Raw genomic sequence first — 44,221 nt, 5'->3', positions numbered from 1 at the left:
AAGGAGATCATCGAAGTTGGCAGAAAAATAAACCCACACCTGCATTACAGAATGAAATCTAAATATCGGGCTCCAGAACTTGGCAATGGAGCATCAGCTATATTTGACGCAAGGAATGATATAAATAGTCTGTTGCGTAATATCATCAATGCAGGCAGAGAAAATGTAAAACAAAACAAAATGACCGTGGATTTAAGTAATAAAAACAAGAAAAATAATGGATGGGAATTTTAGCTTTAGCAAGCGTATTATTAAAGTTATCTATGTTAGTATTCTAACTACAGATATATTAATAATTCAAGTTGTAATACTAACTATAGTTATGTTAATAATTAACGTTATAACACTAATTATTATCATGTTCATAATCAAAGTTATGGTGTTTATGTTGCTATATAATATGTATACAATGGACTGATGTATCATGCTCTGCTATAATAAAGGCAAGGAGGGGATGAGATGGTAGAACAGGTATTAATGACACTTTTATTTGCTGAAGGATTAATGGGATGTTTATTGTCCATTCGCTATTTTGAGCTAAAAATGACATTTTCATCGTATATTTGTATCAATAGATTTGGCTATGGCATTTTGAGGAAAAGAAGAACGCTAGAAAAATCATACGATATTGTTTTATTTCTGATAAGCATAGCTTTATTCATACTTCCGGTAAAAATGCAGATTTATACTGATATTAATTTGTTGTATAAGCTGTTGTTTTTAGATTTTGCTGTGATACTTATACTTGCTCGTATGAATGTTGTATTCAATAAAACTTTAGTCAATAATGTCCTCTTGCATTTGTTGATAAGAATTGAAAAAGAGGATATTGTGAGACGGTTTACCTATTCAGAGGCTGAAGAGATTTTGGCTGATTATAGAAAAACCTTGCCATGGTACAATGAAGGCCTTACGATACTTGCATGCACTCCGTTGTTAAACAAGCTACTATTGGAAGAGCTACACTATGTAAAGTATAGATATTGTGGGCATTGGTAAGTCTGCTAAATATAGTGATGCTGATATATATAAATTCACTGATTTTGACTCACACAAAGTAAAGGGGGCCTATAATTATGTTAGCTATAAACTACTCTACTTTCAGAAACAATTTAAAAGATTATTGTGATGAAGCAAGTGATAATAATCAAACTATTATTGTTACTCGTAAAAAAGCAAAGAGTATCGTTATTATGAGCCTTGATAATTATAATCAGCTTATGAAAAGTGCCCGCAATGCCGAATACCTTGCTAAGCTTGATAGAAGTATGGAGCAAATCAAGAACGGCTTTGGTAAAGTACATGAAGAAAAGAACCTTTAGATTATAGTAATAAGCCAGAACAATAAAAAACCAGATATGATTATAGTAAACATTATAGATATTATTAATGATAAAAATAATCTTTACATTCATTCATATAAGTGATATTGTCGAAATCAAATTAGCAGAGTTGGTATGAAAATGCCGACTCTTTTTTTGCTCAGAGGTGTGTCCTTATTAAATATTTTTCAAATGATTGCTCCACCCTGTTGACTTACATCGTAATTATAAATATAATATTATTGAGTTGGTACAATTGAGGTGAGTGTATGGATTACATGACTGAACTTACCGCTATTGCAAAATCGCATGGCGGAATTATCAAAACGAAAATAGCAACACAACATGGCATCTCCAAAGCGATGCTTTATAAGTTGTGTAAAGAAAATAAAATACATCGCATTGTAAAAGGTCAGTACATTCTTCCCGATGATATGCAGGATGAGTTGTTGGCAATCAGTAATCGTTCTAAAAGAGTAATATTTTCTCATGAAACAGCCCTTTACCTTCATGGGATTTCCGACAGAACCCCATTCGAGCATACGGTTACTGCACCGTCCGGTTGTATTCCGTCTGCGGCAATCAAATCTGAATGCAAGGTATATTACATCAAACCCGAATTATTTGAGCTTGGCAAAACAACGATGAAGACATCTGCAGGAAATGATGTTACCGCATACGATCTTGAACGCACGGTCTGCGATATAATCCGCAGTCGCAACAAGTTGGGAACAGAAACTTTCCTTGCGGCATTAAAACTGTATGCAGCTAACCCAAAGAAAGATTTGAATAAACTAAACTCTTACGCAAAAAAGATGCGAGTGTCTAATATCCTGCGTCAGTATTTGGAGGTGCTTCTGTGAGTAAAGCAATGAGTCTGAAAGCAAAAATTCGCAATATTGCCAAGCAGAAAAATATTCCTGCACAGGTCATTTTGCAGAACTATATGTTTGAGCGTTTGCTTGTCCGTTTGTCTGCTTCTGAATACAAAGAGAAGTTTGTATTAAAGGGTGGAATGTTGGTAGCAGCGATTGTTGGTCTCGACAACCGCGCAACGATGGATATGGATACCACGATCAAAAACCTTCCACTAACACCGGAAGCAATTCGCAGTGCGTTGGAAGACATCTGCAGCATCACATTCGACGACGGCGTTGTGTATGAAATTGGCACAATCTCTCCCATCCGTAAAGATGACATTTACGGCGGATATCGTGTCATGCTAAATGCCAGGTTCGATATTATGCTAACACCGCTTAGCATTGATGTATCCACCGGAGACGTAATTACGCCTCATGCGGTGCAGTACAACTTCTCCGAGATTTTTGATGACGAGAAATCATATGAGCTGTGGGCATACAACATTGAAACAGTTATGGCGGAAAAGGTGGAAACTATTTTGCGGCGCGGCATATTCAACACCCGTCCAAGAGATTTTTACGATGCCTACATACTGACTACAACGCAGAAATTTGATATTACGGTCTTTGAGGATGCATTGAAAGCAACGGCAAATCACCGCGGTACTACAGATCAGATCGCAGATGTTCCAGGTATTCTTCATAACATTGAAGAAAGTCTGGAACTCAAAACGATGTGGGATAAATACCGCAAGCAGTTTTCCTATGCAAAGGATATTACTTACGAGCAAATTATGGATTCAATAAAGGCTTTGCTCAAATATTAAGCATTTAGATAATATTCGGAGGGGAATAGCATGAATAACGACCTTCTTAAAAGATATATTGATGATCAACCTACAAAGATTATAACAAAGCTCGAGTTTGCAGCAGGAAAACTTTTCTATGATAAGATTGTTCGTAAGCGTCAAACAGCTACCCGTTAAAACGTCCCCATATGAAAAAAGACCGCCGTCGGCGGTCTTTTTTCACATTCAAATTATTTCATTCTCGTAAATTGCAAGAACAAGTTGCAGCAACATTAGCATGAGTAGTTTTTACAGGTAAGGCTTGAGAAATCTCAGCAAATACAGGAGCAGCAACAGATGTACTTGCTTGTACTTCTGTAGAAACGGAGCAGAACACCTTTTTCTGCCATGTATAGAATGAAGACAGCTTGATTCCGTGCTCCTTGCACCAAATCTTTTCAGGAAGCCTGCTGCTACGACATTTCTGCACACGCTTAGCTCCGTTTGCGGTTTGGTGTGAGGCTGAAACAAACGCATCCTCACAAACTAAAAAAGAGCAGGACTTGGAGTATTTTCTCAAATCCCTGCTCTTTCTATAATAAGCTTTCTTCGTTTTATAGTGATTAATTCTAATGGCAAACTAACCCGTTGTATGCTGTTGGCTCTAACAAGCTAAAAATATCAATACATCTCAGCAACCGCCTCTTGTACCTGGCTTAAAATCTCCAAGTCCTTTTTATATTGTGTTCTGGTTCTGATATAACCAATGATATTCATGATAAGCGCAATAGGTGCAAAAATCGTATAACCAATAACCCAACCAACAAAATATGCTACAGGACTTTTAGCCATAGCTGTTGCATTGTAAACTTGAGAACCAATGGACTGTGGTTTTTTATTACCGCCAAGATTTATAATAATAGCTGCAATCAGAAAATATGCAAACATATCATAAATACCATCGGCTTTAGTAAAATATTCAATTAAACCCCATACAATAAACAGTGCACAAAAACCAAGCTTAATAGCACGCTTTTTCAGCCATTTAGACTCATAATCAACTATGCTCTGCGCTTCATTCAAGCTGCATCGTGGACACATAGCTTGTCCGGTACCATTGGCCGTTCTAAACAACGCCTTTTCCTCACAGGCTTGGCACATGGCTACACCACATTTTGCACAAGTAGCTACAGCTTCTTCTTCATGATGAACATAACACTTCATAAAAAACACAACCTTTCTTTTATTTACGCAGAAGATTTTCTACGTTAAAATACTCTTCAACCCAAACCATCGGAATTAAAATCTTATTTCCTATAGTAATTGCCGGTATCTCTTTTTTCTTAATCAAATCATATATGGTATAAGGCGTAACAACATTATCACCAAGATACTCACAAAATTGCTTTACTGTTAAAAATCGTGGTTTTGTTTTCCTTCCACCGCTCTGTTTATTTTCGTTCATACAAGACATCATCCCTTTAATTTTATAAATCACTTTGGTTTTTTGGATATTTTTTTCTTATTGTATCTGCTTTTGTATTTTGATATAATTAGAAAAAGTCTTTTTCTATCGGTTCTCTTGGTTTTGTTCATTATATTGTGTTCGTTTCAAAAGAACTTCTTGGTTATTATTATACTCGTATACTTGTTTTTGTCAAGTTTTTTGGAGGCCTTTTTATGCATTTTTACGAAGCAAACGAATTTCACGTCCATCGAGAAAGTTTTGAAGAGCGTGCTTACGATAATTTTCGTTACAATTTTAAGAATATCCGCCAAGCACATCATCTTACCTTAGCTGATATGGCAGATATTCTCTGCCTACGCAGTCGCTCAACCTTATCCGAGTTAGAAAATGGCAATCATAAAAAAATGCTGGCTATGGACAGCATGATGCAATTAAGTAAAGTATTTGCAGTCTCTCTGGATTGGTTATTCGGCTATACATCCAATCCATACTGCGAACCGCAAATAATGGATATAGAGGATGCTTTATTAGATATTTACAGACGGTATGATCCGCTGGATTATATGGAAATACATGATACAGAAAACGTTGAAATCTGGCTGCCTAATGCATATCTTGATTACCAAACACGCAAAAAGACATATTCATTACCTGTACGTGCCAATATATGCTTTCTTTTTCATTGCATGATGCTTAATGAGCTTTATGATTCCTTGCCTTCTATTCTGCGTCCGGAAAGATTAGAGCGTGCTCGTTCCGAAGAGGAAATCACCTATTTCTCTAATCAAAAATCAATGTATGAATCCTGCATTTTCAACTTAGTGCGCGGAACTGAAATCAACGATATCTATAAATATAAGCGAGGAAGTTACTTCACTGATTTGGAGCAATCTTATAGGAATGAACAATTATTAACACAATTGCTCCAGGGTAAAGAGAATGCTGCTGCGGTATTCGATATCACCAAAGAAACTGATTAGTAATATAAAGTACACATCATGCCTTATGGCGATACAAGAATATATGATAAAAAAGCAGAAATCTAACATAGTGTTCAAAGGCTGGGGCTTGCCCAGCCTTTTCTATCTTCACTCAGCATCGGCTATAAATAAGTATTGCAAATCCACCACGCGCTCGGAAGTGGGAAACACGGCACTCTAAATAGGTCAATGCCAAAAGAAAAGCTCGTAAAAGCAGGCTATTATGAGTTAGCGAGCAATTACGAGCTTAATTTAAAGCGCCTTGTACTGAGCAAAATGCAAGGCGATGTGAGAGATTTACAGCCTAAATAATGAGCATGTTAATTTGCTTTTTGCTGTTGCTGCAGCTTAGCGTTTTTCGCTTGCTCTTGTTTGTAGGCTTGTTCGAAAAACGCAGCTCTTTCTTCAGCTTGTTTTAATTTAGCCTTAAATTTTTCAACTTCTTCAGGAGTATAGGAATATAATATCGGCACACTAATCACCTCTTTCGTAATAAATAAAAAAGCACCTGTCAAGCTCGACAGATGCCACTGGCTCACACAGCCAGGCACGACCTCAACGCTAACGCGAAGCTACCCGTGCAACTAAGTAAATTATATCATCAGAAGATATTAAGAGCAAGAGTATTTTGGGTACATTAAAGTATCCTATTTGCCTTTAATTATGTCAGTAAAATCAGAGATATTATCCATTTTAAATGCTTTGAGAGTTACTAAAGAAGGTTTGAGCCAGGTAATCTTAGATAACTCCTGGACAAGCATGTAAAGCAAGGCCAATTGATTTTTTGACGATGTGCATACATAAATATTGTTTGTTAAAGGCTTAAATTGAAATGAGTCCATTACATCACATATCTTACTTAAAGCTTCATCATATGGTAGAGATAAATTTGTTTTGTCGAGATTTAAAACAATCGCATATGCAGATTGCAAAGATGATAAATTCACAGTAATACCTCCGTTAAGACTTTTAAACCTAAAATTCCATATAGGATTATCAGAATGTAGATTTCCATAATACCTTCCCGTCTTTTTTGATGTTTATGAAAAACGGTGAAATATTACCCCAGGCATTAAATTGTTTGTTGTATATCAGGAGCACAGATATAACTCTATTATATCTTAATTCTAAATCTACAACAAAGTCAATCATCTCGTCGTGCATTTTATCAGTATAATCGTCAAGAATTACCGCTATATCTATATCTGAATCTGATGTTGCTGTCCCTCGTGCGACAGAGCCATATAATAATATTTCTTTGACATTTGGAGCAGTAAAGGTTTGAAGTAATTGTGGTATAAGATCAGAAATGAGCATGTCTATGTTATTCATGGCACAGTCTCCTTGCTGTGATTATAGCTTTGCAAGATAATTATAGCATTATAATGAGTAATATAGCAATTAAGTAGCGCAGCTGGCACAGTAAGTCAAGAGCTTTTCAGCTACGCTGCGCTTCGCTGAACTCTGCTCTATGACTTACTGTGTCAGCCACGCTGATGATATAGGCATCTTAAAACAAAAGGAGATGTCTGAAGATGGACTATTATGGATTAAATTTAACAACACCGACAATTCCAGAGGTTGGATTTAGCGAAGCAAGGAAGAGTTATGAGCTACAAAAGAGAGAAGAAGCGTTTATGAATTTTAATAGATGTACTAGAAATAGATTTATTAGGGAACGATTATATTATCGACAATATGGGATATGTCCTTATTGTGGCAAGCAACTGCCTTATTATATTCAAGGTGTATGTGTACATCACATTAATTATTTGAGGTGTTGTTGCATACCAAATGAAAAAATTAAAGTTAATATCCCGCATAACGGCAATCGGTGTAGCGAAACAGTACCAAATTGTGAGTGGTGCTTTTTTAGGTTTCCGAACGAAGCCGCGGAATGTTTAAAGAGACTAGTATTATTGCATAGTGAGTGTCATAAAATGTTGCATGCGCAAGGAAGGGATAATACATAAAAAAGGTATGTGTAAATAGGTAATGCAATGATAGGGTATCAAGAGTTTATATTGGGGTACGTTCGAAAATGTACACATTACGGAACTTATAAAAATCATGGACAAACACGTTCGGAAATGTTAGTATTAGCTTATGAGAACGTTCAACTTTTTTTAAAAACTTTTAGGAACGGAGGAGTTAGTTTGGCTAATATCGCTTATATCAGAGTCAGTGCTCAAGATCAAAATACTGGACGACAACACCAATGTTTTGATAATGCGCATATAAATCTGGACAAGATTTTTGAAGAGAAAGTTAGCGGTAAAAATATTACCGATAGACCGCAGCTAAAGGAAATGATGGCATATTTGCGCGAAGGTGATGTTTTATACATCGAGAGCATAAGTCGTTTGGCTCGTAGCACTAGTGACTTTTTGAATATGATGAAAGCTTTGAGTGCTAAAAAAGTTAGCGTTGTTAGTATAAAAGAAAATTTCAATACGTCAACACCACAAGGAAAATTTGCTTTGACTATGTTTGCAGCCTTATATGAACTTGAAAGAGATAGTATAAAGGAGCGTCAACGTGAAGGCATTAACTTATGCCTTGCTGAAAACAGACCTTACGGAAGACCAAGGGCCAAGCTTAGCAATACATTTCCTACTAACTATAAACGTTGGAAGTCTGGTAAGATAACAGCTGTTGAATTTATGAAGCTTGAAGGTTTGGCTAAAACTACTTTTTATAAAATGGTGAAAAATTTCGAGAAGGCAAATCTAGATAGACAGATTTTGGCATAGTAAAAAGGTATATTTTTTATAAGGTGGAGAAGATTTTAGCCGTATAGGGAGGATATTTGTATGATTACAGGTGTGATTAAAAATAAGATTGATAAAATTTGGGAAGATATTTGGGCTGGTGGTCTCACTATGCCGTTTAAGGTTATAGAGCAGATTACATATCTGATGTTTATTCGTAAGCTGGATGAGAAGGAAATCGACAACGAAAAGCGAGCCAATTCATTGAGAAGACGAAATCCTAATGCCAAGGTTGAAATGATTTTTCCTCAAACTGCTTCTGGACAAGGAATGCGTTGGAGTAATTTTAAAACCGCCGATCCAGAAGTTATCTTTAATACTATAAGAATAAAGGTTTTTCCGGCTATTAGAGAAATGAAGTATGGCCAGTTGCCGGATGTCAATGAAATTGGTAAAATTATACCCATTCCTGATGATCCTAATAAAGGCCAGAGCATTCAAAGTGCATTTTCCAAATTTATGAAAGATGCGTTGTTTGAATTGCCGACACCAGAGGTTTTAGTAAAGGTTATTACTGGATTAGAGGATCTTTACCAACATGATATTGGTGAATTGGATATGCAAGGCGATCTTTATGAGTACATGTTGAGTAAAGCTGCTTCTTCGGGTACGAATGGTCAATTTCGTACGCCAAAGCATATTCGTGATATGATGGTCGCTCTTATTGATCCGAATCCTGATGATACTATTTGTGATCCTGCTTGCGGCACGGCCGGCTTTTTGATTTCGTCTGCTGAACATATTCGTGCTAAGTATGGCGAACGAATGACTGACGACCAATGGGAACGCTTTAATAGTACGACATTTTCAGGCTTTGATACGGATAATAGTATGCTGCGCATAAGTGCTATGAACTTAATGCTGCATGGCATTACCCATCCTGAGCTTGATTATAAGAACAGTGTAGAACGATATTGATAGCGAATATACTATTTGCCTGGCAAATCCTCCGTTTAAGGGTACTGTAGACGCAGAGACTATCAGCACTAGCTTAAAGGCTGTTACAAATACAAAGAAAACGGAATTGCTTTTTTTAGCGCTTTTTCTGCGTATGTTGAAAAAGGGTGGCCGCTGTGCCTGCATTGTTCCTGATGGCGTATTGTTTGGTAGCTCTAAAGCTCATAAAGCAATGCGTAAGGAACTGATAGAAAACCACGTTTTGCAGGCTGTTATTTCCATGCCATCAGGCGTATTTAAGCCATATGCAGGTGTTTCTACAGCTATTCTTGTATTTATGAAGACTGGTACTGGTGGCACTGAAAAAGTATGGTTCTATGATATGGAAGCTGATGGTTATAGCTTAGATGATAAGCGTAATGAGGTGAAGGAGAATGACATTCCTGATATTATTACTCGCTTCCATAATTTAGAAGCAGAAAAAGAGCGAGAGCGTACCGAGAAGAGCTTCTTTGTAGCGAAACAGGAAATCATTGACAATGACTATGACTTATCCATTAACAAGTATAAAAAGGTTGAGTATGTACCAGTTGAATATCCGCCGACAAGTGAGATTATGGCAGAGTTAAAAAGAATTGAAGTTGAGATTGCTAATGGGTTAAAGGAGCTGGAGGGAATGTTGTGATGGCAATTTTGGGAGAAGTGTTTAGTATAATTAGAAATGGCGCTTCTATAAAGCAAATTGATGGTGCTAATGGCTTCCCGATAACTAGGATTGAAACTATCTCTAATAGAGTTATTGATAGGAATAGACTAGGGTATGCAAATGTTTTTGACATAACGGAATATGAAAGTTATGTTTTACAATCAGGGGATATATTAATGTCACATATTAATAGTGAAAAACATTTAGGGAAAACGGCATTATATATAAAAAAAGGTAATGAAAAAATAATTCATGGTATGAATTTACTTATGCTTAGGGCAAATTCGGAAGTTATCCTACCGTTGTATGCAAAGTATTTCTTTGATTCCAACTTGTTTTTAAAACAAATACCCAATATAACTAAAAAGTCTGTTAATCAAGCCAGCTTTACTGTCACAGCTCTGAAAAAATTAGAGATTAAGATACCTCAGATGGTTGAACAAAAAAGAATTATAGATATTATGAGTAGACTTGATAATATCATTCAATATCGCAAAGATCAATTGGAAAAACTTGATCTGTTTGTCAAATCACGGTTTGTAGTGGATTTGGAGGAGGTAGCATGAGTCATAAGTATGTTTTGCTTAAAGAAGTGTGTGAAAAAGCTTCTTCTAATATTGCCCAAAAAGATTTAGCTGAATGTGATGGAATATATCCTATATATGGAGCTAGTGGATATATAAAAAGTGTAGATTTTTTTCAACAAGCCAAAGATTACATTGCTATCGTCAAAGATGGGGCTGGTATAGGAAGAGCGATGAAATTGCCGGCTAAATCTTCCGTTATAGGCACGATGCAGTATGTTTTACCAAATGATAATATAAATATATCATACTTATACTACGCCATTTGTTCAATGCATTTAGAAAAATACTTTAGTGGTGCTACAATACCTCACATTTATTTTCGCGATTATCAAAATGAACAGTTACCTTTGCCAACCTTAGAAGAACAAGCTAAAATTGCAAATGTTTTTGGTAGGATAGATTATTTTATAAAAAAAGAAAAAGAACAATTAATCAATTTGGATAAGCTAGTTAAGTCACGGTTTGTCGAGTTGTTTTTGCAAGCTAATGAGAGTTTTCCTAAGAAAAAATTAGGGGAATGCACTGTTATTAATCCTAAAAAGAGTATGGATACTAGATTAAAGGAAGACTTAATAGTTTCATTTGTCCCAATGGCTTCTGTAGGCGAAGATGGTTCTATCGATACATCTGAAAAAAAGCTATATCGTGAAGTGAAAAGTGGATTTACTTATTTTATAGAAGGAGATGTTCTTTTTGCTAAGATTACACCTTGTATGGAAAATGGGAAAGGAGCAGTAGCTATTAATTTATACAATGGCATTGGGTTTGGCTCAACAGAATTTCATGTAATTAGACCACTTGAAGGGTTCACTAATCCTGTATGGCTATACAATTTGTCTGTTTCAAAAAAATTTAGGCTTGAAGCAGAAGCTAATATGACTGGTAGTGCTGGGCAAAAGAGAACACCAGCTTCTTTTCTACAGAATTATGAAATAAAGTTGCCACCAATCGAACTCCAAAACCAATTTGCTGACTTTGCTGAACAAGTCGACAAATCGAAATTTGTTGTTACTGCTAAATTTCAATAAACTAGAAAATCTTAAGAATTTACTTATAAAGCAATACTTTAACTAATAAGGGGATGACAATATGGCTAATTTCTCATTTTTAGAAGGACAGAAAAACTACAAAATGTTTGCTTCAGCAGCTATTGAAGCAGAAAAAGTTTATACTTCTAGTCCTGCTATGTGTGCTATTGGCTGCCGGAAGGCTTTAGAATTGGCTGTGAAGTGGGTTTATGCAGTAGATAAGACCATAGATATGCCTTATCGCGATAATCTGCAGTCTTTGATTCATGAGCCTTCATTCAAAGACGCTTTAGGCGAGGATACCTGGAAGAAGTTGCCTTATATTATTAAGCTTGGAAATTTAGCTGTGCATACAGGGAAAAATGTAAGTCCGCAAGAGGGAATTTTTAGTTTGAAGGGCTTATTTGAGTTTGTTCAATGGATTGATTACTGTTACGGAGACAAATATGAGGAACGTACTTTTAACGAACAAGAGGTTCCTAGTCAGCATGTTGAGCTGGATATTGAAAAAATTAAAAAGCAAGAAAGCCTGGTTGTAGCTAAAGACGCACAGATTAAGGCTATGGAGCAGAAACTTGCTGATATGGCTGATGCACTTGCTAAAGCTAAAGCAACTAATGTAGAGCAACGTAGCTTCAGCTCTGAGGGGATTTCGGAGTATGAAACACGTAAGCGTTATATTGATTTAGATCTTAAGCTGATGGGCTGGACCTTTAAGGGAGAAGCTGGCTATAACGTTGTCGAGGAATACGAAGTCAATGATATGACTAATGTTCTTGGGCAGAAAGGCTTTGTAGATTACCTGCTTTTTGGTGATAATGGCTTACCTTTAGCTGTAGTTGAAGCTAAAAGAACTTCTTTAGATCCGAAAAAAGGCAAGAAGCAAGCTGAACTTTATGCTGATTGTATTGAAAGAAAGTTTAAACGCAGACCTTTTATTTTCTATACTAATGGTTTTGAAACATATTTTTGGGACGATGTATCAATGCCGGAGAGGTTAGTAAGTTCTGTCTTTAGTAAAGAAGATCTGGAAAAGCTTATGAATCGTCGTTCGTCAGCGGTCGATCCAGGAACAATCCAAATTGATGAAAATGTTAGTGGACGACATTATCAGATAGAGGCAATCCGTGCCGTATGTGATGGATTACGCAATAAAAGTCGAAGACATTTACTTGTAATGGCTACTGGTACAGGTAAAACTAGAACCGCTGCTAGCTTGACGGATGTTATGTCTAAAGCTGGACAGGTTACTAACGTACTGTTTCTGGCTGACCGTAGAGCTTTGGTTAGACAGGCCAGGGATGCCTTCAAAGATTGTTTACCTAAAATGCCGCTGTGTAATTTATGCGAGAATAAGCAGGACTTTAACTCCAGAATAGTATTTTCTACGTACCCGACTATGCTGGGTGCTATTGATGATACAAAATCAAAGAATGGTAGCCTTTTATATACACCGGCACATTTTGATATGATAATTATTGATGAAGCGCACCGCAGTATTTTCAAAAAATACAAGGTTATTTTTGACTATTTTGATGCAATCCTGGTTGGATTGACAGCCACGCCAAAGACCGAAGTAGATAAAAATACCTATGAGTTCTTTCAAATGGAAGATAACGTACCGACATTTGCTTATGAATATGATACAGCAGTAGAAGAAGGCTATCTTGTGCCATATTATAACTATGAGGTAAAATCAAAGTTCGTAAGCGAAGGTATTGATTATGATCAGCTGTCAGATGATGATAAAAAGCGTTATGAAGATGATTTTACCGAAGATGGTACTAATGATATGCCTGAATATATCGCCGAAGGGTTGATAAATAAAATAGTGTTCAACAGAGGCACTGTTGACAGGTGTATTACTGATCTTATGGAGCGAGGTATTAAAATCAACGGTGGAGATAAGCTGGGTAAGAGTATTATTTTTGCTGCCACAAAAGAACATGCAAGATATATAGTTGAGCGTTTTGACAAATTATATCCACAATATGCTGGACATTTTGCTTCTGTTGTAGTATGTGAGGATGATTACGCACAGAGCATTATTGATGATTTTAAAGTGCCAGATAAAAATCCCTTTATTGCGGTATCTGTTGATATGATGGATACAGGTATAGATGTTCCTGAGCTTGTAAATCTTGTATTTTTCAAAAAAGTTCACAGCAAAACTAAATTCTGGCAGATGATTGGTCGTGGTACTCGTCTTTGTGAAAATTTGAACTGTGTAGATTCCAGAAATGGGGAGTATGAAGATAAAAAGTATTTCTTTATCTTTGATTATGGGCAGAATTTTGAGTTCTTCAGAGCTAAAAAGAATGGCGTTGAGGGCAACAAGATTATATCGTTAACTGAAAGCATCTTCATTAAACAGATAACGTTGATAAAAGCCATGCAGGAGCCTGTCTTTGCTGAAGAAAAGTATCAGGCATTCAGAAATGAGCTTATTGATATCGTTGTTGGGCAGATACTAGCGCTTAATAAGCAGTCTGTTGTTGTACGCTTGAAGCGTAGATATGTAGAGGCCTACAATAGCAAAGAGGCGTTCCAGTGCCTTAGCAGTGAAGCTGTTGGAGAGCTTTGCAAAGAGATTGCGCCATTAGTATATAACGAAGAACAAGATGAGTACGCAAAACGCTTTGACAACTTTATGTATGGCTTGATGATAGCATTTATTGAGAAACGTAGCTCTTTTAATACTTGTAAAAATCAGCTAACAAAGACAGCGGAAATGTTAGAGGGAAAGTCTGGCATACCTCAAGTTAAGAATAAGTTGCCTGAAATTAAGTTAATCCAGAGCGATGAATACTGGAAGGCTAATGACATTTTGCTGTTTGAGAATACAAGGAAAGAACTGCGTGACCTTATTCAGCTGCTGTATGATGGTAGGAAAACTAAAATAATCAAAACCGTTCTTACTGATCCTATTGTGGAGACGAAGGAAGGAGACGTACTGCCTATAGTACAAGATTTTGAGAACTATAAGAAAAAAGTTAACCGTTATATTGAAGAAAACAAAGACAGCCTGGCTATTTTCAAGCTTACGCATAATAAACCAATTACTGATGCGGAATTACATGGTCTGCAGAATGTTTTTCTAAAGCAATTAGGAAATGAAGCAGATTATAAGAGAGAGTTTAAGGATACACCTATTGGTATTTTGGTTCGTAATATAGCTGGTATGGATAAGGAGTCAGTTAGGGATGCTTTTACAAGCATCATCAATAGCCAAAAGCTTAACCAGAATCAAATAGTGTTTGTAGAGAAACTGATTGATTACGTTTGTGCTAATGGATATGTAAAAACAGATGAGGTATTAGAAAAAGCGCCTTTTGACAAGCCCAAGACAATATACAATATTTTCGAAGGGCCGCAGCTCGATGAAATCTTCGATATTATTGATAGCTTCAAGAAGACTGCGATGGTAGAAGATATTGCCGGTTGATGTGAAATGAGGAGATAGTATACAATTTACTATACAACAACAGCTTAAAACGTATGGAAAAAGTGGAGAGAATAAACAATTTGAATACTATCTTGATGAAATAATTAAAAAATACATACAAAATATACGTGCATTAACGGCTGTAAGCCAATAAGATAACTCCTAAGCGGTAGGTCGCCAGTTCGATTCTGGCCGGGATCACCAAAAGAAGAACCCCTGGACTTATGTCCGGGGGCTTTTTGTGTGGCTTCCAGAACAGTATCCTTGAACAGCATCGCATAATACATAATGTTTTCTAAAGTTGACAAGATAACCATTTATGTTTATAATAATAAACATAATGAGGGCGGTGATTAGAAATGAAGAAAGCTGCGTATAATATATTACCGGGAACAGAAGAAATCCTGCAGACTATGGGAGAACAAATTAAGCTTGCAAGACTCAGACGGAGTTTATCTGCTGAACTGGTGGCTGAACGTGCCGGAATCAGTCGCGCCTCTCTTTGGAAGGTTGAAAAGGGAGATCCGTCGGTAGCTATGGGTATATATGCAGCCGTCCTGCATGCCTTAAACAATCTTGATAAAGACCTGCTTCTTGTCGCTAGGGATGATGAGATGGGCAGACAACTGCAGGATCTAAATCTGATTACAAAGAAACGTGCACCAAGGAGGTCTGAATAATGGCAATAAATCAGAAAACAATCTTCGTTTATGATGATTTTAGTACAGATCAGCCTGTCCTTATGGGAAGTTTATATGTAAATGTTATCAAAGGCGGAGAATCCTATTCGTTTGAATACGATAAAGGCTGGCTGAAAAAAACGGGTCTTACTCTAACTCTGGATCCAGAGCTTATGCCGTATTCCGGTAGACAGTATCCGACCGGTAAGAATATTTTTTGTTTGTTTGCAGATGCTTCTCCGGACCGCTGGGGACGCGTGCTTATGAATAAGCGTGAAAGAATTCTTGCGGAAAAGGAGGGCCGTAAGCCTTCAAAGCTTTATGATAGCGATTACCTGCTTGGTGTGTACGATGAAACCCGAATGGGCGGCATTCGCTTTAAGGTAAATCCGGAAGGTCCATTTCTTTCTGATGATAAGGAAACAGCCGCTCCACCTTGGGCTACGCTTCGCACATTGGAGGAAGCCTCCAGAAACTTTGAAAATGATGAGACCGGTTTAACAGAAAAATGGCTGAATCAGCTGATCAAGCCAGGTTCTTCTCTGGGTGGTGCCAGACCGAAGGCAACCGTAGTAGATACAAAAGATCAGCTTTGGATTGCAAAGTTCCCGTCAAAGAACGATGAAAATGATACCGGAGCTTGGGAAATTGTGGCACATGATCTTGCAGCGCTCTGCGGTCTGAATGTCCCAGAGGCTAAGCTTGAGAAGTTTTCACCACTTGGAAGCACTTTCCTGATAAAGCGTTTTGATCGTCTAGGAAGTAAGCGAGTACATTTCGCCTCGGCGATGACGTTGCTTGGGAAAAAAGACGGCGCATCTGCTGCTGATGGAAGTAGCTATCTGGATATAGCAGCTTTTATCAAGTCCTATGGTGCGCAGCCTAAGAAGGATTTAATCGAACTTTGGAAACGTATCGTGTTTAATATGGCGGTTACCAATACTGATGATCATCTGAGGAACCATGCATTTATATTGACAGACAAGGGCTGGATCCTTTCACCTTTGTATGATGTAAACCCGGTTCCTTACGGTGAAGAGTTGTCTCTCAATGTGGATGAGGATGATAACAGCATCAGTATTGATCTTGCAGTGCAGACCGCTGTGAAATTTGGCATTTCAAAATCGGATGCTGAGGCGGTGGCGGAAGATATTTTGCAAATCGTCAGAGATAACTGGGAAAGAACCGCCGCCAGATATGCTCTGACCCGCAGACAAATTGAAGAAATGAGACCTGCATTCAACGCATGTTACGAATAAAATACATATTCCCATTTTAGAAAAATCTAAGAATCGGCTAAAAGACAGGGTCTGATGAAGAAAAAGCTGTTTCCATGTTTGAGTGGAAACAGCTTTTTAGCTTTCAGTATGCTATTTTTTGGTCTTGCTGAACTTACTTATTCACCTTCGCCATAAACTTTTCATTATCAATAATAAAACGCTCATGCGTACCCTTGCCGATAACGCCCTTGCTGTCCGCAGCACTCACCTCAAAGGTCAGCTTGCGTCCGTCAACCGCAGTCAGCTTAGCGGTAGCGGTAACACTGTCGCCCATAGCGGTAGCGCGGTCATGCGTAATATTCAGGCTGATGCCTACAGTGCCGCTGCCCTCCTCCAGATGAGCGTTGACTGCGGCGCAGGCAGCCTCCTCCATCAGTGCGCACATAGCGGGAGTGGCAAAAACAGCTAAAGAGCCGCTTTTCATAGTAGCGGCAATATTAGCCTCGGTTACGGTTACGTTAGCGGTGCCGGTAAGTCCGGTCTGTAAATTTGTCATGCTTAAAACCCTCTTTCAATAATCAAATCATACGCTTATATCATAAAGTATTATCGTTCTGCTGACAAGTCCTAAATGCAAGGATAAGAATTTTTTGCCTATATATGGCAGGAATTGTTTCCCAAGCGCCGAATTATAATAATATAAGAAAATTGCAATGATGGCTGGAGGTGTAGAACCATGGCTTTAGAATTTAACAAAACCTCGTATTTAAAGATTTATACAGGCGAGGATGTTCTCTTTGAGGATATTCCGCTTTATAAAGCAATTCTGCGTGAAGCACGCTCCTTAGGCCTTGCCGGCGGTACTGTTATCAAGGGCATTGAAGGCTATGCTACCAAGGTGCGCGGCGTTGGGCGTGCTGTCAGCACATTTATCAGCGGCAATGCTAATTTCCCTGTTATTGTGGAGCTGGTGGATAAAAAGGAAAACCTCGAAAAGATTCTGCCGTTTCTGGAAAAGAATGCAACCCATGCCTTAGTGGTAATGGGTGAGGCTGATTATCTGGTAACCGATTTTATGCGTAAGTCGGCAGAAGGCTACAAGGATATCAACAACGGCTCACCGCAGCCAAGCTATCTGCGCAAGCAACAGGAACAACAGCAATAAGCTGATAAACCGCAGTAAAAAAATGAGGCTGCGGTTTTTTTATGGGATATAATAAGGAGGAGAATTTATGTATGATGTAGCTATTATCGGTGGCGGTCCTGCCGCAATTTTTGCAGCCTATGAGTTTGTGTTGAAGTATCCGCAGATGAAGGTTATTATGCTGGAGGCCGGCAATACGATTGAAAAGCGCTTCTGCCCGTTGGCAGCCAAGAAGGTTGATCACTGCATTAACTGCAGCCCCTGCAGCATTATGCGCGGCTTTGGCGGTGCCGGTGCTTTTTCGGACGGCAAATATAATTTTACGACGGAATTCGGCGGCTGGCTGAACGAATATCTGCCGGAGGACAAGGTTATCGAGCTGATTGATTATGTTGATGAGCTAAACTGCCGTCATGGTGCTCCCGGTGAATATTTTTCTACCAAGAACAGCAAAATAGGCGTGCAGGCGTTGAAATACGACTTGCATCTGCTGAACGCCAAGGTACGCCATCTGGGTACGGAAAACAACCTCGTGATTATGGAAAACATCCATAAGTTTTTGGAGGATAATATTGAAATCCGCTGCAATACCGCGGTTGAAGAAATCTGCCGTCAGGAGGACGGAACCTTTGTGCTGGAGTTGAACAAGGGCGAGAAGATTGCCTGCAAGTATCTGATTGCCGCTCCCGGCCGCGCCGGTGCGGAATGGTACACAGAGCAGTGCGCTAAGATGGGCCTTGATTTTATCAATAATCAGGTGGATATCGGCGTGCGTGTGGAGGTGCCGGCAGAGGTGTTCAAGCATATCACCGACGAGGTGTATGAGGCAAAAATTTTGTACCGTACCTCGCTTTATAATGACGTGGTGCGTACCTTCTGCATGAATCCCTATGGCTATGTAGTGGCGGAAAACACGGACGGCATCATTACGGTTAACGGCCACAGCTACCGCGACCCCAAAATGCACAGCAAGAACACCAACTTTGCGCTTTTGGTGAGCAGCAAGTTTACCGAGCCCTTCCACGAGCCTCTGCAGTACGGCAAGCGTATCGCTTCGTTCTCCAACATGCTGGGAGGCGGCGTGCTGGTGCAGCGCTTCGGTGATCTGGTGAAGGGCAGACGCACGAATGAAAAGCGTATGCTCAAGAGCTTTACCAAACCGACGCTCAGTGCAACGCCGGGTGATTTAAGTTTGGTCTTGCCTAAACGCCATCTAGATGATATCATTGAAATGATTTATGCTTTGGATAAGATTGCTCCCGGTATGGCGAATGCTGATACGCTGCTTTACGGCGTAGAGGTAAAATTCTACAGCGCACGCCTCGAGCTGGATAGCAATCTGGAAACCAAGGTTGCGAATATGTTTGCGGTAGGCGACGGTGCCGGTATTACACGCGGATTATCGCAGGCGAGTGCCAGCGGTGTCTGGGCTGCGCGTGTAATTGGTGCCCGTGCCTGCGGACAGAAGAATTAAGGAAGGTGCTTTTTTAGATGAATTTTGAGTTTTTTGCGTTTCTGGTATTTATGTCTTTCGTTTCCTTTGCGGTAGCCTTTTTGGCTTATGGCATGGTAGTGCGCTTTATGGGTAAGGACGGCTTCCTCGCCCGCATGGGACAAATTATTCTGGTGCCTGCATGTATCGTTATCTATGACTTTATCACAATGGCTGCACCGCAGAGCTACCGTTATATTATCGGCAGCATTCCTCTGGTGCTGATTGCCGGCATTGCGCTTTATTTCCGCTTTGTGAAGGGCGAAAACTTTGCCGAGGCTAAGGAGCAATCTCCCTCCGAACTGGCAAAGCTGGCTGACGAACCGAAAAAGTTCAGCAAGAAATCTGCCCGCATCCACGAAAAAAGAAAAAATCGCGGCCGCGAGTAATTCAGGCAGGATTTTTTGCGCTAAAGCAGAATATATAACGTAAGAAGAAAAAAAGCCTCTTCTTGTAAAAAATATAATAAATAAATTACAACATGTGCATTATTATGGAGGTGCGTTGTTATGTTTAAAAAGATTCTTGTTCCTGTAGATGGCAGTGAAGGCTCCTGGAGAGCACTGGATACTGCTGTAGAGCTTGGCAAAAAGTTTGGCGGCGAACTGCATGTAATCAATGTAATCCAACCATATAATAATGCTGCTTTGCTGGCAGTGCCTCTGGATCATGCGACTGTAAGCCAGGGCAACAGTGAGCTGGAGAAAATTGGTGACAAGGTTCTCGAAATGGCGCAGGAGCGTCTGAGAAACTACGAAGGCGAAACCAAATTCAGCCTGGAGGTTGGCCATCCGTCCGAACGCATCATTGCTATGGCTAAAAAGACCGGCGCAGATGCAATCATAATCGGCAGCCGTGGCCTTTCCGGTATTGCTGAATTTTTCCTTGGCAGCGTAAGCTCTAAGGTTGCTCAATATGCAAATGTACCTGTGCTGATTGTAAAATAAAATGCTGAAACGCATTCTTGTACCTATTGACGGTACGGAGCATTCCTGGAGAGCATTGGAATATGCCTGTGAGCTTGTAAGCTATACGCGCGGCTCGCTGGTGGTTATGACGGTGCTTTCCGGCAGAATGAAACAGCATATTGTGGAATTTGGAAGCGATTGCCTGTATGTTCAGATGGGTGATGAAGTGCTTGATGCCGCACATGCGATTCTCAGCGGCAAGAACATCGATTGCACTTATTTGCTGGAAAACGACAACGATATTGCCGAAAGCATCCTGCGTGCTGTAGATGAGCAGGAATGTGATGGTATCGTGCTGGGCAGCAGAGGCATGGGAGTTTTGGAAGGCTTGTTCCGCAATAGTGTCAGCAGCGTCATAGTGGAAAACGCTAATGTGCCCGTGACAATTGTTAAGTAAATATGCAAAAAAATAACGAGTACGCCGGGATTCGTCCTGTGCGTACTCGTTTTGTTATGCTTATAATTTGCTTTGGCTGATGAAGTTTAGAAACTCCTTGACGTAGCTTGGCAGCAGATAATTTTTGCGGTAGATGAGGTAGAGGCTGCGTTCGGAAAAAGCTTGCGGCAGCTCGAAGGCCAGCAAACGTTTTTCCTGCAGAAAGTTGTGCGCCGCCTTTTCCGAGATAATGGATATGCCCATGCCGCTGGCGACAAGGTTTTTGATGGTTTCCTGATCGTTGACGCGGGCAATAATCTGCAGCTCGTCCTCGGAAATACCGCTGTGCGCCAGAAAGTTATCGGCCATTTTTTTGCTGCCGCTGCCCTTTTCGCGCAGAATCAGTGGTTCGCGCAAAAGCTCCGGCAGTACATGTTCCTTTTGCTGTTTATAGCGCAGAAAATGCTCGTTGACCGGGGTGATGACTACCATGCGGTCGTGGCAGAAGGGTTGGCAGCAGAAGTCGCTGTCCTCACAGCTCATGCCGATGAAGCCAAGGTTAAACAAGCCGTCCTTCAGGCCGTTGATAATGCCCTGGCTGTCGCTCTGGTGAATGATGAAGTAAATATCCTGATGCAGCTTGCCGAAGTCGGCCAAAAGCTGCGGCAGGATATAAGCTGAGGGGATGGTGGAAGCGCCAAGGTGAATGATGCGCTGGCTTTCGATAGAGCAGGCCTGTACCATGCGCTCCTTCAGCTCCAGTATATTCAGGGCGTATTCGTAAAGCTCGCGTCCCTTTGGTGTCGTCTGCAGGCTTTTGGTGGTACGCAGAATGAGCTTGGTGTTAAGCTCGCTTTCCAGCTGGTGGATGTGCGTGCTGACGGTGGATTGCGATACGAAGAGCCTGCTTGCAGCCTGTGTGAAGCTTTCCTCCTGTACTACGGTGACAAAGCTTTGCAGCTGTTTAAAGTCCATGGGCGAGCACCTCTTTCAATGCTTGCAGGGCAACATTGACTTCCTCCGCAGTATTGTGCCAACCGAAAGAAAAGCGCAGCGTTCCCGTGGGATAGGTTCCGAGCGTTTTGTGAGCGTTGGGGGCGCAGTGCAGGCCTACGCGCGTAGCGATGGCGTATTTGTCTGCCAGAATGAAGGCCAGCTCTGCGATGTCCATTATATCTGTGCTTATGGAAACGACGCCTACGCGGTCGCTGCAGTCCCTTTTGCCGACGATTCGCAATAAATTTTGTGCTTCTAATTGCTGCAGTCCGTCTATAAATTGCTGCGTAAGCGTCAGCTCGTGCGTGCGGATTTTGTCAATGCCCTGTTGCTGCAGCCAGCCTAGTGAAGCACGCAGACCGGCGATGCCCGGCAGGTTGAGCGTGCCTGCTTCGAATTTATCCGGCATGAAGCGGGGAGTGTGCTCCGTATGGCTGAGGCTGCCGGTGCCGCCGACAATGAGCGGTGTTATTTCGTCGATAATGCTTTCACGCAGCACAAAACCGCCGATGCCCTGCGGTGCCAAAAGTCCCTTGTGCCCCGTAAAGGCGAGAGCGTCGATGTGCATTTCCTGCATGTCGACAGGAACGACGCCGGCGCTTTGCGCACTGTCGACGATGAATTTCAGGTTATACTCTTGGCAGAAGCTGCCGATTGCTGCCAAGGGCTGCAGCGTGCCGCAGACATTGCTGGCGTGTGTCATGATGATGGCCTTGGTGTTAGGGCGCACAAGCTGCGGCAAAGCGTCTAAGCACAGTGCTCCCTCCGCGTCGCAGGGAATGCGGCTGAAGGTGATAGCGTCAGTGGGAGCGTTGCCTGCAGTCAGCTCTGTGCCGATTTGTTGGAGCGGACGCATGACGGCGTTGTGCTCCATAGCGGTAACAAGCACATGGTCGCCGCTGTGCAGCAGTCCCTTGATGATGATATTCAGGCTTTCGGTAATGTTCTTCGTAAAGACAACATTTTTGCTGTCCTCGCCGCCGAAAAAGCGGCAAAGCTGCTCGCGAGTGGCAAAAACAAGGTCCTCGCTGCTCGCAGCGCAGGTACCGCGGCTGATGTTGGTGCCTGCATTTGTAATATATTGATAAACTGCGTCAGCAACTGCCTGTGGCTTGGGAAAGGTGGTGCTGGCGTTGTCGAGATAAATTTGCTGCATTTTCCGTACCTCCTCATGTTACGCCTATTCTATCATATAATTATCTGAAAAGCTAATAAATCAATCAGCTTTATCTATAAATGATATTGGTATAAGCATGTGGGCTATGATATACTTTTGTCGAAGAAATATTTTGGGGAGGCTTTTCATGAAAAATGAACAAGTAACGATTGTTGCAACAGGCGCGATTATCGGTCTGGTGGCAGCAATGCTGGTGTTTTTCGGCAATCCGGCCAACATGGGCCTGTGTATTGCCTGTTTTTTGCGTGATACTGCCGGTGGCTTGGGACTGCATGCAGCCAAGGCTGTGCAGTACATCCGTCCGGAAATCAGCGGTCTGGTGCTGGGCGCGCTGGGTGCGGCATATCTGCACGGAGAATTTTCGCCGAAGGGCGGCAGCTCTCCGCTGACACGTTTTGTGCTGGGCTTTTTTGCGATGATCGGCTGTCTGATGTTTTTGGGTTGTCCGTTCAGAATGCTGCTGCGTATTGCCGGCGGTGATTTGAACGCTGTTGTCGGCCTGGTTGGCTTTGCGGCAGGCATTTATGCCGGTATTTTCTTTTTAAACCGCGGCTACAGCTTGAAGCGTACCTATAAGATGACGGCGGCGGAAGGTAGCATTATGTCGGTGATTGCCGTTGTGCTGTTGGTGCTGCTCGTTGCTGCACCGGCCTTCATCCACTTTACCAAGGCAGGCGGCGGCCCCGGTGCCAAGCATGCGGCTGTTGCTGTGAGCCTGATTGCTGCAGTGGCAGTTGGTTATCTTACGCAGCGTACACGCTTCTGCATGATTGCCGGTATTCGCGACTTTATTCTCTTTAAGGAAACAAAAATGCTGTGGGGCTTTGTGGCTGTTGTTGCGGCAGCTGCTGCCTGCAATGTTGTGCTGACCTCTGTAACCGGCGGTGCCTTCTTCAAGGTAGGCTTTGCGGCGCAGCCTATTGCGCACACCGATGCACTGTGGAACGTGCTGGGACTTTTCCTGGCGGGCTTTGCCTGCGTACTTTTGGGCGGCTGCCCGATGCGCCAGCTGGTGCTGTCCGGCGAAGGCAACTCCGATAGCGCCGTAACTCTGCTGGGCTTTATCGTGGGTGCGGCCTTTGCGCATAACTTCGGCCTGGCATCCAGCGGCAACGGTCCGACCGCTAACGGCCAGATTGCTGTTGTTATCGGCATTGTTGTTGTTACCTTGATTGCTTATCTGAATACATATAAAAAGTGAGGAAACGCTATGAAAACTATTGATGCAAGAGGACTTTCCTGTCCCGAACCTGTTATCCTGACGCGTCAGGCGATGATGAGCGGCGAGGCTGCTTATGAGGTAATCGTGGATAACAATACCTCCAAGGAAAATGTAACACGCTACGCACAGCATCAGGGTTATAAGGTTGCTGTGACGGAGCAGGACGGCGAATTTACTCTGTCCCTGAGCAAATGATGCAGTATATTGCAACGTTCTTTTCGCACTTCGGCGCGGTGCGCTTTCAGCATCTGTGTGCGGAGCGCGGCTGGCAGGCGCAGGTGCGCCCTGTACCGCGCAGCCTGAGCAGCAGCTGCGGTACCTGCGTATTTTTTAAAACGGAGGCGCTGGAGGATGCAGCGTCCCTGCAGACGCCGGAGCTGGAGCAGATAGTGCGTGAGCGGGAGAATGGCTACGAGGTTTTGTATACTGCTGCCGAATAAGCGGAGGTTTGAGCTATGGAAAACGAAGTAAAGCTGACGAAGCTGGCGAGCTGTGCGGGCTGCGGGGCCAAGGTCGGTGCCGGTACGCTGTGCAATTTGCTGGCAGGCTTTCAGACGCATTATGATGCTAATCTTTTGGTAGGTTACGATAAAAGCGACGATGCCAGCGTTTATAAGGTGAGCGACGAGCTGGCGATTGTGCAGACAACGGATTTCTTTCCGCCGATTGTCGATAATCCCTTTATGTATGGACAGATTGCGGCGACAAACGCTTTGAGCGATGTTTACGCTATGGGCGGTGAACCGAAGCTGGCGCTGAACATTATGTGCATCCCCGAGAAGATGGATAAGGCAACCGTGCAGGAGATTTTGCGCGGCGGCTATGCCAAGGCCTATGAAGCAGGCGCAATTATCACCGGCGGCCACACTATTCACGGTGCGGAGCCGATTTACGGCTTGGCGGTGACAGGCTTTGTGAAGCCTGAGCGCGTGTGGACGAACAGCGGCGCACAGCCCGGTGACGTACTGCTGCTGACAAAGCCCTTGGGCGTGGGTATTCTCACGACGGCGGCGAAAGCCGGCTTAGTAGAGCAGGAGCTGCTCGACAAGCTGTATGTGCAGATGAGTACGCTCAATAAATATGCGCATGATGTGCTTGTGAACTACAGCGTGCATGCCTGCACCGACGTGACAGGCTTTGCCCTTTTGGGCCACAGTCTGGAGATGGCGCAGGGCAGCGGCGTTACTGTGCACCTGAAGGCGCAGGATGTGCCCTATCACGAGGAAGCATACGAGATGGCGGACATGGGCTTTATTCCTGCAGGCGCATACCGTAACCGTGATTTTGCCGAAGCCGGTGTGCGTGTTGTGGGAGCTGTCGCGCGTGCGCTGCAGGATATTTTGTACGACCCGCAGACGAGCGGAGGCCTGCTGTGTGCTGTTCCTGCGGCGGAGGCAGAGGCTTGCTTGGCAGAGCTTAAGGCTGTTGCTCCGAGTACGCAGATTATCGGCTATGTGACCGAAAAACTTGACAGTGCGATTTATCTGGAAGCGTAGATATTTTAAAGATGCTGCTTAATCGGCGGCATCTTTTTTCACATTTTATTTACGCAAAAATGCTGTATACATTTATGCAGATATTTTACAAACAAGGCTGAGTAGTGTATACTAATTATATGAACTGGAAAGTTTTTCCTGTAAAAATTAAGGTCAAGTAATTTTGTGATTTCAAGAAAGAAGGGAATCCAATGGTAAAAATGAAAACAATGGACGGCAACACAGCTGCTGCGTATATTTCCTACGCATTTACCGATGTTGCTGCAATTTATCCTATTACTCCGTCCTCTCCGATGGCTGAGGTTGTCGATGAGTGGGCTGCCCAAGGCAAAAAGAATATTTTCGGGCAAACCGTAAAGCTGATGGAAATGCAGTCTGAAGCTGGTGCTTCCGGCGCAGTTCACGGCTCTCTGCAGGCAGGTGCGCTGACTACTACCTACACCGCATCTCAAGGCTTGCTTTTGATGATTCCTAATATGTATAAAATGGCCGGCGAGCTGCTGCCCGCAGTTTTCCACGTTTCCGCACGTGCTCTGGCAACAAGCTCTCTGTCTATCTTCGGTGACCACCAGGACGTTATGGCTGCACGTCAGACCGGCTTCGCATTATTGGCTGAAGGCAGTGTACAGGAGGTTATGGATCTGGCAGGCGTAGCACATCTGAGTGCTATCAAAGGCCGTGTACCGTTCCTGAACTTCTTCGACGGCTTCCGTACCTCCCACGAAATCCAGAAGATTGAGGTTATGGATTATGCTAATCTCGAAAAGCTGCTGGATAAGGATGCGGTAGATGCATTCCGTAAACGCGGTCTGAACCCGGATAATCCTGTTATCCGCGGCACCGCACAAAACCCGGATATTTACTTCCAGACTCGCGAGGCTGTTAACACCTATTACAATGCTCTGCCGGAAATCGTAGAGAATTACATGGGCGAAATCAGCAAGCTGACCGGCCGTGAATATCATCTGTTCAACTACTACGGCGCTGAGGATGCAAAAGATATCATCATCATCATGGGCTCTGCTTCCGAAACCGTCCGCACTGTTGTTGATAAGCTCAACGCAGAGGGCAAAAAGGTTGGCGTACTCGTAGTTCACCTGTATCGTCCTTTCAGCATCGAGCACTTCATGGGCGCAATTCCGCAAAGTGTAAAACGTATCGCTGTACTGGACCGCACCAAAGAGCCGGGCGCTTTCGGCGAACCGCTGTATCTTGATGTGCGTGCTGCCTTCTATGCAAGCGACCGCAAGCCTATGATTATCGGCGGCCGTTACGGCTTGGGCTCCAAAGATCTGCTGCCCGGCGATATCGTAGCTGTATTCGATAATCTGGCAAGTGCAGAACCGAAAAACAACTTCACCATCAGCATTACTGATGATGTAACTAATACCTCTCTGCCGTGCGTAGCAGGTGTTGACGTAACTCCTGCAGGCACCAAGGGCTGCAAATTCTGGGGCTTGGGCAGTGACGGTACCGTTGGCGCTAACAAGAGCGCTATCAAAATCATCGGTGACCATACTGACATGTACGCTCAAGGCTACTTCTCCTATGACAGTAAAAAATCCGGCGGCGTAACTGTTTCCCACCTGCGCTTCGGTCATACTCCGATTATGGCACCGTACCTGATTGATGCTGCCGATTTTGTTGCAGTACACAATCAGTCCTATGTTCATAAATACGATGTAACCGCAGGCCTGAAAAAAGGCGGTACCTTCCTGCTGAACTGCAACTGGAGTGCTGAGGATCTCGACGTACAGCTGCCCGGTCAGCTCAAACGTTACATTGCGAAGAACGATATCAAATTCTACATCATTGATGCTGTTAAGATTGCTCAGGAAATCGGTCTGGGCGGCCGCATCAACATGATTATGCAGTCTGCTTTCTTCAAGCTGGCTGATATTATTCCTCTGGCTGACGCTGTTAAATACCTGAAGGATGCTGTTGAGCATTCCTACGGCAAGAAGGGCCAGAACATTGTCGATATGAACAACGCTGCTATCGACAAGGGCATTGATGCTATTGTTGCTGTTGATGTTCCCGCAAGCTGGGCTGAGGCTGGCGATACTGCTGCCGAAGCTGCAACTGGCAACGAATTTGTTGACAAGCTGCTCGTTCCGATGAACAAGCTGGAAGGCGACAAGCTGCCGGTAAGCGCTTTTGCTGATTATGCAGATGGCACCTTCCCGAGCGGTACAGCTGCTTACGAAAAACGCGGCATTGCTATCGACGTACCGGAATGGCAGATGGACACCTGTATTCAATGTAACCAGTGCGCCTTCGTTTGCCCGCATGCTGCTATCCGTCCGGTTCTCATGACCGAGGAAGAAGCTGCCAAGGCTCCGGCAACTCTGCCGAGCAAGCCTGCTATCGGCGCTAAAGGCCTGATGTTCAGCATGAGCATCTCCCCGCTGGATTGCACCGGCTGCGGCAACTGTGCTCAGGTATGCCCGGCTCCGAAAGCTAAGGCTCTCGTTATGAAGCCGCTCGGTACTCAGCTTGATAAAGCTGCTGCATGGGAATACAGCCAGAAGGAAGTTGCTCCGAAGGCAAATCCGCTCAACAAGAAGACCATGAAGGGTATTCAGTTCGAGCAGCCGCTGCTTGAGTTCAGCGGTGCGTGCGCAGGCTGCGGCGAAACTCCGTATGCTAAGCTCGTAACCCAGCTGGTTGGCGACCGTATGATGATTGCCAATGCAACAGGCTGTACCTCTATCTGGGGTGCATCCGCTCCGTCCATGCCGTACACCAAAAACTGCAAAGGTCATGGCCCGAGCTGGGCAAACTCCCTGTTCGAGGATAACGCTGAATATGGCTTAGGTATGTTCCTGGGCGTTAAGCAATCGCGTGAGCGTGTAGAAGACATGGTAAAAGCTATGCTGGAAGGCGAGCTGCCTGAGGATCTCAAGGCTGCGCTGACCGATTGGCTGGAGCATGTCAACGACAGCGAAGGCACCCGTGAGCGTGCTGAAGCACTGACTGCTGCATTGGAAAAATACAAAGACAACTGCGATAAATGCGCTGCTCTTTATGACGAGAAGCAATTCTTCGTTAAACGCAGCCACTGGATCTTCGGCGGCGATGGCTGGGCTTATGATATCGGCTACGGCGGTCTGGACCATGTACTGGCATCCGGCGAGAATGTCAATGTTATGGTATTCGATACCGAGGTATATTCCAACACCGGCGGTCAATCCTCCAAATCTACTCCGACAGCGGCAATCGCTAAATTTGCTGCCAGCGGCAAAAAGACCAAGAAGAAAGACCTTGGCATGATGGCTATGAGCTACGGCTATGTATATGTTGCACAGGTTGCTATGGGTGCCGACAAGAACCAGACTCTGAAGGCTATTGCCGAAGCAGAGGCTTATGACGGACCGTCCCTGATTATTGCTTACGCACCTTGCATCAACCACGGCCTGAAGGTTGGCATGGGCTGCAGCCAGCTCGAAGAAAAACGTGCTGTTGACTGCGGTTACTGGGCAACCTACCGCTTCAATCCGGAACTGAAGGAGCAAGGCAAGAATCCGTTCATTCTGGACAGCAAAGAGCCTACCGCAAACTTCCGTGACTTCCTGATGGGCGAAGTTCGTTTCAGCTCCCTGCAGAAGATGTTCCCTGATACTGCGGAAGCATTGTTCGAGAAGACTGAGAAGGACGCAATGACTCGTCTGGACGGCTACAAAAAGCTGGCAGGCAAGGAATAAGACTTGCACTGAAAAGTAAATAAGAACAGCAAAGTGTTAGTATTGCTGTGATGAAGAAACTCTCTACGATGCACTGCGTAAGCAGGGCGCGTAGAGAGTTCTTTTTTAGCAATTGTTTGGAAAGAAAGTTATGCAATATAAGCTGTTTTATATTTAAAGCTGATTTCTGAAGATAAAATTGTGAGCTATAATACGTAATTTCAGTGCGCACCTTTTTCGTTTATTATAGGTGTAACATTGATTGGTAAGATATACTTAATTTCAATTGAATTATAAAAAACTCCATGCGTATTCAGATTGCGTTAAAAATCTTTATAAGAGAATTTGCTTGCAAATCATATCATTTATTACAATAAGCAATAAGGAATTGCTAGTAATTTTAATCTAAAGATGTTATAATCTATGAATAGTGATTTAAAAATAGTAGGAGGGCTTGTTATGAGTAAGTTTTGTGAAAAGTGTGGCGCGGAGTTGAGTGATGACGCAAAGTTTTGTACCAATTGTGGTCAAAAGACAGAGCAGGTGCCGATGAATACACCCGCACAGGCACCGGTACATACACCGGCACAGATGCAGCAACCGGTACATGAAAATTTTGTAAACAGAAATCCTAGAGTTTCTAGCAGAAGCATTCCCTTAGCGATAATTTTGAGCCTTGTGACATGCGGCATTTATGTATTGTATTGGCAGGCAAAACTGACTGATGAAATGAATGAACTTTTAAATAAGCGAAATGCAACATCAGGTGTTATGGCTGTTATTTTCACTATTATTACGTGTTGTATATATTTTCTCTATTGGAGCTATAAGATGGGAGAAGGTGTCGACTCAATTAAAGGAAAGAGAGGCGATACAGGTATATTGTATTTGATTCTTAGCTTTATTGGCTTAGGTATTATTCCGATGGCTCTTGTTCAAGATGCTATTAACGATAAGGCGGAAGGTTTGTACTAAACTCGACCTAGCAGGGCGTTAAAAGTCCTGCTAGGTATTTTTATATAAAATCATGCTTAAAAAATATTTTATTAGTTGTTTTATAGGAATTTTATACTATCTGCTGATAATGTTTACGGATATATCATTGTCCTGCCCGTTTCGTTACTTAACAGGTTATTTGTGCCCTGGATGTGGTGTTACAACGATGTTCTTAGCTTTGCTAAACGGAGATTTTGCAGCTGCTCGTCAGGCTAATGTGTTCTTGTTTTATACATTACCTTTTTTGCTTGCAAGCATAATTTTGCGGGATGTTTATGGCAAAGCTTTGGCACGTAGCTTGGATAGATATGTTTATCCGCTTTACGTTATTGCTTTATTAGTTTTTGGCATTACAAGAAATGGATTACTTGTGGTTAATGCATTTTCACTATAAAAATATCAAGGCCTATCATGATGATAATCTTTGTGGCAATCTTCTTTTTATGCTTTAAAACAAACAAAATCCCGGCATGGTTCTTTCAAAAACCATAACCGGGATTGTTTTCGTTAAGCAATTAAGCGGCTTATTTTACCAGTGCTGCCAGAGCTTCCTTATCGTGCAGGCCGACTGCGGATTTTACCAGCTTGCCGCTTTTGAAAACCAGCAGACTGGGGATGCTCATGATAGCAAATTTTTCTGCCAGCTCCGGATTATCATCAACGTTGCATTTGGTAACCTTGATATCACTGTGCTCCTCGGCAAAGGCTTCCAGAATCGGAGCTTGCATACGGCAGGGGCCGCACCAGGATGCCCAAAAATCAACGAGAACTGTTTGGGTAGAATTGGTAACCTCCTGCTCAAAGTTTGCTGTAGTAATTTCTAATGCCATAATTATCACTCCTTAGGTGTTTTTGTAAAAAATTTTAGTTATTTTTCGTCTTTCTGACGTTGGCGCAAAAACTTTAACGCTGTCAGGCCTGCGCGTGCGCCTTCGTGTACTGCCTTGGCCACCTGCATCAAGCCTCCCGTGCAGTCGCCGGCAGCGAAAAGTCCGGGGATGTTGGTCGCTCCGTCGCTGTCAATACGGATGAAGCGTCCGTTCAGCTCTGCACCGAGCTTGCGCGCCATATCGGTGCTGTCTGCTGTGCCCAGAGCGATGAACAAGCCGTCGACGGCAAGCGTGCTGCCGTCAGTAAAGCGGATGTTGCTGAGCTTGCCGTTGCCTTCTACTGCCTGCAGCACAGAGGTGTTTACATCAAAGCCTGCTTCTTTAGCTGCGTCTCCGCTTTGTCCGTTGGTCAGGATGGTGACGCTGCCTGCCAGCTGCTTAAGATAAGCTGCCTCGTGCAGAGCATAGGCACCGTTGCCCAAGACTGCAACATTTTTCTTACGGAAGAAGAAGCCGTCGCAGACGGCGCAATAGCTTATGCCCTTGCCCTCCAGCTCAATTAGACCGGGAAGGTTGAGCGTAATATTCTTGCTGCCGGTAGCCAGAATAAGTGCTTCTGTCTGCAGCTGCTCGGCCGTGTTTTTTAAACTGAGCGTGAAGCAGTCGGTGTATTCCACGCCGAGAACCTCATCCTGCAAAATTTCTACGCCCAGAGAGCGTGCCTGCTCCAGTCCTGCCGCATAAAGCTTGGCGCCGGAAGCGGCAATACCGTAGTAGTTATCAATTTTATGTGCCTTGGCCAGTGCGCCGGGGCCATTTTCGATGATGCATACCTTTTGACCGGCGCGCGCCAGATACAGAGCAGCACTTACTCCGGCGGGACCGCCGCCGATAATAATCGCTTGCTTGATGTTGTTAGTCATAGGCCGCCTCCTGTAAATATAAACTGAGATAAAATGGAAAATCATTCTTTATTTTATTATAACTCAGTTTATATAATTTTTCTGCGAAATAATAGTGAATTAGCAGCCGGCAGAGTCGTTGTTATCTTTTGGCTTATCAGCTTCGGCGTGTGCTTTGACAGGCTGTTCGGTAACATTTTCCTGCAGCGGGGTTTCAAAATAAAGACTGGTGCTGGGGAAGGCGCAGCTTACGCCAACTTCTTCCAGAAGCTCCAAGGTGTGCAGGTTGATTTCCTGCATAATGTTGAGGTATTCGAGGTGCTTGCCTGTTTTGGCGTAGCAGACAACACGGATATCAAGGCTGCTGCTGTTATAGGTGAGGAAATGAACGCGTACATCATTTTCGTCAATAAGTGTGAGATCCTCCAGATAATTTTTCAGCTTGAAGATAAATTCCTCGATTTGGGCAGCTGTTGTGCCATATGTCAGACCGAGCGTAAAGTCGATGCGGCGGCGTTCGCGCAGCGTATAGTTGGTAATCGGCGTGTTGCTGAGCAAGGAGTTCGGGATATAAACAAGCTCCTGCGGAAAGGTGCGGATACAGGTGCTGCGGAAGGAAACGCTTTCAACGATGCCTTCGATGCCGTTGGCTTTAATCCAGTCGCCGATTTTAAAGGGCTTGTCGAGCAGGATAATCATACTGCCGAAAACGTTGGCCAAAGCATCCTTAGCTGCAAATGCAACAGCCAAAGAACCGATACTGAGGGAAGCAATGAAGGCACTGATATCATAATTCCATTCGCGGGCTACGGTTACAAAGCCCAGCATTATGATAATCAGGCGGAAAACAGTTGCGAGAATGTTGGCGATAGCTTCATCCGTCTGGATGCCGAATCTTTCGAGCAAATCGAAGAAAACGCCGTGCGTTGTATCAATCAGGTTATACAGGCCCCAGAAAAAGTTGGTGACAATGATTGTACGCAGAATGCGGTCGGTAAAGCTTACATCATGCATTGACGCCAATGGTGACAGGTTGATTGCTGCATAGAAGGCAATAATAAAGAGGGCAATATTGATAGGCGTTTCGAAGGCGTTCAGAAAATCCTCGCCGTAGCTAAAGGATACCTTGTTGTTCAAACGACGCAAAAGGCGGATAAAAAAGTTTTTATAAATATAGCGGACAACAGTAAAGAAAAGGAAGGCACTTATTGATGGGTACCATGGTTTAAGAGTAAGCAATATATCGTTCACGAGGGAACCTCCTTGAGAGAATTTTTTAGCTTAACTAATTTTAGCATTTTCTGTGATACTGCACAACGATTTTACATTTATTTCTAATTCTCGTGACACTTTAGTAAACTTGTATGTTTATGGATGTGGTATAATTAATACAATATAAATAGACGGAGGCATGTTATGGAACTGCTGGTTGAGCGTACATTTGCAATCTTCATAGCTATATCGGGACCGATACTGACAATATTCGACCTTCCTGGAAATACTTTGCTTTTACTGACATCTCTGATGTTTGCTTTTTTTGATGAAGTACTGTATTTTAACGGCAGGTTGCTGTCAGCCATGGTGCTTATCTATGCTTTGGGTGAATTTTGGGAGTTCTGCGTCGGCCTTTTCGGCATCAAACGTAGTAAAGTTTCCTGGTTCGCCGTATTGTTTATTGCTTTGGGAAGCTTTGTCGGTACCTTATTGGGCACCTTAATATTTCCTATACTTGGTTCTTTGCTTGGCGGTATGTTTGGTGCCTTTGTGGCTGCTTTTGCTTATGAGCTGGCTCGGACAGGTATTTCGGCTGATGCTATGCATTTGGCCTGGACGGCAGCAAAGATGCGCTTTTTAGCGATTATGGGAAAGCTGGCAGCAGGTATTGCTTTAGCTGCACTGCTTTTGAAGCAGGTAGTGTTTTTTTAAATATATAATTTAATGAGAGGTGTACATTATGGAATTTACTTTTGCACATAATAATTTTAACGTATTGGATCTGGAAAAAAGCCTGAAGTTTTACGAAGAGGCTTTGGGCTTGAAGGAAGACCACCGCAAGGAGGCTGCAGACGGCAGCTTTATCCTGGTGTATCTGACGGACGGCAAAACACCGCATCTGCTGGAGCTTACCTGGCTGCGTGACCGCAAAGAGGCTTATAATCTTGGCGAGAATGAATTCCATCTGGCATTTTTGGTAGATGATTACGAAGCAGCGCATGCAAAGCATAAAGAAATGGGCTGCATCTGCTACGAAAATCCTGCTATGGGAATTTACTTTATTACCGATCCTGATAATTATTGGCTGGAGATTGTACCTAAGAACAAATAAGCGTCAAGGCCCGGGAGGTAGATGTCATGAAACAAAAGCTGTGTCTGCATGGACTGGAAGTAAAAAACCAGGCGCAGCTGCTTAATCTTGCGAAAAGGCTGCTGCCTGGCAGTACCGTCAAGGTAAAAATCAAAGAAAAATATTTTAATGATAATGATATGTACAAATATCGCCTGACTCGTTTTACACCGGAAGATATTGACGGCGTACGCTTGTATTGTGCCTGGGGTACACTGCTGGTTAGCGACAAGCTGTTGGCGATAGCGGATATTATTATTGAATTTGAATGTCATAATGCAGAAGCGGCAAAAGCTGTTGACAGTCTGCTGCAGAAGCTGTTGGCTTCTAAAACAAAATTTGTTTTGGAAGAGCCGGACTTTTCGCAGCGTTTGGATCAGCTGCGAGGCTGCTTTGATCAAAAGCAGCTGGCTGCTTATGACGCAGACAGCGCTATGAGTCTTGTGCATTGCCACCTTCCCTGGCAGGTTTATTACGTAAGCAAGCTGTGGCAGGAGGTTTTATGCCGTGGCCCGGAACGCAGTCTGATGCGTCAGCTGCGCGTCAAGCTCAGGCGTCTGCGCTCACTGCTGACGCTGTGCAAGCCGCTCTTGCCTGAGCAGGATGCTTTGCACTGGCAGGGAGTGCTGAAGGCACGCACCAACCTTTTGGGTGATGTGCGGGAGTACGATGTGGCGCTGCAGATCTGCTCCCGCCTGCAGCGTAGCCGGGAGCAGGCGGAAGCAGTGTTACCGCAGCTTACGGCGCTGCTGACGCAACTGCGTAGCGCGGCGGCAGCTAAGGCGCTGCGCGGACTGCGGCTGAACCGCCTGACGCTGGAGCTGGCTCAATTGCTTTTGTGGCTGTACAGTGTGCCTGCGCCGGAAAGGGAGCTGACATTGGCAGAGTTTTTGTCGCGTCGTTTCGGTAATTGGTATGATAAGCTGCTGGAGCTGCCGGAAAAATATCCTGACCTGCATAATATGGAGCAGCTGCATCGCATACGCATCAAGCTCAAACGCTTCCGCTATGCGTTGCAGAGCGTGCCGGAGCTGGCTCCGGAAGCACGCCTTTTGCGCAGTCTGAAGTATCTGCAGGATATGCTGGGACTGCTGCATGATGATTATATCAACACGTTGATGGTGGAACGTCTGGTGGCGGCGAATCCCAAGATTAAGGAGCTGCGTTATGAGGCGGCCTTGTTCAGCGGTTGGGAGCAGGCTAAGGCTGATGCAGCGCTGGAAGCATTGCCGCAGCAGTGGGAAGCCTTCAGCAGTCAGCTGACGGAATGGAAGAATAAAAACCTGTAATTGCTTTGGCTTCGTGAAGCAATGTAAATAAGATTGTAAAGTTTTCATGGCAGTGCTTGCACTTGCAGGCGCGAAAGACTATAATTAAACACATATTAAGCATATGGGAGGAGAGATTTCCATGAAAAAAATATTAATGCTGGTTACAATGGTTATGATGCTGGCTGTCAGCGCAGTTTGCAGTGCATCCAACGGCAAGGTGCTGGACGCAGAGGAAGCTATTGTTGACAAATTTATCAACGGCGGCAACTATAAGGCAGTTACCTCTATGATGACCGAGGATATGCAAAAGAACTGGGATGAAAAGGCATACAATAATCTGCATGCACAGCTCGCTAAAGACTTCGGCAAGCTGACTACCAACCAATTGCTGGTTGTTGAAAAGCACAATGGCGCAGACGTACTGTTGTATCAGGTTGTTGCAGAGAAAAAACCTGCTGCCCGTTTCGTATATCTTTTCAAGCTGAACGGCGAGAAACCCTTGCTGAATGATTTCAGTGTAATGCTCCCGCAGCAAAAAGAAGCAGCTAAGGAAGAAGCTAAAAAATAAAATTTCAGATCAAAAACTGACGACAGAGCTATACTAAGGCAGTATACTCTGTCGTTTTTGGTTGATTTTTTGGACCTGCTGCTAGGGGAAATGGCGCACTTCCTTATGCTATTTCTTGACTGTACTTTATAGCTGTTATATAATATTGAAGAATAAAAGAGGTCTTTTTTAGTGCAGAGAAGTTGAATGGCATTAGATTGACAAAAATCTTGCAGGGCTTGCGACCTTTCGATCATAATGGTGTGGCGAAATGGTGCAGGCTCTATCTTGTTTATGGAGGCACGTACTATGCAGCCGGTAAAAATTCGTATTTTGAGTACAACGAAGGATGAGGGTAGTGAGGCTCAGGCTTCTGAACAAAAGTATACGGGTATGATGACGGAAAAGGGCGGCAAATACTATGTAATTTACCATGAGGATGAACAATCTGGTCTTGATAACACGAAGACGACGCTGAAATGGGATGATGAGCACGTCATTGTCATGCGCAGCGGCAGTGTTGATCACAGACAGGAGTTTCGCCGTGGCTACGTAGACAAAAGCCTTTATCAGACACCTTATATGAAAATTCCTCTGACGACGGAAACAAGCTATGTATATACCCATTTCCGCAATGGTTTGTGGGAGCTGGAAATGGAATATACACTGTATCATGATGAGAAACCTTATGGTGAGATGAAGATTTTAATTGAGGTTGAGGAAATTTAATATGAAAATAGGATTTGATAATCAAAAATATTTGACCATGCAATCTGAGCATATCAGAGAGCGCATCAGTAAATTCGGCGATAAGCTTTATCTGGAGTTCGGCGGCAAGCTGTTTGATGATTACCATGCTTCCCGCGTACTGCCTGGCTTTGCTCCTGACAGTAAGCTGCAGATGCTTCTGCAGCTTGCAGATCAGGCAGAGATGATTATTTCCATCAATGCCGATGATATTGAAAATAACAAGGTGCGTCACGATTTAGGTCTGACCTACGATTTGGACGTACTGCGTCTGGTAAAGGTTTACCGCTCTAAGGGACTTTATGTAAGCAGCGTAGTTATTACGCAATATAAGGGACAGAAATCTATCGAAAGCTTCAAGAATAAGCTGGAGGCTTTGGATATCAAGGTTTATTACCATTATCCAATTGATGGCTATCCGCATAATGTGGAGCACATTGTCAGCGATGCGGGCTATGGCCAGAACGATTATGTAGAAACCACACGTCCGCTGGTAGTTGTTACTGCTCCCGGTCCCGGCAGCGGCAAGATGGCTACTTGCCTGTCGCAACTGTATCACGAAAATAAGCGTGGCATTAAGGCCGGTTATGCTAAATTCGAAACCTTCCCTATCTGGAATCTGCCCCTGAAGCATCCTGTCAATATGGCATACGAGGCTGCTACGGCAGACTTGCAGGATGTTAATATGATTGATCCCTTCCATCTGGAGGCTTATGGCGTAACTACGGTAAATTATAACCGTGACGTTGAGATTTATCCTGTGCTGGCAGCAATTTTTGAAGGTATTTATGGCTATTGCCCGTACAAATCGCCTACTGATATGGGCGTTAACATGGCAGGCAACTGCATCTGCGATGACGAGGTGTGCTGCGAGGCTTCCCGTCAGGAAATCATCCGCCGCTATTACCAATCCTTGAACCGCCTGGCCATGGATGAGGCCAGCAAGCAGGAGGTTTATACGCTGGAGCTGCTGATGAAGCAGGCTAAGGTCAGCGTTAATGACCGCCGCGTGGTGACCGTTGCCAAAGAGGTTGCGGAAGAACGCAAGTGCGCTGTTATTGCGCTGGAGCTTGCCGATGGCAGAATCGTTACCGGCAAAACTACAGATTTGCTGGGACCTGCCAGTGCAGTATTGTTGAATGCAATTAAGGAATTGGGCGGTATTGCGGATGAAATGCACCTTATTTCACCGACCTATATCAACCCGATTCAGAATCTGAAGACGCGCTACCTTGGCAGCAGCAATCCGCGCCTGCATATGGATGAGGTGCTGATAGCGCTTTCCATGTGTGCCGCAACGGACAGTCTGGCCAAGCTGGCGCTGGAAAAGCTGCCGGAGCTGAAGGGTTGTCAGGCACATTCTACCGTTATGCTGACAGAGGGCGATTTCAAGGTATTCAAAAAGCTGGGCGTTGAACTGACTAATGACCCTATTTACGAAACAAAATAAGCAATAAAGAAAGAGAAGGAGAGATTTTGCTTTGGATATAAAGGATTTATTAGCCGCTGCTATTAAAGATGCAGCGCAAAAAGCTATCGATAATGGCACTTTGAAACCGGGTACTTTGCCCGAGGTTATGCTGGAGGTTCCGCCGCAAAAGGAATTCGGTGATTTTGCAACTAACTTTGCAATGCAGTCTGCCCGCAGCCTGCATTGTGCACCGCGTCAGATTGCACAGGCTGTTGTAGATAATCTGGACTGTGCTTCCGTAGATAAAATGGAAATTGCCGGCCCCGGCTTCATCAATTTCTATCTGAAACAAAACTGGACCGCTGATTTGCTGGCAGGCATTCTGGCTGCCGGTGAAAACTACGGCAATCTGCCTGCTAACGGCTTGGGCCGCGTTCAGGTTGAATATGTAAGTGCTAATCCCACTGGCCCGCTGCATGTAGGCCATGCCCGCGGTGCCGCAGTCGGCAGTGCTATGGTTAACCTGCTGCGTGCTGCAGGCTATGATGTTGAAAGCGAATATTATATCAATGACGCCGGCAATCAGATGAACAATCTGGCAAACTCCGTCAATGCACGTTACCTGCAGCTGCTGAAGCTGGAGGAAATGGGCGGCGTTCCTGCTGACCTGACCGTTAAGCAGCTGGACGAAATGCCGACCGGTATTCCTTTCCCGGAAAACGGCTATCATGGCTATGATATCATTGAAACCGCTCAGCGCATTATCCGTATCTACGGTAAGGAATTCGTTGCTTTAGAGGAAAAAGAGCGTCTGGCTAAATTCCTGGAAATTGCTTATAAAGAAAAGCTGGCAGGCCTGAAAGAAGATCTGGAAGCTTTTGGCGTAACCTTCGATGTATGGTTCAGCGAGCAATCATTGCATGATGCCAATAAAATCCGTGAGGCTTGCGAATTCCTTGAGGAAAAAGGCTGCGTTTATGAAAAGGACGGCGCAAAATGGTTTAATTCTACCGCTTACGGCGATGACAAGGACCGCGTTGTTATCCGTGACAACGGCGTGTCCACCTACTTTGCTGCCGATATTGCATATCATCGCAACAAATTCGAGCGTGGCTTCGACCGCATCATCAACCTGTGGGGCGCTGACCACCACGGTTATATTGCCCGCGTGAAGGCTGCTGTAAGTGCTTTGGGCTTTGATGCTGATAAGCTGGAGGTGTTGCTGCTGCAAATGGTACGTCTGTACCGCAACGGCGATATCGTGAAGCTGTCCAAGCGTACCGGCGAAACCATCACTCTGCGCGAGCTGATGGATGAGGTTGGCGTTGATGCGGCGCGTTACTTCTTCTGCATGCGCTCCTTAGACAGCCAGCTGGATTTTGATATGACTCTGGCTACCGAAAAATCCAATGAGAACCCGGTTTATTATATCCAATATGCGCATGCGCGTATCTGCAGCATTGCCCGTCAGCTTGCCGAAGCAGGCATTGAGGCTGTAGCTTTAGACGAGCTGAAGCTGGATACTCTGCAGGCTCCCGAAGAGCTGGCGCTGGTTAAAAAGCTGGGCGAATATCCGGAACTGCTTGCCCGTGCAGCCCGCGAACGCGCTGTACATCATGTGGCAACCTATACCTACGAGCTGGCAACTTTGTTCCACTCCTTCTATAACCAATGCCGTATTCTGGGCGTAGATACAGACTTACAACAAGCCCGTATTGCTTTGGTGAAGGCAGTTGGTCACACCATCCGTCATGCTTTAGGTATTCTGGGCGTTTCTGCTCCGGAAAGAATGTAAATTAAGAAATTCTTTTGCAGGTGGCAGAGTCCTTGAGGCTTTGCCGCCTGCAGTGAGTTTAGATACAATTTAATATTTTTATTGCGTTGTAGCATTTTATGAAATCTGAGGGGGTTAAAAATCATGACTACTAATACCAAGTACATTTTTGTGACAGGCGGCGTTGTTTCTTCGTTGGGCAAGGGCATTACTGCTGCGTCCCTGGGACGTTTGCTGAAAAGCCGCGGCTACAGGGTTACTATCCAGAAGTTCGACCCATATATCAATATTGACCCGGGCACAATGAGCCCGTATCAGCATGGCGAGGTTTTTGTTACTGATGACGGTGCGGAAACTGACCTTGACCTGGGACATTACGAACGCTTTATTGATATCAACCTGTCCAAAAACTCCAATACGACCACAGGCAAGATTTACCAGAGTGTAATTAATAAAGAACGCCGTGGCGATTATCTTGGCGGTACTGTACAGGTTATTCCGCATATCACGAATGAAATCAAGGAGCGCGTTTTCCGCGTCGGCAAGCAGGATAATGCTGATTTTGTTATTACGGAAATCGGCGGTACTGTAGGTGATATTGAAAGCCTGCCGTTTTTGGAAGCCATCCGCCAGGTAAAAAAAGATGTCGGCAAGAACGATGTGCTTTATATTCATGTTACGCTGGTGCCGTATATTTCTGCAGCCGGTGAGCTGAAAACCAAACCGACTCAGCACAGCGTCAAAGAGCTGCGCAGCATCGGTATTTCTCCTGATATTATCGTTTGCCGCAGTGAAAAGCCTATTTCCAAGGAAATGCGCGAGAAAATGGCTATGTTCTGCGACGTTGATCCTGACGCAGTTATCCAAAACCTTACCGCAAGAAGCATTTATGAGGTACCGATGCTCATGGAGGAGCAGGGACTTGATACCATTGTTCTGCGCAAGCTGGAAATGGAGGATAAGCCGAAGGATATGCAGGGCTGGCATGATATGGTGGCCCGTATCCTAAAAAAATATGACAAGAAGGTAACTATTGCGGTAGTCGGCAAATACGTTGCTTTGCAGGATGCCTATATTTCTATTACGGAATCCTTGCGTCATGCAGCAGTTGCTAATGAAGCAGAACTTGATATCCATTGGGTGAATGCTGAAGAAATTGAAGCAGATGATACGGATATGGCTAAGGTGATGGCCGGCGTTGACGGCATTCTGGTACCTGGCGGCTTCGGCAACCGTGGTATCGAAGGCAAGATTAAAGCTATTCAATATGCACGTGAGCACAAGATTCCGTTCTTCGGTATCTGCCTGGGCATGCAGTGTGCAGTAATTGAATTTGCGCGTCACGTCTGCGGTATGGCTGATGCCAACAGCTCGGAGTTCAATCCGAACAGTGCGCATCCTGTTATCGACCTGATGCCGGAACAGATTGATGTTGAGGATTTGGGCGGTACAATGCGTCTTGGCCTGTATCCGTGTAAGGTTTATCCTGATACTTTGACCAGCAAGGCTTACAATGCAGAGCTGATTTATGAACGTCATCGTCATCGTTATGAGTTCAACAATGCCTTCCGTGAGGAAATTGTCGGCAAAGGCTTAGTGCTTGGTGGCACACTGCCTAATGGCCGTCTTGTAGAGATTGTTGAATTGCCTGAGAGCGAGCATCCCTGGTTCTTAGGTGCGCAATTCCATCCGGAATTCAAATCCCGTCCGACAAATCCGCATCCGTTGTTCAGAGATTTTGTAGGTGCAGCTGTAAAGCACCATCAATAAAGTTTGGGGTTAAAGTGTCTGGTGCTTCTGCTTTTCTATAGGTGAAGTCGCTATGCTGCTTTAGGCTCAGCTGTGACAAAATAGGAATACTCCCCTTTGGCACCTTAGGCGCAATTGCCGTAAGTCATTCGCCTGAGGGGAGTTCTTGCTTGTGTCAGACTATAAGTTTATTAGGGAGGAGAGTGACTAAATGCTTAAGAAAATTTTTATCAGCGCAGTGCTGCTTTTGGCTGTGCTGAGCTTTGTTGTTTCATTGCTCAAGGGCAATAACAACAATGAGAAATCCGTTACTGTGCCTGATCGCGTAGCTGTAATTAATATTTCCGGTACGATTGCAAGCGGTGCTGACAGCAGGGATAATATTTTCAGCCAGGCTGAAGGTATAACAAGCGGCAGTATTATGAAGCAGATTCGCGAGGCAGCTGCTGACGATAGTGTCAAGGCTTTGGTGCTGCGTATTGATAGCGGTGGCGGCAGTGCTACGGCTGCTGAAGAGGTTGGCAGGGAGCTGAAGCGCTTTAAGGAGAAAACCAAAAAGCCGATTGTGGCAACTATGGGTAATACCGGTGCGAGCGCTGCCTATTGGATTGCAGCCTGCGCCAGTGACAAGGTTTATGCCAACGCTACTACACTTACCGGCAGTATCGGTGTATATATGCCTTATATGAATACGGAAGAGCTGTTCAAAAAAATCGGCATCACGAGCAACAAGATTAAAAGTGGTCCGTATAAGGATATTATGAGCAGCGACAGACCGATGACACCTGAAGAACAGGCTATTTTGCAGAACATTGTCAACGAAATCTACGAGCAGTTTGTGACAACTGTTGCCGTAGGACGCAAGATGGAAGAAAGCAAGGTAAAATCCTTGGCTGACGGTCGCGTTTACACCGGTCTGCAGGCTAAAAACCTGGGCCTGGTAGATGAAATCGGCGATTATTATGATGCACTGGCTGCTGCAGGTGAATTGGGAAAAATTAAGCCTGGTGCTGACGGCTTGCCGCCAGTTAAGGTTAAGGAAAAACAGCAGCCTTGGAAATTTTTGCTCAGCGCTCATATTGCGGAGCTGATTAAAGCGGAGCTTGTGAACCAGCTGACTGGCAGTCTGCAGCAAAGCAGTGCTCCGGCTGGCGGCATGACGAGGTGATGAGCTATGAGGCGCAAAACCTTTGAGGTACTTTTTGAGCCTGGTGCAGGCATGGCTGCAATTGCTAAGCAGCCTTCTCTTTGGCGCAGTGCTTTTTATTTCACTCTCAGCTTCAGCTTTTTTGGCGTAGCGACGAACTGCTGGCTGCTGGAGGAGCCGCTGGAGGTGCGTTTTGCTATTATTATAGCGACAGTGCTGATTGCGGGAACTGCTTTAGCGCTTTATGGCTTTTTGCTGCATGGCATTATGGAAACCTTCGGTGCGCTGGCAGGCGACCCCGTCGGGCTCATCTGTCTTTTGGGATATACGACGCTGCCGTTTCTTTTGCTTACACCGGGAGCCTTACTGGCAGGCAGGATGGGATTAAACGGCTTACCGCTTTTAGGCGTCTTGTTCCTAGTCGGTTGTCTGTGGATGCTGTATCTTTTGGTGCGGTCGCTGGAGGCGGTATATCTTGTTGATGCCTTTCGCGCTGGCGTAACCGTGGTGTTCAGCCTGTTTTTACTGTATATCGTCTTCATTTTACCGTGGCAGGTTTGCCTGATGCTTCTGCTATAAATAAAATTTAGATTGATTAATCAGAATAAACGTGTCATAATAAAGGTTGGGCATAGAGTTAATTCTCTTGTGCTGCGCAAGCAGTGCTATTACCATATTGAAATTATATTAAGGAGTGTTGTGAAGAATGAACAGAGAGCTTTCTTTGGAATTTGTACGTGTAACCGAGGCGGCAGCTATTGCCTGCGGTCATCTTGTAGGCAGAGGCGATAAGAATGGTGCTGACGGCCTGGCTGTTGACGCTATGCGTGCAGCCTTTGATACCGTAAACATTAAAGGTACCGTTGTTATCGGCGAAGGCGAAATGGATGAAGCACCGATGCTGTATATCGGCGAAGAAGTAGGTGCCGGCGGCCCTGAGGTTGATATCGCTGTTGACCCGATTGAAGGTACTAACCTGGTTGCTAAAGGACAAAACGGTGCTATCGCAGTTATTGCTATTGCTCCGCGTGGCTGCCTGCTGCATGCTCCTGACATGTATATGGATAAAATCGCTGTTGGCCCCCGTGCTAAAGGCTGCATCGATATCAATGCACCGATGAGCGAAAACCTGGCACGCGTTGCTAAGGCTATGGACCGTAAAGTAAGCGACCTGAACGTAGTTCTGCTGGACCGCGA

47 protein-coding genes and 1 pseudogene are annotated in these 44,221 nt (G+C 44.1%); 37 read left to right on the top strand and 11 right to left on the bottom strand.

Going from position 1 to position 44,221, the window contains the following annotated elements; all coding sequences use genetic code 11:
- The 6 genes from Q0G26_RS10495 to Q0G26_RS10470 all read left to right on the top strand — a co-directional run.
- Positions 1 to 234: hypothetical protein (locus Q0G26_RS10495; RefSeq protein WP_293830462.1), on the top strand; the 234-nt coding region annotated here is incomplete at its 5' end.
- A gap of 225 nt (positions 235 to 459) precedes the next feature.
- Positions 460 to 999 (top strand): hypothetical protein, encoded by a 540-nt coding sequence (locus Q0G26_RS10490; protein ID WP_293830461.1) that lies wholly within the window; start codon positions 460 to 462, stop codon positions 997 to 999.
- 77 nt (positions 1,000 to 1,076) lie between these two features.
- On the top strand, positions 1,077 to 1,322 hold the full coding sequence (locus Q0G26_RS10485; RefSeq protein WP_293830459.1) for a type II toxin-antitoxin system Phd/YefM family antitoxin: 246 nt from the start codon (positions 1,077 to 1,079) through the stop codon (positions 1,320 to 1,322).
- 269 nt (positions 1,323 to 1,591) lie between these two features.
- Positions 1,592 to 2,185, top strand: coding sequence for a type IV toxin-antitoxin system AbiEi family antitoxin domain-containing protein (locus Q0G26_RS10480; protein ID WP_293830457.1), 594 nt, complete (start codon positions 1,592 to 1,594; stop codon positions 2,183 to 2,185).
- Positions 2,182 to 3,009, top strand: a complete 828-nt coding sequence (locus Q0G26_RS10475; protein ID WP_293830455.1) for a nucleotidyl transferase AbiEii/AbiGii toxin family protein — start codon at positions 2,182 to 2,184, stop codon at positions 3,007 to 3,009. Before Q0G26_RS10480 ends, Q0G26_RS10475 begins: the two co-directional genes overlap by 4 nt.
- A 30-nt stretch (positions 3,010 to 3,039) precedes the next feature.
- Complete coding sequence (locus Q0G26_RS10470; protein WP_293830453.1) at positions 3,040 to 3,168, top strand: hypothetical protein; 129 nt, start codon at positions 3,040 to 3,042, stop codon at positions 3,166 to 3,168.
- 483 nt (positions 3,169 to 3,651) lie between these two features.
- Here Q0G26_RS10470 and Q0G26_RS10465 read toward each other — a convergent pair whose 3' ends face one another.
- Positions 3,652 to 4,194, bottom strand: coding sequence for a B-box zinc finger protein (locus Q0G26_RS10465; RefSeq protein WP_293830451.1), 543 nt, complete (start codon positions 4,192 to 4,194; stop codon positions 3,652 to 3,654).
- A gap of 19 nt (positions 4,195 to 4,213) precedes the next feature.
- Positions 4,214 to 4,435 (bottom strand): helix-turn-helix domain-containing protein, encoded by a 222-nt coding sequence (locus tag Q0G26_RS10460; protein WP_293830449.1) that lies wholly within the window; start codon positions 4,433 to 4,435, stop codon positions 4,214 to 4,216.
- A 215-nt stretch (positions 4,436 to 4,650) separates the two neighbouring features.
- Here Q0G26_RS10460 and Q0G26_RS10455 point away from each other — a divergent pair, with 215 nt between their 5' ends.
- Positions 4,651 to 5,418, top strand: a complete 768-nt coding sequence (locus tag Q0G26_RS10455; RefSeq protein ID WP_293830447.1) for a helix-turn-helix transcriptional regulator — start codon at positions 4,651 to 4,653, stop codon at positions 5,416 to 5,418.
- 320 nt (positions 5,419 to 5,738) lie between these two features.
- On the opposite strand, the gene Q0G26_RS10450 is transcribed toward Q0G26_RS10455, so the two are convergent.
- The 3 genes from Q0G26_RS10450 to Q0G26_RS10440 form a co-directional block, all read right to left on the bottom strand.
- Complete coding sequence (locus tag Q0G26_RS10450; RefSeq protein WP_293830445.1) at positions 5,739 to 5,891, bottom strand: hypothetical protein; 153 nt, start codon at positions 5,889 to 5,891, stop codon at positions 5,739 to 5,741.
- Between the two features lie 174 nt (positions 5,892 to 6,065).
- The gene (locus Q0G26_RS10445) at positions 6,066 to 6,365 is read right to left on the bottom strand and encodes a hypothetical protein (RefSeq protein WP_293830444.1); all 300 of its coding nucleotides are present in this window, start codon (positions 6,363 to 6,365) and stop codon (positions 6,066 to 6,068) included.
- A 49-nt stretch (positions 6,366 to 6,414) separates the two neighbouring features.
- Entirely contained in the window at positions 6,415 to 6,750 is a 336-nt protein-coding gene (locus Q0G26_RS10440; protein ID WP_293830442.1) for a nucleotidyltransferase domain-containing protein, read from the bottom strand.
- A gap of 824 nt (positions 6,751 to 7,574) precedes the next feature.
- Here Q0G26_RS10440 and Q0G26_RS10435 point away from each other — a divergent pair.
- The 7 genes and pseudogenes from Q0G26_RS10435 (at position 7,575) to Q0G26_RS10400 (ending at position 16,791) form a co-directional block, all read left to right on the top strand.
- A complete protein-coding gene (locus tag Q0G26_RS10435; RefSeq protein ID WP_293830440.1) occupies positions 7,575 to 8,171 on the top strand; it encodes a recombinase family protein in 597 nt (198 codons plus the stop codon).
- A gap of 60 nt (positions 8,172 to 8,231) precedes the next feature.
- Positions 8,232 to 9,771, top strand: a pseudogene (locus tag Q0G26_RS11490) (class I SAM-dependent DNA methyltransferase).
- A complete protein-coding gene (locus tag Q0G26_RS10420; RefSeq protein WP_293830465.1) occupies positions 9,771 to 10,358 on the top strand; it encodes a restriction endonuclease subunit S in 588 nt (195 codons plus the stop codon). Before Q0G26_RS11490 ends, Q0G26_RS10420 begins: the two are co-directional and overlap by 1 nt.
- The gene (locus Q0G26_RS10415; RefSeq protein ID WP_293830435.1) at positions 10,355 to 11,407 is read left to right on the top strand and encodes a restriction endonuclease subunit S; all 1,053 of its coding nucleotides are present in this window, start codon (positions 10,355 to 10,357) and stop codon (positions 11,405 to 11,407) included. The genes Q0G26_RS10420 and Q0G26_RS10415 overlap by 4 nt, the downstream gene beginning before the upstream one ends.
- A gap of 61 nt (positions 11,408 to 11,468) precedes the next feature.
- Positions 11,469 to 14,852, top strand: coding sequence for a DEAD/DEAH box helicase family protein (locus tag Q0G26_RS10410; RefSeq protein ID WP_293830433.1), 3,384 nt, complete (start codon positions 11,469 to 11,471; stop codon positions 14,850 to 14,852).
- A gap of 359 nt (positions 14,853 to 15,211) precedes the next feature.
- Positions 15,212 to 15,532 carry a helix-turn-helix domain-containing protein gene (locus Q0G26_RS10405; protein ID WP_021720337.1) on the top strand — a complete coding sequence of 107 codons (321 nt, stop codon included), beginning with the start codon at positions 15,212 to 15,214 and terminating at the stop codon, positions 15,530 to 15,532.
- Entirely contained in the window at positions 15,532 to 16,791 is a 1,260-nt protein-coding gene (locus Q0G26_RS10400; protein WP_293830431.1) for a type II toxin-antitoxin system HipA family toxin, read from the top strand. Before Q0G26_RS10405 ends, Q0G26_RS10400 begins: the two co-directional genes overlap by 1 nt.
- Before the next feature lie 133 nt (positions 16,792 to 16,924).
- Here Q0G26_RS10400 and Q0G26_RS10395 read toward each other — a convergent pair whose 3' ends face one another.
- Entirely contained in the window at positions 16,925 to 17,308 is a 384-nt protein-coding gene (locus Q0G26_RS10395; protein WP_293830429.1) for a thioesterase family protein, read from the bottom strand.
- A gap of 180 nt (positions 17,309 to 17,488) precedes the next feature.
- Between Q0G26_RS10395 and Q0G26_RS10390 the strand changes: the two genes are divergently transcribed.
- From Q0G26_RS10390 to Q0G26_RS10370, 5 genes are all read left to right on the top strand, one after another.
- Positions 17,489 to 17,917, top strand: coding sequence for a DUF190 domain-containing protein (locus Q0G26_RS10390; RefSeq protein WP_293830427.1), 429 nt, complete (start codon positions 17,489 to 17,491; stop codon positions 17,915 to 17,917).
- 67 nt (positions 17,918 to 17,984) lie between these two features.
- On the top strand, positions 17,985 to 19,370 hold the full coding sequence (locus tag Q0G26_RS10385; protein WP_293830425.1) for an NAD(P)/FAD-dependent oxidoreductase: 1,386 nt from the start codon (positions 17,985 to 17,987) through the stop codon (positions 19,368 to 19,370).
- A gap of 17 nt (positions 19,371 to 19,387) precedes the next feature.
- Complete coding sequence (locus Q0G26_RS10380; protein ID WP_293830423.1) at positions 19,388 to 19,777, top strand: hypothetical protein; 390 nt, start codon at positions 19,388 to 19,390, stop codon at positions 19,775 to 19,777.
- 120 nt (positions 19,778 to 19,897) lie between these two features.
- Positions 19,898 to 20,335, top strand: coding sequence for a universal stress protein (locus tag Q0G26_RS10375; RefSeq protein ID WP_210683748.1), 438 nt, complete (start codon positions 19,898 to 19,900; stop codon positions 20,333 to 20,335).
- A 1-nt stretch (position 20,336) separates the two neighbouring features.
- The gene (locus Q0G26_RS10370) at positions 20,337 to 20,753 is read left to right on the top strand and encodes a universal stress protein (RefSeq protein WP_293830420.1); all 417 of its coding nucleotides are present in this window, start codon (positions 20,337 to 20,339) and stop codon (positions 20,751 to 20,753) included.
- Positions 20,754 to 20,813: 60 nt separating this feature from the next.
- Here Q0G26_RS10370 and Q0G26_RS10365 read toward each other — a convergent pair whose 3' ends face one another.
- Positions 20,814 to 21,707, bottom strand: a complete 894-nt coding sequence (locus Q0G26_RS10365) for a selenium metabolism-associated LysR family transcriptional regulator (RefSeq protein ID WP_293830418.1) — start codon at positions 21,705 to 21,707, stop codon at positions 20,814 to 20,816.
- Positions 21,697 to 22,884, bottom strand: a complete 1,188-nt coding sequence (locus Q0G26_RS10360) for an aminotransferase class V-fold PLP-dependent enzyme (protein ID WP_293830416.1) — start codon at positions 22,882 to 22,884, stop codon at positions 21,697 to 21,699. Before Q0G26_RS10360 ends, Q0G26_RS10365 begins: the two co-directional genes overlap by 11 nt.
- A 148-nt stretch (positions 22,885 to 23,032) precedes the next feature.
- Between Q0G26_RS10360 and yedE the strand changes: the two genes are divergently transcribed.
- From yedE to Q0G26_RS10325, 7 genes are all read left to right on the top strand, one after another.
- Positions 23,033 to 24,106 carry a YedE family putative selenium transporter gene (yedE, locus tag Q0G26_RS10355; RefSeq protein WP_293830414.1) on the top strand — a complete coding sequence of 358 codons (1,074 nt, stop codon included), beginning with the start codon at positions 23,033 to 23,035 and terminating at the stop codon, positions 24,104 to 24,106.
- A 9-nt stretch (positions 24,107 to 24,115) separates the two neighbouring features.
- The gene (locus Q0G26_RS10350) at positions 24,116 to 24,322 is read left to right on the top strand and encodes a sulfurtransferase TusA family protein (RefSeq protein ID WP_009146013.1); all 207 of its coding nucleotides are present in this window, start codon (positions 24,116 to 24,118) and stop codon (positions 24,320 to 24,322) included.
- Entirely contained in the window at positions 24,319 to 24,567 is a 249-nt protein-coding gene (locus Q0G26_RS10345) for a DUF3343 domain-containing protein (protein WP_293830412.1), read from the top strand. The genes Q0G26_RS10350 and Q0G26_RS10345 overlap by 4 nt, the downstream gene beginning before the upstream one ends.
- A gap of 15 nt (positions 24,568 to 24,582) precedes the next feature.
- A complete protein-coding gene (gene selD, locus Q0G26_RS10340) occupies positions 24,583 to 25,623 on the top strand; it encodes a selenide, water dikinase SelD (RefSeq protein WP_293830410.1) in 1,041 nt (346 codons plus the stop codon).
- Positions 25,624 to 25,814: 191 nt separating this feature from the next.
- A complete protein-coding gene (nifJ, locus tag Q0G26_RS10335) occupies positions 25,815 to 29,327 on the top strand; it encodes a pyruvate:ferredoxin (flavodoxin) oxidoreductase (protein ID WP_293830408.1) in 3,513 nt (1,170 codons plus the stop codon).
- Positions 29,328 to 29,765: 438 nt separating this feature from the next.
- Positions 29,766 to 30,281 (top strand): DUF4234 domain-containing protein, encoded by a 516-nt coding sequence (locus tag Q0G26_RS10330; RefSeq protein WP_293830405.1) that lies wholly within the window; start codon positions 29,766 to 29,768, stop codon positions 30,279 to 30,281.
- 52 nt (positions 30,282 to 30,333) lie between these two features.
- Positions 30,334 to 30,696, top strand: coding sequence for a DUF2752 domain-containing protein (locus Q0G26_RS10325; RefSeq protein WP_293847637.1), 363 nt, complete (start codon positions 30,334 to 30,336; stop codon positions 30,694 to 30,696).
- Positions 30,697 to 30,826: 130 nt separating this feature from the next.
- Here Q0G26_RS10325 and trxA read toward each other — a convergent pair whose 3' ends face one another.
- The 3 genes from trxA to Q0G26_RS10310 form a co-directional block, all read right to left on the bottom strand.
- A complete protein-coding gene (gene trxA / locus Q0G26_RS10320) occupies positions 30,827 to 31,135 on the bottom strand; it encodes a thioredoxin (RefSeq protein ID WP_366517771.1) in 309 nt (102 codons plus the stop codon).
- Between the two features lie 35 nt (positions 31,136 to 31,170).
- The gene (locus Q0G26_RS10315) at positions 31,171 to 32,055 is read right to left on the bottom strand and encodes an NAD(P)/FAD-dependent oxidoreductase (protein WP_293830401.1); all 885 of its coding nucleotides are present in this window, start codon (positions 32,053 to 32,055) and stop codon (positions 31,171 to 31,173) included.
- A gap of 99 nt (positions 32,056 to 32,154) precedes the next feature.
- Positions 32,155 to 33,285 (bottom strand): mechanosensitive ion channel family protein, encoded by a 1,131-nt coding sequence (locus tag Q0G26_RS10310; RefSeq protein WP_293830399.1) that lies wholly within the window; start codon positions 33,283 to 33,285, stop codon positions 32,155 to 32,157.
- A 165-nt stretch (positions 33,286 to 33,450) separates the two neighbouring features.
- Here Q0G26_RS10310 and Q0G26_RS10305 point away from each other — a divergent pair, with 165 nt between their 5' ends.
- From Q0G26_RS10305 to Q0G26_RS10255, 11 genes are all read left to right on the top strand, one after another.
- Complete coding sequence (locus Q0G26_RS10305) at positions 33,451 to 33,960, top strand: DUF456 domain-containing protein (RefSeq protein WP_293830396.1); 510 nt, start codon at positions 33,451 to 33,453, stop codon at positions 33,958 to 33,960.
- Positions 33,961 to 33,988: 28 nt separating this feature from the next.
- Entirely contained in the window at positions 33,989 to 34,360 is a 372-nt protein-coding gene (locus Q0G26_RS10300; protein WP_293830394.1) for a VOC family protein, read from the top strand.
- A 26-nt stretch (positions 34,361 to 34,386) separates the two neighbouring features.
- A complete protein-coding gene (locus Q0G26_RS10295) occupies positions 34,387 to 35,667 on the top strand; it encodes a CHAD domain-containing protein (RefSeq protein ID WP_293830392.1) in 1,281 nt (426 codons plus the stop codon).
- Between the two features lie 121 nt (positions 35,668 to 35,788).
- On the top strand, positions 35,789 to 36,217 hold the full coding sequence (locus Q0G26_RS10290) for a hypothetical protein (protein WP_293830390.1): 429 nt from the start codon (positions 35,789 to 35,791) through the stop codon (positions 36,215 to 36,217).
- Between the two features lie 288 nt (positions 36,218 to 36,505).
- Positions 36,506 to 36,925, top strand: a complete 420-nt coding sequence (locus Q0G26_RS10285; RefSeq protein WP_293830388.1) for a DUF1934 domain-containing protein — start codon at positions 36,506 to 36,508, stop codon at positions 36,923 to 36,925.
- Position 36,926: 1 nt separating this feature from the next.
- Positions 36,927 to 38,393: a DUF1846 domain-containing protein gene (locus tag Q0G26_RS10280; protein WP_293830386.1), complete on the top strand. Its 1,467-nt coding sequence runs from the start codon at positions 36,927 to 36,929 to the stop codon at positions 38,391 to 38,393.
- A 31-nt stretch (positions 38,394 to 38,424) separates the two neighbouring features.
- Entirely contained in the window at positions 38,425 to 40,149 is a 1,725-nt protein-coding gene (argS, locus tag Q0G26_RS10275; RefSeq protein ID WP_293830384.1) for an arginine--tRNA ligase, read from the top strand.
- Positions 40,150 to 40,272: 123 nt separating this feature from the next.
- Positions 40,273 to 41,898, top strand: coding sequence for a CTP synthase (locus tag Q0G26_RS10270; RefSeq protein WP_293830382.1), 1,626 nt, complete (start codon positions 40,273 to 40,275; stop codon positions 41,896 to 41,898).
- A 190-nt stretch (positions 41,899 to 42,088) separates the two neighbouring features.
- A complete protein-coding gene (gene sppA / locus Q0G26_RS10265) occupies positions 42,089 to 43,045 on the top strand; it encodes a signal peptide peptidase SppA (RefSeq protein WP_293830379.1) in 957 nt (318 codons plus the stop codon).
- A gap of 6 nt (positions 43,046 to 43,051) precedes the next feature.
- Positions 43,052 to 43,603, top strand: a complete 552-nt coding sequence (locus Q0G26_RS10260; RefSeq protein ID WP_293830377.1) for a YIP1 family protein — start codon at positions 43,052 to 43,054, stop codon at positions 43,601 to 43,603.
- 127 nt (positions 43,604 to 43,730) lie between these two features.
- On the top strand, positions 43,731 to 44,221 hold a 491-nt coding region (locus Q0G26_RS10255; protein ID WP_293830375.1), incomplete at its 3' end, for a fructose-bisphosphatase class II.

The sequence above is a fragment of the uncultured Phascolarctobacterium sp. genome, from assembly GCF_934190775.1.
Classification (GTDB): Bacteria; Bacillota; Negativicutes; order Acidaminococcales; family Acidaminococcaceae; genus Phascolarctobacterium_A.
This window is presented reverse-complemented; position numbering and strand designations above follow the sequence as displayed.

Bases quoted from the DNA above. Each gene is read 5' to 3' on its own strand.
- Q0G26_RS10280 (WP_293830386.1), top strand. From the start codon at position 36,927: ATGAAAATAGGATTTGATAATCAAAAATATTTGACCATGCAATCTGAG.
- Q0G26_RS10420 (WP_293830465.1), top strand. From the start codon at position 9,771: ATGGCAATTTTGGGAGAAGTGTTTAGTATAATTAGAAATGGCGCTTCT.
- Q0G26_RS10375 (WP_210683748.1), top strand. From the start codon at position 19,898: ATGTTTAAAAAGATTCTTGTTCCTGTAGATGGCAGTGAAGGCTCCTGG.
- Q0G26_RS10305 (WP_293830396.1), top strand. From the start codon at position 33,451: ATGGAACTGCTGGTTGAGCGTACATTTGCAATCTTCATAGCTATATCG.
- selD (WP_293830410.1), top strand. From the start codon at position 24,583: ATGGAAAACGAAGTAAAGCTGACGAAGCTGGCGAGCTGTGCGGGCTGC.
- Q0G26_RS10300 (WP_293830394.1), top strand. From the start codon at position 33,989: ATGGAATTTACTTTTGCACATAATAATTTTAACGTATTGGATCTGGAA.
- Q0G26_RS10290 (WP_293830390.1), top strand. From the start codon at position 35,789: ATGAAAAAAATATTAATGCTGGTTACAATGGTTATGATGCTGGCTGTC.
- Q0G26_RS10460 (WP_293830449.1), bottom strand. From the start codon at position 4,435: ATGAACGAAAATAAACAGAGCGGTGGAAGGAAAACAAAACCACGATTT.
- Q0G26_RS10325 (WP_293847637.1), top strand. From the start codon at position 30,334: ATGCTTAAAAAATATTTTATTAGTTGTTTTATAGGAATTTTATACTAT.
- Q0G26_RS10440 (WP_293830442.1), bottom strand. From the start codon at position 6,750: ATGAATAACATAGACATGCTCATTTCTGATCTTATACCACAATTACTT.
- Q0G26_RS10400 (WP_293830431.1), top strand. From the start codon at position 15,532: ATGGCAATAAATCAGAAAACAATCTTCGTTTATGATGATTTTAGTACA.
- Q0G26_RS10490 (WP_293830461.1), top strand. From the start codon at position 460: ATGGTAGAACAGGTATTAATGACACTTTTATTTGCTGAAGGATTAATG.
- Q0G26_RS10360 (WP_293830416.1), bottom strand. From the start codon at position 22,884: ATGCAGCAAATTTATCTCGACAACGCCAGCACCACCTTTCCCAAGCCA.
- Q0G26_RS10345 (WP_293830412.1), top strand. From the start codon at position 24,319: ATGATGCAGTATATTGCAACGTTCTTTTCGCACTTCGGCGCGGTGCGC.
- Q0G26_RS10405 (WP_021720337.1), top strand. From the start codon at position 15,212: ATGAAGAAAGCTGCGTATAATATATTACCGGGAACAGAAGAAATCCTG.
- Q0G26_RS10480 (WP_293830457.1), top strand. From the start codon at position 1,592: ATGGATTACATGACTGAACTTACCGCTATTGCAAAATCGCATGGCGGA.
- yedE (WP_293830414.1), top strand. From the start codon at position 23,033: ATGAAAAATGAACAAGTAACGATTGTTGCAACAGGCGCGATTATCGGT.
- Q0G26_RS10295 (WP_293830392.1), top strand. From the start codon at position 34,387: ATGAAACAAAAGCTGTGTCTGCATGGACTGGAAGTAAAAAACCAGGCG.
- Q0G26_RS10485 (WP_293830459.1), top strand. From the start codon at position 1,077: ATGTTAGCTATAAACTACTCTACTTTCAGAAACAATTTAAAAGATTAT.
- Q0G26_RS10410 (WP_293830433.1), top strand. From the start codon at position 11,469: ATGGCTAATTTCTCATTTTTAGAAGGACAGAAAAACTACAAAATGTTT.
- Q0G26_RS10315 (WP_293830401.1), bottom strand. From the start codon at position 32,055: ATGACTAACAACATCAAGCAAGCGATTATTATCGGCGGCGGTCCCGCC.
- Q0G26_RS10380 (WP_293830423.1), top strand. From the start codon at position 19,388: ATGAATTTTGAGTTTTTTGCGTTTCTGGTATTTATGTCTTTCGTTTCC.
- sppA (WP_293830379.1), top strand. From the start codon at position 42,089: ATGCTTAAGAAAATTTTTATCAGCGCAGTGCTGCTTTTGGCTGTGCTG.
- Q0G26_RS10415 (WP_293830435.1), top strand. From the start codon at position 10,355: ATGAGTCATAAGTATGTTTTGCTTAAAGAAGTGTGTGAAAAAGCTTCT.
- Q0G26_RS10365 (WP_293830418.1), bottom strand. From the start codon at position 21,707: ATGGACTTTAAACAGCTGCAAAGCTTTGTCACCGTAGTACAGGAGGAA.
- Q0G26_RS10385 (WP_293830425.1), top strand. From the start codon at position 17,985: ATGTATGATGTAGCTATTATCGGTGGCGGTCCTGCCGCAATTTTTGCA.
- Q0G26_RS10270 (WP_293830382.1), top strand. From the start codon at position 40,273: ATGACTACTAATACCAAGTACATTTTTGTGACAGGCGGCGTTGTTTCT.
- nifJ (WP_293830408.1), top strand. From the start codon at position 25,815: ATGGTAAAAATGAAAACAATGGACGGCAACACAGCTGCTGCGTATATT.
- Q0G26_RS10260 (WP_293830377.1), top strand. From the start codon at position 43,052: ATGAGGCGCAAAACCTTTGAGGTACTTTTTGAGCCTGGTGCAGGCATG.
- Q0G26_RS10350 (WP_009146013.1), top strand. From the start codon at position 24,116: ATGAAAACTATTGATGCAAGAGGACTTTCCTGTCCCGAACCTGTTATC.
- Q0G26_RS10470 (WP_293830453.1), top strand. From the start codon at position 3,040: ATGAATAACGACCTTCTTAAAAGATATATTGATGATCAACCTACAAAG.
- Q0G26_RS10330 (WP_293830405.1), top strand. From the start codon at position 29,766: ATGAGTAAGTTTTGTGAAAAGTGTGGCGCGGAGTTGAGTGATGACGCA.
- Q0G26_RS10395 (WP_293830429.1), bottom strand. From the start codon at position 17,308: ATGACAAATTTACAGACCGGACTTACCGGCACCGCTAACGTAACCGTA.
- Q0G26_RS10390 (WP_293830427.1), top strand. From the start codon at position 17,489: ATGGCTTTAGAATTTAACAAAACCTCGTATTTAAAGATTTATACAGGC.
- Q0G26_RS10455 (WP_293830447.1), top strand. From the start codon at position 4,651: ATGCATTTTTACGAAGCAAACGAATTTCACGTCCATCGAGAAAGTTTT.
- Q0G26_RS10465 (WP_293830451.1), bottom strand. From the start codon at position 4,194: ATGAAGTGTTATGTTCATCATGAAGAAGAAGCTGTAGCTACTTGTGCA.
- Q0G26_RS10370 (WP_293830420.1), top strand. From the start codon at position 20,337: ATGCTGAAACGCATTCTTGTACCTATTGACGGTACGGAGCATTCCTGG.
- Q0G26_RS10285 (WP_293830388.1), top strand. From the start codon at position 36,506: ATGCAGCCGGTAAAAATTCGTATTTTGAGTACAACGAAGGATGAGGGT.